Genomic DNA, 57671 nt, shown 5'->3' with positions numbered 1-57671 from the left:
ACCGGCAAGCTGACGATCGGCGTGGGCGCGGCCGGTTCCGGCTCGCCGCCGCTGGCGTTCACCGCGACCGACAACAAGACGCTGATCGGCAACGAGCCGGACATCGCCTACGCGGTCGCCGGTGTCCTCGGCCTGCAGCCGGAGATCGAGAACACCTCCTGGGAGAACCTGTTCATCGGCCTGGACAGCGCCAAGTACAACGTCGGCATCTCCAACATCACGGTCACCGAGGAGCGCAAGGAGAAGTACGACTTCGCCACCTACCGCCTGGACAACCTGGCCTTCGCGGCGAAGAAGGGCAGCGGCTGGAAGATCGCCGGCCCGGCCGACGTGGCCGGCAAGACGATCGCGGTGAGCTCCGGGACCAACCAGGAGAAGATCCTGGTCGAGTGGAGCAAGGAGGCCGAGAAGCAGGGCCTCAAGCCGGTCAACATCAAGTACTACCAGACCAACCAGGCCACCTACCTGGCGCTGGGCTCCGGGCAGATCGACGCCTACCTCGGCCCGAACCCGAGCGTCGCCTACCAGGTCGCGGTCGATGGCAAACTGGAGATCGTGGGCACCTACTCGGGCGCCGGCGCCACCCTGCAGGGCAAGATCGCACTGACCACCAAGAAGGACGACGGCCTGGTCAAGGCGCTCGGCGCGGCGGTCAACAAGCTGATCGAGACCGGCGACTACACCAGGATCCTGCAGCGCTGGAACCTGACCAACGAGGCGGTCGACAAGTCCGAGATCAACCCGCAGGGTCTGCCCAAGGCGAACAAGTGACCTCCGCGGTCACCGACGACCGGGTGCTGGACAACCCGGCGTGGCTCGCCCTGCACGGCGACCACGCCCGGTTCGCCCAGGTCCACGGCCTGGCAGCGCGCTACCACAGTGACGTGGCACCGTTCCACGCGCTGGGCGCGCCGGAGGACCCGCGGGCCTGGTCCGACCTGAACGCCTTCGTCCCGCCCGGCGAGCCGGTGATGCTCGCCGGGCTGGGCGCCCGGCCCGGCCCCGGCTGGGAAATCGACCGCAGCATCGACGGCGTTCAGCTGGTCGACGTGTCACTGCGCGCCGAACCGGACCCGAACCTGGTCGTGCTCACCCCGGACGACGTGCCGGAGATCCTCGACCTGATCGCCCGCACCCAGCCCGGCCCGTACCTGCGGCGCACCATCGAACTCGGCACCTACCTCGGCTTCCGGGACGAGGGCCGGCTGGTCGCGATGGCCGGCGAACGCCTGCGGCCACCGGGCTGGACGGAGATCAGCGCGGTCTGCACGGACGCCGCCTACCGCGGCCGCGGCCTGGCCACCCGGCTGGTCCGCGCGGTGGCGGCCGGCATCCGCGCCCGCGGCGCCACCCCGTTCCTGCACACCGGGGCGGCCAACACGACCGCGATCCGCCTCTACGAGGCGATCGGTTTCCAGCTACGCCGCACGGTGGACTTCACCGCGTACCGCCGAGCTGGCTCCTGACCGCCCGCAGGTTGTCCGCGGTCTTCTGCGCGGCCACCCGCAGCCGGGCGCGCTCGGCCTCGGTCGGCGCCTGAGCCAGCCACTCCTGGCGGTGGGCGAGACATTCCGCGAGCAGCTGCTCCGCCCGGAACGTCTCGCCCATCTCGGAGCAGACCACCGCCAGCGACTCCTGAGAGGTCAGGGTGGCCATCGCCGACTCGCCCAGGGTGGCCAGCCGCGCCTCGTAGGCGATCTTCAACGCGTTGTACGCGGCCCGCAGATTGTCCCGCGCGAAGTGGACCACGCCGAGGTTGTGCTGGGTGGTCAGGGTCAGCGGGTCGTCCTCGCCGAGCAGGAGGCGGCGCTGCTCCAGCACCCGCTCGTAGATCTCCTGCGCCAGCGGCAGCGTGTCCGGGTCGGTCATCCGGCCGGCGATCTCGGCCATCACGCTGAGCGTCCTGAGGTGCGCGTCCGGGCTCGGCCGCGGCGGTGGCGCCGGCCGTTGGTTGGCCCGGTGGCTGCGCTCCCGTGCGGCGTTCTGGACGATCCGCCGCCACGCTTCGTCCAGCGCCTCCAGCAGTTCCTCCCGATCGACGCCGCACGCTTGCGCCAGCGGGCGCAGCAGCTGGCCGTCGATGCTCGAGTAGCGCCCGGTCAGCAGATCGTTCACCCGGGTCTTGGAGAGTCCCGGGGTTCCCACCGCCTTCTCCGCCACCTGCCGCTGCGAGCGGTTGCGCTCGGTGCGGTACCAGTTCAGGGCGGTGAGAAGCTCCTCGGCGGTCCGGGCGTCCCGGAACCGCTGCAGCAGGGCGTCGTCCGCCGGGCGCGGCGTGCTCATGCGGCGCTGTCCCGGACGTGTCCCGTCCACTGTCCACGAGCCCGCGGGGACGGCCCCGGACACGTGTCCGGCGGCCCTGGACGGCCGGTTCCGGCCACCGGCCACGTCCATGTCCCGGCCTCTGCCGGCCACCCCGGGAACGGGCGCACGCTGGCTCTCATCCCGGCAGGCGCACGGCACGGAAAGGACGGCACCGCGGTGATCGAGCTCTTCATCTCGTCCCTCATGACCACCGAGCACCTCGCACTCCTGGAGGCGCTCACCGTGATCCTCAAGTTCCTGGCCGCCCTGTGCGGCGGCGTGGCGAGTGTGGTCCTGCTCGTGACCCGGATCCGCCGCTGGACGCGGCGGCGCCGGCGGACCGACCGGACGGCCCGCTGACCCACAGTCTGCACACCGCCCCGCCGGCCACCCGGCCGACGGGGCGTCATCCTTCAGGACAGTGGACGGTCGCCTGCGGGACCGAAGACACCGGACCGGATCGCGGAGAGGAAACCGGCCCACTGGCCGGCGGTGCAGGTGATCGAGCCGGCCGACGGATCCTTGCTGTCCCGGATCAGCACGGTGTCCCCGACGGTCGCGACCTCGACACAGTTCCCGGTCCCGCAACGGGCGCTCCTGCGCCACACAGTGTGCCTCGGCGACGTGTCGCCCAAGACGCCTCCCTGGTCGGACGGATCTTTATCACCCGCGTCGGCGACGCCCCAGAGTGTAGATTCTCCTCGATCCCCGGGCCAGTCTGATCAGGACCGTGGAACTGTAAGGAATATGCACCCCGGATCGGATTAGTCCGCTCGGGTCACGATTCCCGGATGCCCCCGGCGGTTCTTGTACGATCCGAGTCACCAGGACGATCCGGCCGCAGGCAGCGGTCCCGCACGATGACGAGGTGGCTGTGCGACCTGCTCCTTCCCTCGGGCAAGCGCCTGTTCGACCGAGCGAGCCACCCGCCGACCCCGCCTCCCCGATCCGCCTCGCGGTTTACGCCATCTGCACCGGGGCGATCGCTCTCGGGTCGGGCCGGGCATTCGGATCCACATTCTTCACGAGCACCTCGGCGAGAGCCGCGGCGCTCGCCGTCATCGCCTTACCGGTCAGTGTCGCCGCCGGCCTCGCCTGCGATCCGGTCCTGCGGCGGTGGCAGCAGTTCATCGATGGTCGTCGCGGTCCCGAGGCCTGACCCGGGCCCGCATCAGCCGGGCCGCCGCCCACGTCGACAGCACCACCATCGCGGCCACCGCGACGCTGAGCATTTGCACGTCCCGCAGCAGCAGGGCGCCGATCAGCACCAGCGACCACACCAGCAGCAGCGCCCGGACGAAGTTCTCGGGTTTCGTCACGATGCCGGTCGCCAGGTCCAGGGCGGCATGCAGCACCCCCACGAGGCCACCACCCCGCCGGCGGCCGCGCGGCGCGCGCGGGTCGATGTGCAGTTCGCGGTCGATCTCGGTCACCGGCTCGCGCCTCCCCTCCCCTGATCAGGGCGCGTGTGACACCACCCTCAGCCGAGGGCGGCAAGCGCGCCGTCCAGCAGCGCGTCCAACCTGTCCGCTCCGTGCGCGGCGGCCCGCAGCTCCTCGAAGTTGGCGGCGAAGCGGGCCAGCAGCCGCTCGTCGTGCTTGGTCAGGAACTCGCCGGCCGCGTTCTCCAGGTAGAGCAACGGGCGGTCCTCGGCATCCGGGAACTCCAGGATCACGAAGGGGCCGGCCATCGCCACGTGGGCGCCGGTCGAGAACGGCAGCACCCGCAGGTCGACCCGGGGGTGCCGGCTCATCTTGCGCAGGTGCTCAAGCTGCTGGCGCATCACCGCGCCGCCGCCGACCACCCGGCGCAGCACCGCCTCGTCCAGCACGAACCGGGCCTGCGAGATGCCCCCCTCGGCGAAGACCTGCTGGCGCATCTCCCGCAGGCTGACGATCCGGCGGACCTGCTCCAGGACGGCCTCCCGCTCGCTCTCGGCACAGGAGTCGGCGTAGAGCAGCTTGCGCACCACGGTCTCGGCGTACTCCCGGGTCTGCAGCAGGCCGGGGACGAACGAGTTCTCGAACTCGTACTCCCGATCGGCGATGAGCTCGCTCTCCAGAAAATCCCGGAAATCCTTCGAATGGATGTCACTCATCTCCGGCAGGCTCCGCTGCCGCGCCGCGTCGGCCATCGCCGTCAACTCCTCCGCGAGCTGGTCGTCGACCTCGTAGACGCCGAGAAGGACCTTGAGATCGGCGTACGAGATGCTGTTCTCGCCGGTCTCGATCCGATGCACCTTGGACTGCGACCAGCGCATCCGCTCGGCCACCTGCGCCTGGGTGAGCCCCCGCTCCAGCCGGATCCGGTAGAGCCGTCTGGTCAGTCGTTTCCGTTCCAGTGCCGCCGCTCGCCGCTCCCCTACGCCCATACCGGCCCCACTACTCTCCGTTAAAACTGTCCGAGTTCAACCATCGGTGAATTGAGCCTAGCGCAGTATTCACAACGCTGCCTGCAGTCTGCATATGCACATCGCATGTCGCAGAAGCCTCTTTCACGTGCCGGTTTAACAATCGAAATCCTGGGTAAAAAGGCAATCTTTTGGGCGGCGCCATGAACATCCCCGAAACGGCGATCATCACAGTGAGTAGACGGCGGCCTATTCCACCGCGGCCGGGTGAGTGCCACGCTGCGGGACCAGGTCCAGCAGGCAGTGTCGGCAGGCCTGGACCGCGGGGGTCAGCGGCCGGTCCCGGTGGTGGATCACCCCGATCGGCGGATGGGCCGGCGGCGCGTGCAGGTGGCGGACCGTGATGGCCGGGCCCTGCTCCTGTTCGGCCACCGAGCGGGCCAGCAGCGCCACCCCGAGGCCGGCGGCGACCAGCTCCCGGATGCTGCGCGGACTGTGCGTCTCGAATTGCACCCGGGGTGCGAAGCCGGCGGTGCGGGCCGCGTCGTCGAGGATCCAGCGCAGGCCGCTGCCCTCGGACAGGCAGACGAACGGCTCGTCGCGGAACTCGCCCAGGGTGAGCCGGCCGGTGCCGCTGAGCGGATGCCCGACCGGCAGGGCCAGCACCAGCTGTTCGTCGGCGAGCGGCAGAGCTTCGAAGCGGGGTGGCAGGTCGGCGTGCACCGGCCCGACGACCAGGTCCAACTCGCCGCTGTCGAGGGCGCCGAGCAGCCCGGTGACCAGGCCGGAACGCAGCCGCAGGGCGATGCCGGGAAACCGGTCGTGGAAGCGGGCGAGGGCGGCCGGCAGGTCGTAGTTGCCGAGCACCGAGGTGGCGCCGACGGTGACCCGGCCGGTGACCACCGTGGTGATCTCGCCCATCTCGAGGCGGGCGCCGTCCAACTCGGCGAGGATGCGGCGGGCCCGGGCGACGAACATCTCGCCGGCCGGAGTGAGCGCGACCCGCCGGGTGGTACGGGCGAACAGGGTCACGCCGAGCTCGGCCTCCAGGGCCCGGATCTGTGCGGAGACCGCCGACTGGGCGACGTGCAGACGTTCCGCCGCCCGGGTGAACCCGCCGTACCGGGCCACCGCCTCCACGTAGCTGAGTTGTCGAAGCTCCACCCGTTCATCGTGGCGCACGATGAATGCCATCGGGAACGTGTCTTGGACATATCAATCGTCGGATACCAGTCTGGGGTCATGCCCACCGCGAAGCTCGGCACCCTGACCTGCTCGGCGATCGGCCTCGGCTGCATGGGGTTCTCCCAGGCGTACGGGCCGGCCGACGACGATTCCTCGATCCTCACCATACGGGCGGCGCTGGAGCACGGGGTGACCTTGCTGGACACCGCGATGAGTTACGGCGCCGGGCACAACGAGCGGCTGGTCGGCCGGGCCGTCGCCGGCCGCCGCGACCGGGTGCTGCTGGCCACCAAGTTCGGCATCGTCCGCGGCGACGACGGCGTGCGCCTCGACGCCCACCCGGACCGGGTCGCCGGCTACTGCGAAGCGTCGCTGCGCCGGCTCGGCACCGACGTGATCGACCTGTACTACCTGCACCGCGCCGACCCGCGGGTGCCGATCGCGGACACGGTCGGCGCGATGGCTGAGCTGGTCGCCGCCGGCAAGGTGCGCCACCTGGGCCTGTCCGAGGTGGGTCCGGAGCGGTTCGCCGCGGCCCGCGCGGTGCACCCGATCGCGGCGGTGCAGACGGAGTGGTCCCTGGCCTGGCGCGAGCCGGAGGACGACATCGTCCCGGCGGCCCGCGCGGGCGGCGCCGGCCTGGTCGCCTACAGCCCGCTCGGCCGCGGCCTGCTCACCGGCGCGCTGCCGGCCGGCCCGTTCGCCCCCGGCGACTTCCGGGCCGGCGACCCGCGCTTCGCCGGCCCCGAGCTCAAGGGCAACCGCACGCTGGTCGAGGCTCTCCGGGAGGTGGCCCGGTCGTACGACGTGACGGTCGGCCAGCTCGCCCTCGCCTGGCTGCACGCCCAGGGTGACGACGTGGTCCCGATCCCCGGCACCCGCGATCCGGCCCGGGTCGCCGAGAACGCGGCCGCCGCCCGGCTCACCCTCACGCCCGCCGACCTGGCCACCCTGGAGTCGGTCGCCCCGCGCACCGCCTGGCGGGGCGACCGCCGCTCGTTCGCCGCGCACGGCACCACCCGCACCCGGTAGCCGTCACGAGGTGGCGATGAGCCGCCGTACCACGTCGTAGGCCGGTTTCGGACGATAGTCGTCGCGCAGCAGCCCGAACCCGTTCTGCCAGCCGCCGTCGCTGATCCCGTCCCGGAGCGAGAACAGTTCGTACACGCTGACCTCACCGGTCGCGAGCACCGCCTCGGCGACGGCCCGCAGCACGCGCGCCTGCTTCGCCTCGTCCCGGGCACGGCCGGTGGGCCAGCCGGTCTCGGTCACGTGCAGCGGTGTGCGCCCGGAGATCCCGGCGTCGCGGGTGACCCGGCGCAGAGTCCGGACGAGGAACCGCACGCCGGCCCCGATGTCGTCCTCCGGGATCGGACGGAAGACGTCGGGGAACATGTCCAGGCCGACGAAGTCGAGCCGAGCGGTCGAGACCGGCCCCAGGGCGCCGGTCATCCTGGCCCAGAACGCCGGGTCGGCGACGCCGGCGCCGTTCACGCCGATCGCCACGGCCGCGCCGAGACGATCGCGTTCGTCGAGCCCGGCGGCCACGCCGGCGGCGACCGCCTCGAAGCAACCGGGAAAGCCACCGTCCAGCGGAGCGGGCACATTGAGCTCCTCGCCCACCTGCACCTTTCCGCCACCCCACCCGGCGACGTCGCGAACCGCCCGGCGGACGAACTCCGCGTAGCCCGCCGGGTCGGGCGCGGTGGCGCGATAGCAGGCCACCAGGTCGATCAGCCGCCCGCGCCCGGTGTACCGCCCGGGGTCGGCCGGCGCCGGGTCCCCGCCCGGTTCCGAGGCGGCCGCGCCCCGGTAGTGCCGATAGCAGCGGATGTAGAACGACGCCGCGCCACCCTGCAGCCGGTCGAGGGCGACGCTCGTGCGCGCCACGTCCTCCGGCGGTGTCGCCAGCGGCGTCAGGTCCACCAGGTCAGCCGCGACCACTCCGGGCCAGATGCCGTACCACACGGCGCCCTCCTCACTAGCCGTATACGGATAGGTCGTCACCATAGCCGTATACGGGTGACTTCGCTACCGTGGACCGGGTGCCGACCAACGCGCTCGCGAACCCGCTCGTGCTGCCCATCCTCGGGCTGCTGGCCGAGCGCCCCCGGCACGCCTACGCCCTGTTCAGCGAGCTGCGGTCGCGCTACACCTATCTCGGCGTCCGGAACTCGACCGTCTACACGCTGCTGAACACGCTCGTCGACGCCGGCTGGCTGCGCCCGACGCCGGTCGGGACCGATCGGCAGGAGTTCCGGCTGACCCCCGCGGGGCGGCAGGCCCTGGCCGAGCGGGTGGAGCGGGAGATCCGGGACGGCGCCCTCGGCGACCGCACCGCCTTCCTGACCGCGCTGGCCTACCTCGGGATCCTGACCCCGGATGCGGCGGCTGCGACCCTGGAGATCCGGGCCGGCCGCGTCCACCATGAACAGGAACGGCTCGCGCACGCTCTCGACGCGGCCACGGGTGTCCCGGAACTGCACATGATCGAGATCCACTTCTACCGCGACCAGCTTCAGCGGGAGCACGCCTGGCTGGACGCGACCGCCCGGCGCACCCGCTCCGGGGCCCTCGCGTGGCCGGGTCAGGAAAGCTGAGGCTCGGCGGCCAGATCGCCGGCGTGGCCGGTCTCGCTGGTGGCGGTCAGCGCCGCGGCGAACAGGACCAGCTGATTGACCGCGTTGAGGAAGACCAGCAGGCCGACCGATCCGGCGACCAGGTGGTAGGTGGGATTCGTCTGGGTGCGCTCGACGTAGACGCGGCCTAGCGTGGTGAGGAATTCGAATCCGGCCGCCACCAGCACGGCCGGGCCGAGCACGCGACGCCACGGCATCCGGATCCGGGGCAGCCCGGTCAGCAGGGCGGTGGCCAGCAGGGCGTTCACCGTCAGGCCGGAGAGCAGCCCGACGGCCGACACCACCACCCGCGACGGCGTGGTGCCGGCGCCGGCGGCGACGATCACCCGGTTCACGATCACCGACGTCTCGTAGGCGATCGCGAGCGACCCGCTCAGCAGCACCCCCAGGCCGGCCAGCACCAGCATGTCGACGAGGATGCGGACGACGAGCCGCCCCGGGTACTCCGGCAACCGCCACATCCGGCGGATCGACGAGCGCAGCACGTCCACCCAGAACCAGCCGGAGACCGGAAGGCCGATGAAGGCGATGACGCCGACGGTGTTGCGGGCGTCGCGAAACGACTGCACGTCGACGTGGGGCAGGTTCTGTGCGGCGTATCGCTGCGCCGCGTGCAGTACCGCCTGGTCGTCGAGCACGAAACCGAAGATCGCGAAGCCGAGCAGTCCGAGCGAGAAGGTGGCGAAGAAGGAGTAGTAGGTGACCGCCGCGGCGAGCCGGCCCCCGTCCGCCTCGTCGTACCGCTTCCCGGCCCGGACCAGGTGCGCCCACCAACCGGCACGGCGGCCCGACTGCCACCAACGTGTTTCGCTCACGGACACCCCGTTACCCGATCGCCGGGTTCTCTAGAGCTGCAGCTCGTGCAGGTACCGCTCGGCCCAGTCGCGCAGGCCGCGCAGCGGGGTGACCAGGCTGCGGCCGACCGCGGTCAGCTCATATTCGACGTGCAGCGGGACCGCGGGATAGACGGTGCGGGTGAGCAGGCCGGCATCCTCCATCCGGCGCAGCGTCTGGGTGAGGACCTTGGGGCTGATCCCCTCCAGGTGCCGCTGCAGCACACCGAAGCGCAGCGGGCCGCCCTCGAGCGCGCCGACCGCCAGGGTCGTCCACTTGTTGGCGATCAGGTCGAGCAGCCCCCGGCAGGGGCAGAGCTCGGCGAAGACGTCGTGCTTGTCGTGCTCGCCGGTCGGGCACACCGCGGTCATCAGCCTGGCCTCCTTGGTTACCAAAGGATAGTAGTCGCCCTTGCGGGTAACTACCACCCTGCGGATAGCTTCGGAGCCCTGACCCAGAGAGAAAGAAGGTCGTCATGCGCGTCGTCACGCAGCACGAGTTCGGGGATCCGTCGGTCCTGCACCTGGCCGAGGCGCCGAAGCCCCGTCCGCTGCCCACCGAGGTGCTGGTCCGGGTGGTCGCGGCCGGGGTCAATCCGGTCGACCACAAGACCCGGGAGGGCGCCGGCATGGCCGGCGTGCTCGGCGCGCCACCGTTCATCCTGGGCTGGGACGTCTCCGGGGTGGTCGAGGAGACCGGCTTCGGCGTGCACACCCTGCGGCCCGGTGACGAGGTGTACGGCATGCCGTGGTTCCCGCGGCAGGCCGGCGCGTACGCCGAGTACGTGACCGCCCCGTCGCGCCAGTTCGCCCGCAAGCCCGCGAACCTGTCGCACGTCGAGGCGGCCGGGGTGCCGCTGGCCGCGCTCACCGCGTGGCAGGCGCTGACCGACGCGACCACGGTCACCGCCGGTCAGCGGGTGCTGATCCACGCGGCGGCCGGTGGGGTCGGCCACTTCGCCGTGCAGTTCGCCCGGCATCTCGGGGCGCACGTCATCGGCACCGCCCGCGCGGCGCGCCACGACTGGCTGCGCGAGCTGGGCGCCGACGAGGTGATCGACTACACGACCACCCGGTTCGAGGACGCCGTCAAGGAGGCCGACCTGGTGCTGGACCTGGTCGGCGACGAGGACACCGGGCTGCGTTCGGTGACCGCGCTGGCACCGGGCGGGCTGCTGATCGCGGTGCCGGGCGGCGTGGCGCCGGCCGTCGCGCGGGCCGCCGCCGAGCAGGGCAAGCGCGCCGTGCCGTTCCTGGTGGAGCCGGACGGCGCGGCGCTGGGCGCGATCGCCGGGCTGATCGAGGCCGGCCACGTGCGGGTGGAGGTGGCCGGGGTACTGCCGCTGGCCGAGGCGGGAGAGGCACACCGCCGCCTGGCCACCGGCCGCACCCGCGGCAAGCTCGTCCTGGAGGTCTAGCCGGCCCACTCCTTGGCCAGCAGTTCGAAGGAGCGGACCCGGTCCGCGTGGTCGTGGGTGATCGTGGTCACCAGCAGTTCGTCGGCGCCGGTCACCCGGCGCAGCGTGTCCAGCCTGCCGGCGACGGTGGCCGGCGAGCCGACGAACTGGGTGGCGACCCGGTCCTCGACCAGCTTGCGGTCGTGGTCGGTCCACTCGAACGCGGCCGCCTCCGCCGGGCTGGGGAACGGGATCGCCCCGGCGCCGGTGCGGATGCTGCGGACCCACAGCGGGTACGGCGCGGCCAGCCGGCGGGCGGTCTCGTCGTCCTCGGCGACGACCACGTCGGCGGAGACCACCAGGTACGGCTCGGCCAGGGCGGCCGACGGGCGGAACGCCGCCCGGTAGGCCGCCGCCGCCTCCAGCACCTTGGCCGGGGCCACGTGGTAATTGGCGACGAAAGGCAGGCCCCGGGCGCCGGCCGTGCGGGCGCTCTCGCCGCCGCTGCTGCCCAGCAGCCACAGCTGGACGTCGGCGCCGGCGCCGGGCACCGCGGTGACCTCGGCGCCTTTACCGTCGCCGTACGGGCCGGCGAGCAGGCCGGTGATCTGGTCGAGGATCTCGCCGAGGCCGAGCGGCTCGGCGCCGGGCTGCTGCAGGAGCCGGCCGATCAGGGCGCTGCGTTCGGAGGCGAAGATCGGCGCCCAGGAGAACGGCTTCGGGATCAGCAGCCCGTCGACGACGGTCACCTCCTCAGCGGTCTCTTCCGCAGAGCCGGCGAGGGCTTCCTTCTTGGCCTGCCCGGAGCGGCCCAGGCCCAGGTCGAACCGACCCGGGTAGAGCGCGTCCAGCAGCCCGAACTGCTCCACGATGGACAGTGCGGTCTGGTGGCCGGTCTGCACCGCGCCGGAGCCGAGCCGGATCCGGGAGGTGACCGCGGCGATCTGACCGAGCAGCAGGGCCGGCTGTGCGGAGGCGACGCCCGGGGTGAAGTGGTGTTCGGCGACCCAGTACCGGTGGTAGCCGAACTGTTCGGCGCTGCGCGCCAGGTCCAGGGTGCGGCGCAGGGCGTCGCCGACGTCGCCGCCGGAGACCAGCGGGGCCAGGTCCAGGATTGACAGGGGTACGGGCATCGGCGGTTACCACCCTTTCAGCTGGCGCAGCACGGGCGCGACCTCACTGGCGAACAGTTCCAGGCTGGCGCGCTGTTGTTTCTCGGTCAGACCTTCGGTGTCGGCGGCCAGGTGGGTCACCTCGTGGCCGAACCGTTCGTGGTAGCGGTGCACCTTGTCGATGATCTGCTGGGGGCTGCCGATCAGCGCCGAGCTGCGCTCGATCGCGTCCTCGATGGTGGGGAAGACCGGCTCGACGCCGACCTTGCGGAACTGGTCGATCCGGGCCTGCCAGATCGGCCGGTACACGTCGAGCGCCTCCTGCGAGGTGCGGGTGACGTAGAAGCCGGCGCTGCCCGCCCCGATCCGGATCTTCGCCGGGTCATGGCCGTGGAAGGCCCACCTCTCCCGATAGAAATCAATCAATTGGGCGTACGGGTCGACGGGATTGGTGACATTGGCGGAGAACAGCGGATCCCCGTACCGCGCCGCCAGCTCGACCGAGGCCCTGCTGGTGGCGCTGCCGTGCCACACGGTGATCGGCTGCTGCAGCGGGCGCGGCCAGGTCTCCGCATCGGTGAGCGAGGGCCGGAACCTACCCTCCCAGGTCACTTTCGGTTCGCGCCAGAGCCGGCGGAACAGTTCGTAGCTCTCCCGCTGGCGCTCCCACTGGTCGTCGACGGTGACGTGGAACAGCTGGGCCTGCGCGGCGCCGTTGCCCTTGCCGACGATCAGCTGCAGGCGCCCGCCGGACAGGTTGTCCAGGGTGCTGTAGTCCTCGAAGGCGCGCACCGGGTCGAGCAGGCTGAGCGTGGTCACCCCGGTCCACAGCTCGATCGTCGAGGTCTTCGCGGCGATGTGACTGAGCACGACCGGCGGCGACGAGGACAGGAAGGGCCGCTCGTGCCGCTCCCCGACGGCGAAGCCGTCATAGCCGAGCTGTTCGCCGAGCACGGCCGCGTCGACCACCTCGCGCAGCCGCTGCGCCGGGCTCTTCTCCCGGTCGAAGTGCGTGATCAGGCTGAGCAGCAGGAACTTCACGCCAGCCCCAGGTGCCCGCGCAGCGTGGTGGTCTCGTACTCGGTGCGGAACACGCCGCGTTCCTGCAGCAGCGGGACCACCTGGTCGACGAAGTCGTCGAGCCCGCCCGGGGTCAGGTGGGAGACCAGGATGAAGCCGTCGCAGGCCTCGGTCTGCACGTACTCGTTGAGTTCGGTGGCGATCCGGTCGGCGGTGCCGATGAAGTTCTGCCGGCCGGTCACCTCGATCACCAGGTCGCGGATCGACAGCTTCTTCGCCTCGGCCAGCGCCCGCCACTCGTTGGCGGTCTTGATCCGGTCGGGGAACATCCCGGCCCGGCCCTTGACGATCGAGTCGTCCTCGTCGAGGACCGGGTCGGCGGTGGGTAGCGGCCCCTCCGGGTCGTACGCCGACAGGTCCCGGTTCCACAGTTGTTCCAGCAACAGGATCGCGGTCTGTGGGCTGACCTGCTGGCGCCGGATGTGGTGGGCCTTCTCCTGGGCGTCGGCGTCGGTGTCGCCCAGCACGTAGGAGACGCCCGGGATGATCTTCAGTGAGTCCCGTTCCCGGCCGTATCGGCCCAGCCGGTCCTTGACGTCGCGGTAGAACTGCCGCGCGTCGTCGAGCTTGTGGTGCCGGGAGAAGATCGCGTCGGCGTGCCGGGCGGCCAGCTCGCGGCCCTCGTCGGAGTCGCCGGCCTGCAGGATCACCGGGTGACCCTGCGGGCTGCGCGGCACCCCGAAGCGGCCCTCGATGCCGAACTGCGAGCTGTGGATGGCGAAGTCGCCGCCGTCGGAGTCCCACAGGGTGCGGGCCGCTTCGATGAATTCGCCGGCCCGCACGTACCGGTCGGCGTGGTCGAGGAAGCCGCCGCGCCGGAAGTTCTCGCCGTAGAAGGCGCCGTGCGAGGTGACCACGTTCCACGCGGCCCGGCCGCCGGACAGGTGGTCCAGGGTGGCCAGTTGCCGGGCCAGTTCGTAGGGCTCGTGGAAGGTGGCGTTGAGCGTGCCGGCCAGGCCGAGGTGCTCGGTGACCGCGGCCAGGGCGGTGAGCACGGTCAGCGTGTCCGGGCGGCCGACCACGTCCAGGTCGTGGATCAGCCCGCGCTGCTCGCGCAGCCGCAGCCCCTCGGCGAGGAAGAAGAAGTCGAACCTGCCGCGCTCGGCGGTGCGGGCCAGGTGTTCGAACGAGGCGAAGTCGATCTGGCTGCCGGAGCGGGGGTCGCTCCAGACGGTGGTGTTGTTCACGCCCGGGAAGTGGGCGGCGAGGATGATCTGCTTAGGCACGGGCGGCCTCCTGGAAGTGGTTGACGGCCTGCGGCAGCCCGAGGCGTTCGCGCAGCGTGGTGGCGGTCGAGGGGGTGAAGATGCCCCGGTCGCGGAGTTCGGGGACCAGGTCGCGGGTGATCCGGGTGAGCGCGTCCGGGGTGGCCGGCAGCAGCCGGACCCCGGCGATCCCGGCCGGTTCCCACGCCGCGATCCGGCCGGCCAGTTCGGCCGGGCCGGCGTCGGCGGTGACCTCCAGGTCGGCGAAGACCAGCTTGCCGGGCAGCCGGGTGACGATCCCGGCGGCCTCGTCGAGGGTCTGCGGGGTCACGAAGTAGACGTCGACGTCGAGGCGCTCCGCGACCTGGGCGGTGTGGGTGAGCGCGGCGATCACCGGCTGGCCCTGCGGCGGGCGCGGCACGATCGACGGGCCCTTGACCGAGAAGTACGCGCCGGTGAAGTCGAGGTAGTGCAGTTTCTCCCGATCGATGAACCGGCCGGTGGCGACGTCCTTGATGATCGCGTCGTCCTCCCAGCTGTCCCAGAGCCGGCGGACCACGGTGATCGCGTCGGCCGCCTCGGCGAACAGGTCGTCGAAGCCGAGCGGCGCACGGCGGCCGAGCAGGGCCGCCTCGGCCGGGTCGGACGAGACCCGCACCTGCCAGCCGGCCCGCCCCCGGCTCACGTGATCGAGCGTGGCCAGCGCGGTGGACAGGTGGAACGGCTCGGTGTGCGTGGTGGTGGCGACCGGGACCAGGCCCAGGTGCCGGGTGACCGGCGCGACCCGGGCGGCGACCAGGACCGCGTCCGGGCCGCGCCGGCCGAACCGGTCCTCGAAGGTGGCGAAGTCGAGGCGCGCCTCGTCGGCCTGCCGCGCCGCGGCCACCCAATCCGATGCGGCGAACGAATCGCCGTCGAGCCCGACGGCAACGTGCAGGGTCACGGGAGAACCTCCAGAGTGGGCACGGCGGCGAGAAGCTGCCGGGTGTAGTCGTCGGTGGGCTGGTCGAAAACGGTCTTCACGGGTCCCTGCTCGACGACCCGGCCGTCCCGCATGACGAGCACCCGGTCGGCCAGGTCGCGGATCACCCCGAGGTCGTGCGAGATGAACAGCAGGGCGGTCCCGTCGGTCTCCCGGATGTCGGCGAGCAGATCGAGGACCTGCGCCTGCACCGACACGTCGAGCGCCGAGACGGGCTCGTCGCAGATGATCAGGCTCGGTCGCGGGGCGATGGCCCGGGCGATCGCGACGCGCTGCCGCTGACCGCCGGAGAGCTGCCGCGGATAGCGGTCCAGCACGTCCGCGCCGAGCCCGACGCGCTCCAGGACCGGCACCACGTCGGCGCCGCGGGGCAGCGCCTCGGCGACGATCCGGCGCACCGTCCAGCGCGGGTCGAAGGCCGACAGCGGGTCCTGGGCGATGAACTGCAGGCGCCGGCGCAGCGGGCGACGGGCCCGCTCGGGCACCCCACTGAACCGGCTGCCCTCGAAGCGGACCTGGCCGGAGGTGGGTTCGACGAGCCCGAACAGCAGCTGGGCCACGGTGGTCTTGCCGGAGCCGGACTCGCCGACCAGGCCGACGATCTCGCCGCGGGCGATCGTGACGTCCACGTCGCGGACCACCGCCCGGTCGCCGTACACCTTGCGCAGCGCCCTCGCCTCGGCCACCACCGGTCCCGGCGCGGTGTCCGCGGTCCGCTTCCGGCCGCTGGCGGCGGCGATCAACTGCCTGGTGTACGCGTGATCGGCGCCGGTCAGCAGCCGCCTCGTCGGACCGCTCTCGACGATCCGGCCGTCCTTCATCACCAGCACCCGGTCGGCGAGCCGGGACACCACGGCCAGGTCGTGACTGATCAGCAGCAGGGTCTCGCCGGCCGCCCGGCGTTCGGCCAGCAGGGTCAGGATCTGCGCCTGCACGGTGGCGTCGAGCGCGGTGGTGGGCTCGTCGGCGATGAGCAGTTTCGGACCACCGGCCAGGGCGGTGGCGATCAGCGCGCGCTGCCGCAGACCGCCGGAGAGCTGGTGCGGATACTGCGTGGCCCGCCGCTCGGGCTCGGGCACGTGCACGTCGCGCAACAGCCGGTGGGCCTGCGACGTCCGTCCCGCTCGCGAACCCTGCCCGTGGACGCGCAGCACCTCGGCGATCTCCGCACCCACCGTGCGCAGCGGATCGAGCGAGACCAGCGCGTCCTGCAGCACCAGCCCGGCGAAGCCGCCGCGCAGCCGGCGCCAGTCGCGCGGCGCGAAGCGGCGGGCGTCCCGGCCGTCCACCTCCAGCCGGGCGGCCTGCACCCGGGCGCCCGGACCGGCCAGTCCGAGCAGGCTGCGGGCGGTCACGCTCTTGCCCGAGCCGGATTCACCGACGATCGCCACGCACTCGCCGGCCTCGATGTCGAAGCTCACCCCACGCACCGCCTCGACGGTGCGCCGCGGCAGGTGGAAGGTGACCGTCAGATCCTCAACGTTGATCATGCTGTTCCTTCGCGGGGCCGCCGGTCGCCCTGGTTCATGCCGTCTCCCGGCCTTCGAAACGCCGCTGCAGGAAGCGGCCGACGACGGTGAGCGAGACGATCGTGGCGGTGACGACCAGGCCCGGCAGGATCGACGCCCACCAGGCGATGTGCAGGTAGCCGCGGCCGTCGGAGATCATCGCGCCCCATTCCGGGGAGGGCGGCTGTGGTCCCATGCCGAGAAAGCTCAGCCCGGCCGCCAGCAGCACCGTCTCGCCGAGGCCGATCACCGCCAGCACCGGGATCGGACCCAGCACGTTGGGCAGCACGTGCCGGATCACCAGCCGGGGCCGGGAGGCGCCGAAGGCGACCGCGTGGGTGACGTAGGCGGCGCGACGCACCACGAACGTCTGCGCCCGCACCACCCGGGCGAAGTGCGGGATCAGCGACACCCCGATCGCCACGATCAGGCTGGCCGTGCCGGTCCCGGCGATCGTGATGAACAGCAGCGCGAGCAGCACCAGCGGAAACGCCGACAGCGCGTCGAAGGAGCGGCTCAGCGCCTCGTCGGCGACCCGGTGGCTGAGCCCGGCGAGCAGACCGAGCAGGATGCCGGCGCCGACCGCGATCAGGGTGGCGGTCACCCCGATCGACAGCGAGTGCCGGGCGCCGTGCACCACCCGGGCGAACACGTCGCGGCCCAGCTGATCGGTGCCGAACCAGTGCCGGCCGGACGGCGCCTGCAGAGTGTGCAGCGGGTCGGCGGCCAGCGGGTCGCCGGCGAACAGGGCCGGGGCCACCGCGGCGGTCAGGGCCAGCAGCAGGAACACCACGGCCAGGGCGACCCCCGGCCGGGGCGCCCGCAGGCCGGCCGGCCGGACCGCCCGGGGCCGGGTCAGCGCGACGGTCATCGTCAGCTCCTTCGCAGCCGGGGATCGATGAGCAGGTACGCCAGGTCGGTCAGCGTGTTGATGGCGACGAACACCGCCGCGGACAGGATCACCACGGCGAGCACCACGGGCAGGTCGCTGGAGTTGACCGCGTTCACGGTGATCTGGCCGATGCCCGGCCGGCCGAAGACCGTCTCGATGATCACGGTGCCCGCGATCAGCACGCCGAACGACCAGCTGAGCATGGTGATGGCGGGCAGCAGCGCGTGCTTGAGCGCGTGCCGCACCAGGACCGCGCTCTCCCGCAGGCCGCGGGCCCGGGCGGTGACCGCGAACGGCTCGTCGAGGGCCCGGTCCAGGCCGTCGCGCAGCACCTGGGCCAGGGTGCCGGCGATCGGCAGCCCCATGGTGATCGCCGGCAGCACCAGGGCGGCGGCGTCGCGCGCCCCGGAGACCGGGAACCAGCCGAGCCGGAACGAGAAGACGCTGAGCAGCACGATCCCGATCAGGAACGGCGGGGTGGAGACCAGCACCAGCTCGGTGGTCGAGCTGAGCCGACGCACCCACGGACGCCGGGCGACCAGGGCCAGGACCAGCGCGAGGGTGATCCCGAAGCCGGCCGCGGCGGCGGCCAGTTGCAGGGTCGGCCCGAGCTCGCTGCCGATCACGTCGGCGACCGGCCGCTGCAGCAGGTAGGAGCGGCCCAGGTCACCGTGCAGCAGGCGCCCCAGGAAATCCAGGTACTGCACCACGGCCGGGCTGTCCAGGTGCCACTCCTGGATGATCTGCGCGCGGATCGCCGGAGTGTCGGCGCCGTCGCCGATGATCGCGTCGACCGCGCTGCCCGGCGCCAGGAGCAGCGCCAGGTAGGCGGCGGTCGCGGCGGCCCAGAGGACCAGCGCGCCCGCCGCCACCCGGCGCAGAATGCCGATGATCACTTGCGGAGCCAGAGGTTGTACGCGCTGCCCGGAACGCCCGCGGTCGGCTCGAAGTGCGCCCCGCCCACGGTGCCCGCGGTCGCGATCTGGTCCTGCGGCGCGTAGAGCGGCAACACCAGCGCCTGGTCGGTGATCACCAGCTTCTGCAGGGCCCGGTACGCCTGCGCCCGCTTGGCCGGATCGGTGGTGGCGATGCCGTCGTCGAGCAGCCTGTCCAGCTCCGGGCTCTTGAAGCCGGTCCGGTTGATCGCGCCGGTGGAGTAGAGCAGCAGGTTGAGCGCCGCGCCGGCGTCGGTGTCGGCCCGGGAGTTGTCGAACACCTCGTAGGCGCCGTCGGCCAGCGCCTTGGTGGCGGTGCCCTGGTCGACCAGCTGCACCTGCAGGTCGATGCCGGCGCTCTGCTTGACCGCGGCCTGCACGGCCTGGGCGAGGACGTCACGGCGGTCCCGGACGAACGGGGCGGACTGCACGATGCGTACCGTCAATCGCTTTCCGTCCTTGACCCGGTAGCCCTCGGCGTCCCTGGCCGACCAGCCCGCCTGGTCCAGCAGCTGGTTGGCCTTGGCGGCATCGCCGCCGTAGGCGCCTTCGAGGGACCTGTCGTAGAAGGGACTGGTCGGTCCGATCACGCTCCACGCCCGGGTCGCGGTGTTCCGGTACACCCCGCCCAGCACCGCGGGCACGTCGAGCGCCTCCCGGAACGCCTGGCGCACCCTGACGTCGTCGAACGGCGCGTGCGCGGTGTTGAAGTAGTACGCGTACGCCGAGCCCGAGTTCAGCCCGCGCTGCAACCTGAGGTCCGGGTTCGCCTTGATCAGCGACTCGTCGGTGGCCGGCACCCCTTCGATCACCTGGGCCTGGCCCGAGGTGAGCGCGCCTACCCGGACCGAGGATTCCTTCAGGAACCGGTAGGTGATCTCGTTGAGGTACGCCGGTCCGGTGTGCCCGGCGTTGGCCGGCGCCCAGTTGTAGTTCGGGTTCTTCGTGAAGTGCACCTCCTGGCCGGGCGTGTAGCGATCCAGGACGAACGGGCCGGTGCCGGCCAGCTCGGGGCCGCCGGCCTTGAGGTTCTTGGCCGCTTTCAGCGACTGCGGGGAGATCTGGGCGCCCTGCGGCGACGAGACGAAGTCCAGGATCAGCACGTCCGGACGCTTGAGCTGGAAGACGACCGTGGCCGGGTCCTTGACCTCGACCTTGTCCAGGTTGCGTAGCTGCACGGCGGCGACGCCCGGCGCGTACCCCGGGGTCAGCAGTTGATCGATGTTGGCCTTCACCGCGGCGGCGTCGAACTTGGTGCCGTCCGAGAAGCTGGCATCGGTGCGCAGCTTGAAGGTGTACGTCCTGCCGTCCGGCGACACCTCGTAGCCGGTGGCCAGCCAGGGCAGGTAGCCGCCCTTGTCGTCGTGGGTGAGCAGGGCCTCGAAACTGTTCCAGACCAGCAGGCGAGCCTTGGCCTGGGCGTACTGGTGGGGGTTGAAGGTGATCGGCTCGGTCTCGACGGCCCAGGTCAGCGCACCGCCGCTGACCGGCTTCCCGGCGTCGGCGGTGCTGCCCGAGGTACCCGAGGAACAACCGGCGAGCAACAGCAGGGTGGTGACGGTCGCGATGGTCATGCGGCGCATGGACGTCCTCCTCTCCGTATTTCCTATAGGTTCCATAGGAGAAAGGCAAGGTGATCCGCGTCGTAGTTGAACCATCCTCGGCGGCAGGCCGTTTCCTCAGACGTGCAATCGAATGACCTCGCCGACGAACAGCCCCCGGCCGCGCCCGAAGCCTCGCGCCTGCGGCGGCTCCTGCGCCGGTCCGCCGGCCTGCGGCAGTTCCTGCGCCGGCCGGCGATCAGCCACGGCGTCACCGTCCTGGCCTGCCTGATCGTCTTCGTGGAGCTGCTCTTCCCGAACATCCTCAACCGGCTCAACCCGGGCAGCTTCCTGCGCATCCCGATCGAGGCCGCGATCGGCATCGCCGTGCTGGTCGTGCTGCCCGGGCGCCCCCGGCGGATCGCCGCCGTACTGGCCGGCGCCGGCCTCGGCTGGGTGGTCATCGAGAAATGCCTGGACATCGGCTTCTTCCAGGTGCTCAACCGGCCGTTCGACCCGGTCCTCGACTGGGTGCTCTTCGACGACGCGTACGACTTCGTGGTCTCCACCTACGGCACCGGCGGCGCGATCGGCGCCGTGGCCGCCCTGATCGCGCTGATCGCCGTGATCCTCGGCGGCACCACCTGGGCGGTGTTGCGGATCACCCGGCTGCTCGGCCAGGACCGGCGCAAATCGGCTTTCACCGCCGGCTTCATCGCCGTCGCCTGGGGCCTGGCCGTCGCCTTCGGCATCCCCACCCTGCTGCCCGGCGTGCCGGTCGCCGCCCGCACCACGGTGATGTACGCCTGGGACCGCGCCGGGCAGGCCCGCGCCGGCATCCGCAACGAGGCCGCGTTCAGCCGCGAGGTGCAGGTCGACGCGTTCAAGAACGTCCCGTCCGACCAGTTGCTCACCGGCCTGGCCGGCAAGGACGTGATGCTCACCTTCGTGGAGAGCTACGGCCGCAACGCGGTCGAGGTGCCCCCGCTCTCCGACGGCGTCGACCCGGTCCTCGACACCGCCACCGCCAAGCTCAAGGCGGCCGGCTTCACCTCGCGCAGCGGCTGGCTGACCTCACCCACCTTCGGCGGCGGCAGCTGGCTGGCCCACTCCACCACCATGTCCGGGCTGTGGATCGACAACCAGCGCCGGTACCGGAACCTGACCGCCAGCAACCGGATCACCCTGCCGAACCTGTTCCGGCAGGCCGGCTGGGACACCGTCAGCGTCATGCCGGGCGCCACCCGGGCCTGGCCGGAAGGCAACTTCTACGGCTTCAACCGGATCTGGGACTCCCGCAACCTCGGCTACAACGGGCCCCGGTTCAGCTGGGCCCCGATGCCCGACCAGTACACCCTGAAGAAGTTCAACGAGGTGGAGTACGCCAAGCCGGGACGCCAGCCGCTGTTCGTCGAGATGCCGCTGGTCTCCAGCCACACCCCGTGGGCACCGATCCCGTCCTTCGTCGACTGGGACCAGGTCGGCGACGGCTCGATCTACAACGCGATCGTGGCCAACCAGCCGAGCAAGGCGGAAATCTGGAAGGCCTCCGACACGGTGCGCCAGGAATACGGCAAGTCGATCCAGTACACGGTCACCACGCTGACCGACTGGGTGGCCAAGTACGGCAAGGACAACCTGGTGATGATCTACCTGGGCGACCACCAGCCGTCCCCGGTGGTGACCGGCGACAACGCCAGCCACGACGTGCCGATCACGATCATCGCCAAGGACCCCGCCGTCATCGACCGGATCGCCGGCTGGGGATGGACCGACGGGGTGAAGCCGGCCGCGAACGCGCCGGTGTGGCCGATGAACGCCTTCCGCGACAAGTTCCTCACCGCGATGGGTCCCGGCGGCGCCAGCCACTGACCCCTCGCCGGTCACCGCGCCGTCACCGCAGTAGCGGGCGCAGGGCGTCGAGCACCGCGGGATCCTCGATCGTCGAGGGGACCGCGGGCTCGGCGCCGTCCGCGATCCCCCGCATGGTGCCGCGCAGAATCTTCCCGGACCGGGTCTTCGGCAACGCCGCGACCACGTCCACCCGGCGCAGCGCGGCCACCGGACCGATCCGTCCACGCACCAGGGCGATCAACTCCGCCGCCACACCGTCCGCCGACGCCCCGGACTTGAGCACCACGAACGCCCGCGGCACCTGCCCCCGCACCGGATCGTGCACGCCGATCACCGCGCACTCGGCCACCGCCGGATGCCCGGCCAGCACCTCCTCCATCGCACCCGTCGACAGCCGGTGCCCGGCCACGTTGATCACATCGTCGGTGCGGCCCAGCACGTACAGGTAACCGTCCTCGTCGAACCGGCCGCCGTCGCCGGTCGAGAAGTTTCCCTGGAACGCCGACAGATACGACCGGACATACCGCTCGTCGTCCTGCCACAGCGTCGGCAGACAGCCCGGCGGCAGCGGCAACCCGATCACGATCGCGCCCTCCGCCCCGGGCGGCAGATCGTTGCCGGAGGCGTCCACCACCCGCACCCGATACCCCGGCATCGGCAGCGACGGCGACCCCGGCCTGGTCGGCAACGCCTCGATCCCGCGCGGGCTCGCCGCGATCGGCCAACCCGTCTCGGTCTGCCACCAGTTGTCCACCACCGGGACCCCGAGCAGGTCACCGGCCCACCGGTAGGTCTGCGGATCGAGCCGCTCCCCGGCCAGGAACAGCAGTCGCAGGGCGCCCAGGTCGTACCCGGACAGGTGTTTGCCGTCCGGATCCTCCTTGCGGATCGCGCGCACCGCGGTCGGCGCGGTGAACAGGCAGACCACCCGGTGCTCGGCGGCCACCCGCCAGAACGCCCCGGCGTCCGGGGTGCCGACCGGCTTGCCCTCGTAGAGCACCGTCGCCGCGCCGGCCAGCAACGGCGCATAGACGATGTACGAGTGGCCGACCACCCAGCCCACGTCGGAGGCCGCCCAGAACACCTCGCCCGGCCGCACGTCGAAGATGTGCTCCATCGACCAGTGCAGCGCCACCGCGTGCCCGCCGTTGTCCCGCACCACACCCTTGGGCCGGCCGGTGGTGCCCGAGGTGTAAAGGATGTAGAGCGGGTCGGTCGCCCGGACCGGGACACACTCCGCCGGCACCGCGTCGGCGACCGCCTCCGCCCAGGTCAGATCCCGCTCCTCGAGCAGCGGGGCGGGCTGCTCGGGCCGCTGCAGCCACACACAGCGGCCCGGTTGGTGGGAGGCCGCGCGCAGCGCCGCGTCGAGCATCGGCTGATACGGCACCACCCGGCCGGCCTCGATCCCGCACGACGTCGCGACGATCACCTTCGGCCGGGCGTCGTCGATCCGGGCGGCCAGCTCACCCGCCCCGAACCCACCGAACACCACCGAGTGCACGGCGCCCAGCCGGGCACAGGCCAGCATCGCGATCACCGTCTCCGGAACCGTCGCCATGTAGATCACCACCCGGTCGCCGCGCTCCACCCCCAGCCGGCGCAGCGCCCCGGCGAACAGGGCGACCTCGGCACGCAGCCCGGCATAGCTGTAGGTGCGGACGGTGCCGGTGACCGGACTGTCGTAGATCAGCGCGGTGCGGTCCCCGTGACCGGCCTCGACGTGCCGATCCAGGGCGTTGTGGCAGGTGTTCAGCTCGGCGTCGGGAAACCAGCGGAAGATCGGCGCCTCACTGTCGTCCAGGATCCGGGTGGGCGCGACGGACCAGGTGATGCCGGCGGCGGCGGCGCGCCAGAACGCCTCGGGGTCGGTGATGCTGCGCTCGTACGTCTGCCGGTAGTCAGCCATGATCTGACGCTGCTCCGCATCCGGCCGCATTGTCCACCCCGCTTCACCCCATGGGAGTTCCGGCACCCGCGAGTCCGACGCCACCGCCGCTATAGCATCCTAGGAGGCTAGGCGTGTTCCTGACCGATACAGTCGCCGCATGGACGGTTACCAGGCCACGCTGTCGCCGCGGTGGCGCCGAGCGCTGCTCCTGGTCGCCGCCGGCCTGCTCGCGCCCGCCCTCTGGCTGCCCGCGGCCGGTGGCCCGGTCGGCCGGGCCACCGCGATCGCGCTGGCCGCCGCCCAGATCGTCGCGCTGCGACGGCTGGACCGCGCGCCCCGCCTGGCCACCGCCGGCATCCTGGTCGCCGGCACGGCCCTCTCGTTCGTCATCCCCGGCCTCGGGCCGGGCCTGGCCTTCGTGGTGCTCTCCACCTACGCCTGGGCCCGACCGGCCCCGGAGAGCCTGTGGGCGCTGACCGGGACGATCGTCGCGGTCGGCACCCCGGCCGCCGCCCAGGGCCGCTGGCCGCTCGTCGCCGGCTGGATCGGCGCCTCGCTGCTGGCCTGGAGCTGGGGTGCGCTGGGCCGGGCCCGGTCCGCCCGGCACGAGGCCGAACGCCGCCGGGCCGTGCTGGAGGAACGCGGCCGAATCGCCCGGGAGCTGCACGACGTGCTGTCGCACACGGTGTCGGTGATGGTGGTGCAGGCCGCGGCCGCCGACGACGTCTTCGACCTGAACCCGGCGCAGGCCCGGGCGGCGATCCGCCGCACCGAGGCGGCCGGCCGGGAGGCGCTCGCCGAGCTGCGCACCTTCCTGCGCACCGTCCGGGACGGCGACGCCGAGCCGCACGACGCCCCGCCCCAGCCGTCGCTGGCCGGGGTCGAACGGCTGGTGTCCACGATGGGCACCGGCGGGCTCACGGTCGCTCTGCGTCGCGAGGGGGACGGGGAGCCGCCGGCGGGGGTGCAGCTGTGCGCCTACCGGATCGTGCAGGAGGCTCTGACCAACACGGTGCGGCACGCCGGAGCGACGGAGGCCGGCGTGCTGATCAGGATCGGTCCGGCCGAGGTCGAGGTGGAGGTGTCCGACAACGGGTCCGCTACCGGGCCGGTCACGGCCGGCAACGGCATCCGCGGGATGCGGGAACGCGCCGTGCTGACCGGCGGCACCCTCACCGCGGCCCCGCGCCCCGGCGGCGGCTTCCTCGTCACCGCCCGCCTCCCCTGGCAGGCCACCGCATGACAGCCCGCGCGGAGGTCGTGAAGATCCTCGTCGAAAAGGCCGGAACCGCCCCGACAGGCCCCCACCGGAGGCCGGCCGGCCGCCGCATGAAGAGCCCGGAACGGGAGGCCGCCGGATGACCGTCCGGGTCCTGATCGTCGACGACCAGGCACTGGTCCGCGTCGGTTTCCGCATGATCATCGAAGCCCGCGACGACCTTCAGGTGGTGGGCGAGGCCGGCGACGGCGAGCAGGCCCTCCGCCTCGCCGCCCAGACCCGTCCGGACGTCGTGCTGATGGACGTCCGGATGCCCGGCATGGACGGCCTGGCCGCCACCGCCCGGCTCACCGCCCTCCCGGACGCCCCGCGGGTGATCATGCTGACCACGTACGACCTGGACGAGTCCCTCTACGCCGCCCTGCGCGCCGGGGCCAGCGGCTTCCTGCTCAAGGACGTCCGCCCGGGCGATCTGGCCGAGGCGATCCGGGTGGTCGCCCGCGGGGAGGCGCTGCTGGCGCCCACCGCGACCCGCCGCCTGCTGGACCGTTTCGTCGCCGCCGACATGACGCCGCCCGGCGCCGACGTCCGGCTGGACCGGCTCACCGCCCGGGAACGGGAGGTCCTGGAGCTGTTGGGCCGCGGCGCCTCGAACGCCGAGATCGCCACCCGGCTGACCGTCACGGAGGCCACCGTCAAGACGCACGTCTCGGCGGTGCTGCGCAAACTCGATGTCCGCGACCGGGTTCAGGCGGTCGTCCTGGCCTACGACCTGGGTGTGGTGCGCCCGCGCTCATCCTGAAGGAGGAGACCGGAGACCCGTCTCGCGCCGGAGGATCGACGGCCCGGACATTCCTACCGTCGGGGCATGACGAAGAAGACGGTTGCCGCGCTGCTCCTGACCGGCCTCGCGATCAGCCTGCTCGGCGCGGTGCTGACCCTGCTGCTGCACGCCCCGATCCTCGGCTACCAGCGCGCCCACCAGCCGCACGCCGATCCGGCTGCCCTGTCCCGCACGTTGTGGACCCGGCCGCTGACCGTGTTCGTCGTCGCGATCCTGTACGCCCGCTTCGTACGCCAACTGCTCCGTGGCGATCCGCGGGCCCTGCGCCGCGTTCGGATCGTCTCCGCCGCCGGCCTGGCGGGTGTCTGCTGGCTGCTGGTCAGCGCCGCGTATCCGGCCTGGCTCCGCGCGATCCAGATCGGCCAGTTGGTGGTGCTCGCCGCCCTCGTCATCACGGTCAACCTGCGGACCGTCCGGTCCGCCTTCGACGCCCCGGTCCCGCCCGACCCGCGCCCCCGCAACGGTCGCGCCGCCTGGACCCTGATCCTGCTCACCCCGGTCGTCGCCGAGCTGACCATGGGCAATGTGGCGCTGCGTGACCTGATCTACTTTCCGATCTTCATCCCGATCTACGGCGCCGGGGCGCTGCTCATCCGCGAGACCACCCGGCGTCTCGGCGGCGGAACGGCCGGCCTGCTGCTGCTCGGCCTGGCCTACGGCATCCTCGAGGAGGGTCTCGCCCTGCAGGGCCTGACCAGCCCGCACCTGTATCACGCGGCGGACTGGGCGCCTCGCCTCCTGGGACTGAACACGGCGTACGCAGAATTGAACCTGATCTATCATCCGGTGTTCAGCGTGCTGATCCCGATCACCCTGACCGAGCATCTCTTCCGCACTCACGGTGACCGGCCCTATCTGCGACGGGGCGGGTTGATCAGCACCGCGGTCGTCGCGGCGCTCGGCGCCGGCCTGCTCCGGATCGCGGTGCCGCCCACCATGGATCCCGGCTACCAGGTGCCACTGCTCCCGGCGGTCCTTTTTCTCACGGTCGCGGCGTTGCTCGCCGCCGCCGCCTATGGTGTACGCCGTAAGCCCGCCCGCCGCGGCCCCGCCCCCGCCGCGGCCGCCGCACCGGCCCCCGTCCCCGCCGCGGCCGCCGCGCCGGCCCCCGCCGTGATCGCCGGGTGGACCGGTGCCGCCGCCCTCGGCTTCCTGGCCCTGATCTTCCCGTTCGCCGGCGCCCGCCAGCCGTTCTTCACCCACGGCACCTGGGTGCTGCTCCCGATGGCCGGCGCCGCGGTCATCGTGCTCCTGATCGCCCGCGCCCTGCGCCGGTGGCGTGCCGCACCGACCTGGACCGCCGCCCACCGGCTCGCCGCCTGCTTCGGCGCGCTCACCGGGCACACCGTGTTCGGCCTGATCGCCAACGCCGACACGCTCCAGGACCGGCTGTTCCTCGGCGCGCTGGCCGCGCTCACCGTCACCCTCGGCGCCCGGGCGATCCGCCCCGCACCCGGCATCCCGGCGGGTGCCGCCGGGTGATCCGCCACCTCCGGCGTCCGCTGATCCGCCCCGCACCCGGCATCCCGCCGGCCGCCACCCGGTGATCCGCCACCTCCGGCGTCCACTGATCCGCCCCGCACCCGGCGGCCCCCACCCGGTGATCCGCCACCTCCGACGTCCACTGATCCGCCCCGCACCCGGCATCCCGGCGGCCGCCGCCCAGTGATTCGTCACCATCAAGCCGATCCGGGGCGGTATCGGCACGTAACCTGCTTCCTATGATCGACAGGCCGGTCCGCATCGGACTTCGACTGCAGCGCCAGCGACCGCACTCCCCCGCATCGAATCCCGCTGGGAGAAGTTGAACCCGAAGCCGACCCGCGACATCCCCGTCCTGATCGGCAGGGAGGCGAGAAGAAGACGCTCCGCCTCACGGCCAAGCACGCGAACATCTGGCACAGCTTCTCCGACTCGGAAACCCTGGAACGCAAACTCGGCGTCCTCGGGCAGCACTGCGCCGACATCAGCCGCGACCCCTCCGAGATCGAGATCTCCGTGATGGGCAAGACCGAAGACCGCGACAAGATGTACGAGCTGGGCGCCCGCCTGTTCACCATCCACACCGGCGGCCCCACCCCCGACCTCACCGAACTCCGTGAGTTTCTCACCTGGCGCGACCAGCGCAACGCATAGGTGCTGCGGCGGGGACGTCACCGAATAGTGTGCTGAAACCCAGTCGAGGTCTCAGTCGTACCCGCAAACGCAAGAACATTCACTGGATCCGATGGAATTCTGGGTCGGAGATTCGGACCAACGATCCGATCACCGGCGGGCCTGCGGGGGCGCAGCAAGCTGCAGCATCCTTTCTGCGGCTGCAAGCAGCTCGGGATAGGTGACCACTTTGACCCGGCTCAGATGGGAGTTGTAGGTGCGGATTGCCTCGGCGATCTCCTGCCGGGTGAACTGCTCGCGAACGAACGCAGGGGCGCCGATGACGACAGTCATCGACGCTCGGCGGGCGTCGACACCGTACTCGTTGAGAACGGTGTGGCGCTGCTCGTCCAAGCCACGAAGGTAGTTCATGGCTTGGACGACAGCCTCGTGGACTGGTTCACCGACGACGGCTCGGCCCCGATGAGCAACGACAAGTTTCGCGATGCACGCGCGTTTGATCTCGACACCATGAAGGGTGCCGTCGCCGCGGATAAGTGGGATGTCGAGCTGATCGCTCAACGACAGCGCTCGCCGAGCGGCGACACCCATGAATTCGCCTCCGAACACCCAGGAGTGCTGCTCAAGGATGCGCTGAATGGCTGGCTCTCGGGTGCCGGGATCGAGGACAAGACGTCGTAGCTCGGCCAGCCCGGCGGCCCGACCCCGCCGGATCACCAGTTCAGCGAACTCGGCGACGTCCGCCAGTTCTGGTGCTGCCCCGGCTGGCGCTTCCCGTAACCGATCGGCGGCCTGCCGGTAAAGCTCGGAGTCTGACACCGACCGCGTTGCGGGACCCGATACCGGCTCGCTGGCCGACCGAATCACCCTCAGCCGTAGTCTCTGACGTTGACTCCGCGGTTGCTGCTCCGCTGACACGAACGGGGTGAGCGAGGTAACCGGGTGTACGCGCAGCAACGGCGCTCTGAACTGCCGAGCCGTGGGCGGATTACCCGGGTCCGTATAGGGCGGCGGCAACGAGGGCGGCTGAGGCGGGGCTGCCGCCTCGATCCAGCCTTCGACCGGGTGCTCCTGATCAATGATCACCTCACCGAGGTAGGTGACCGATTTCCTGCCGTTGCTTTGAAAGACTCGCAGAGGAAGCCCCGAGCGCAGGTGCCGCAGAACGAGCCGGTTTTCGAAACCCGCAGGAGTTGCGGGCGGCTCGCCGCGACCAATATCTTCCGGCTTGCCGACAAGCACCAGCGCACCGTCGTCGGCCCAACGGTGGGTAAACGGCACGCCGTGGCTTCCGGCCCCAAGGAACAGAAATGTGTTGGGGGTGGTGCCGCTGCGCCCGATGCTCCCCTGCCGTTGACCGCCATAAACGTCGTGCACATCTCCGCGCCCGACGATGGTGCCGGCGTCGAGATCCCAGCCCATCGGCCATTCATACGGGCCCGGAGCCTGCGTTCCCCGCAGCAATGACTCCCACGTCTCAACAGTGATCTCAAGCGGTGCCGCCGGCATGTAGCGAGCAGCCCGAACGTACCGGGCTTTTGTCAGCCCGCCGATGTCCGACAGCAGGCGCATCGGCACCGGTGCGCTGAGGTAGGTCTTGTCGAACCGGACCGTGATCTCGCGCGGTTGGCATCCCAGCCGCTTTCCTCCATCGCGGTGATGCTCTGCGATCACCGAGGTAGCACGGCCGTGCGCAACAACACCTCCATAACGGCCTACCCGGATCAATGCGATCCCGTCGCCTTCCGCGACCTCCGCCACGTCGTGTTCGTCGCGGCTACGGCAGTAGGACGTCTCCCATCCACGGGTGACTCGATGGTGTGGACTTTCGTAGGCAGCCGGGCCACCTTCGGCCACCATCAACCACTGTTTCACAAGACCTCCACACCATACCGAAGCCATCTGAGAACGCTCACTGACTATGGCTGGGCACCAACCAGCGGCGAGGCCGCCACGATATCGACAGGGTCTGACACGTTGAGCCAACGAGACCCAACAGCCCTCATCCGCCGTCGAACGAAACGCCACGCTTGAGTGTTGTGCTTAGACTCGCCCAGGGCGGGTCAGTGGAGGTGGTGTGGAGTGCGGGACGCGCTGATCGCTGATCTCGTGACCCGGGTCCGTCACTTTCATACAACCGGCTCCCCGGAGCCGCTTCTCTCCGACGGCGGTCTGGATGCTGCAGCTGAGCTTCTCCGGCTGGCGACCCACGAGATAACCGGCCGCGAGGACGTCGACGCTGATGCCCTGCATGCTGTCGCGGCATACCAATGGACGCGTGGTCTGGTCTGGCAGTCCACAACCGCTACGCACGATCGTCCGGGCGAGGACCCGGAGGGTCGGGCGGAGGTTGAGTTCGCTGGTGCTCTCGCCACCTACGAACTGCTGTTCATGGTCGATCACCGCCGGGTGCCACGTGATCTGTGGCCGTACCTCATCCGCGAGACCGGCCACGATCCCTGGCAAGACCCACTGGACCGCGCCAAGGATCTGCTCGTTGATGCGAAAGAGGCCAGCGATCCGGCTGCTGTCGCGACGGTCATCGAGCAGTTGCAGAACCTCGACGAGCCCAGCGACGCCGGCTTCCGTGACAGCCTTCTCGGCGACGCCCATCTGGTCCGGTTCGACATTGTCCGGGATTCCATCGATCTCACGAACGCCGTCTCGGCCTACCGTGCCGCCCTCGATCGGTTCGACGCCGGTTCGGCTTCGTACACCCACGCCTGCCAGGGACTCGGGGCGGCACTCGGGAGGCAGGGCCAGCTCGCCCTACACTTCGGAGAGCAGGCGTCGGTGCTGTTGACGGAAGCCGTCGGCTGGCTGCGCCGAGCCGCCGACGGCGACACGTCGGTTCTGCCGTATCTGCAGCGAGTCATGGCTCTGCGAATCGAGGAGAAGGTCCGCGCCGGATCTGTTCCCGTTGAGGAGCACCCGCTCGCAGCGGATGGCGAGGAGCGTCGGCAGGCTGTCGCGTTGCTGCAGCTCGCCGATCACGTCCGGACCCGAGTGTTGTCACACCAGGAGGCGACCCGGCACGCCGCCGATCCGTCGTTCCCGCTATCCGCCACGGCGATTGACCTAGCCGTCCACACATCCGTGGCGAACGTGGAGGTGGCACGGCTCGCCATGGACGCGGCGGAACATCGTTGGGGAGCCACCCGCGACAGCCCGTGGTGGACGGCCGCCGACGCCTACGTCGAAGCGGTGAGACACAGCTTGCTCGACGACCCGGACGCCGATCGTCTCGCCGCCGCGCACGCCGTGGCGACCAGGCAGCTCACGATGCTCGTCGACGAGCCCGCCGAGCGCGCCGGCACCCTGTTCGCCGCGGGCCTGCTCTACCTGACCCCGTATCTAGGAACAATGTCCGGGCTGACGTTCGATGGCGCCCACCAATTGTGGCTGGCTCGGCATCAGCGCCGGCTGACCGCCCACCCCGAGGGTGACCCGACACCCTTGCCACCTCCTGACGTCGCCGCCGACCGCGCCGTCGAATATCTGCGGCAGGCAGCCGACCTGGCCGTCGGCCATGACCGCGGCCGGATTCTCAAGGCGCTCGTCGAGGCGTATTCGTTTCGAGCCGGGATGCGCCAGGAGTCCGCCGACGATGAGGCACTGGCGGGGTGCCGGACGGCGTTCGACCTGCTGGACCCAACCCGTGACCAGCTCAGTTTCCTTTACGTACTTCGCGTGCTGTATCGATTCGGCGAGATCGCCCTGCCCCCCGACCTGAACTCGCTGTTGGCGATGCCCCTGGCCACGGTGCGGGACCGGTACGGCATACCAGAGGCGTCGTCGGTCTTTGCCGAGGCGCTCACGCTCGCCGGTGAGGCGATGCGCCCCGATTTGGAGGCCGAGCTACTCGCCGCTGCCGACGACCACCTGCCCGTACTGGCGAGTGACGCGCAGCGACGGGTCCGGTGGCGCAGCGAGGTGCACCTGCTCGCGGACGGCGTCCTGCCCTGCTCGCCGGACCTACGAGTCGACGCCGACTTGGTCGACCAGGTGCGGGCGGTGGCAGCTGGGCCTGAGCTGGCCGCTACGTTTATTCACCTCGCCGCGCACACCGCCTTCGGCGCAACACCGGAACTCATCGCCAACGCTCTCGATCTGCTGTCCGAGGCACACCAGGAAGCGCCTGAGCTGTGGCGATGGCACGGCGACGCCATCGACTACCTCGAAGCCGGACTCACCTACGATCTGGCCACCCGCTCCGCCGACGACGGCACGCACCCGGAGTCGGCCCGCCGATTCGGTGCCGCCGCGTTGCGGTACGCGCTCTGCCGCCAGCACGACCTGGCGCTCGCGAGCCTCGACGCCGGGCGGCTTCAGATGACCCTTTGCGACAACGATCAGACCAGCTCGGCCGCAATCGTGCTGCTGTGGGCAGCCGCGGGCCTCAGCGGTACCCCAGGTGAGCCTGTGGCCTGGGCACTGTTCGAGTTCTACCAGCGGATCTTGTTTCATCTCGCCGACCGTCAGGTCGACGTCAACGCCGTGATCATGCTGCACCAGGCCGCCAAAGGCCGCTGGCTGGCCTCGGCACTGCATTCCCCCGGGCCGTTCACTGCCAGCCCACGTCTGCTGCGGGAACTTCGGGAAATGCCAGTCGAGCAAAGCCTGCCCGACATCGACCTGCCAGGCGGAGCAGAAACGGTCATGACCTTGTACGCCGGATCCGGTGAAGCCGAGACCGAGACCGGCCCTGACGCGGTGGCCCGCAACCGGCAACGTGCGGCCGACCGCCGGATCAGCGCAGAACTCTCCTCCGCCCGCAGTTCATGGCAACCACCACCGATCCCCCTCGACGAGCTGCAGTCGATGCTGCCACCGGAGACGGTGTTCGTGTCACTGATGCTCGGTGAAGCCCGCAAACCGTCTGGCGATCCATCCGGCGCGCTGCACGCCATGGCGGTCACCCGCGATGCCGTCGAATACCGCACGTTGCTGATCCCGGACGCTGGTGGCAGCCTGATCCGGCTCTACCGCGGCAGCCACCACCTGGCCCTGTCCCCCTTCGGCATCCGAGTGGCGCAACTACGCAACAGTGTCACCGCCGACCCGCTGCACCGGGCCGTCAGCCGCGACGCCCAGCAGCACCTGTCCGAACGACCCGACTCCTATCTCGCCGGTTTCGCCGACCGCATGCCCCAGTGGCACGCCGAAGGCCGCCGTCACCTGTGTGTCTGGGCCGACGGACCGCTGCACTACGTCCCCTTCCACCTGCTCACCAGCGGAACAGGACCGGCCGCCGACGACTGGACCGTCACGCAGATCGCCAGTCCCGAAATGCTCCGCGAACAGCCACCGTCAGTTCGGCGCGGCTTCGTCGCGTTCGCTTCAGGTAGCGGCGGCACCGCTCACGGCCTACCTGTCGAGGACGCCCTGGAGAGCCACGCCGCCCAGGTCGCCACAGCGATGGGCGGTGAGGCCGTACTCGGCTCCACGGCTACACCCGAACGCTTCCTCTCCGGCCTGACCCAGGCACGGTACGTCCACGTCGCCGCGCACGGCAGCCACAACGAATGGGCGCCCTGGTTCCAGTGCCTGTACCTCTCGGGCGGCCGGGTCTTCGCCCACGACATCCTGCGCACCGATCTGCGCGGCGTGGAACTGGTCACCCTGAGCGCCTGCGAATCCGCGCTCGGCCGCTTCGACCTCAACGACAATCTGCGCGGGCTGCCCGCCGCCCTACTTTCTGCAGGCGCCACCGCCGTCATCGGCTGCCTCTGGCCCGTCCACCCGACCGTGGCCACTGAATTCTTCCACCACCTCTACGAACGGCTGGCCGTCGACCCCGACCGGCGTTCGGCGTTCCGGGCCGCCCAACAGCGCACCCGCGACAGGCATCCCGCCTACCGCGACTGGGGCACCTTCACGTTCGTCGGCAACTGGCGTACCACTATCCCCGAGGAGCCGCCCAATGACTGATCTCGACACCTCGATCCACGAGGTCGACCTCCTGCTGGAACCCCGCCTGCAGTCACCGGGAGCAGCACCCCGAATTAGCGGCCGAGTCACGCTCGGCACACCGGTGGTACGCCCGCTCGAAGCCGGCACCATCTCCGCCGACCCGGGCTGGCGCGAATTCCTTGAGGCCCAGGCCGCCGACAACGACTACCTCATGCTGAGCGTGTTCTGCTCGTTCCGGGCCGTCCCCAACGGCGACCCGATCGTTGACGCAGCCGTCGGCGTCAACCTGCAGGCTCCCGGCGAACCCGCCGACCGTCAGCCGATCGCCTGGTCGATCAGCCCCAAACACCGCGTACGTACGGTGCCCCGTACCGGGCGGATCGCGCTCACCGCCAACCTCACAGTCGCCGAAGCCGCCATTGAGTACGCGCCACAAGGCAACCGCGAGGACCTGTTCCTCGTCGGCATGGGCGAACGCGACAGCGACCCCGAATGGAGGTTCCGCGCCGTCAGCGGCCAGCCACTGATCGGCGACGAGGAACTGACGATCGTCGTCAAGAAGCCGGCTGGTGTCCCGGCCCACGCCGACATCTCCCTCGCCGCCACCATCCGCCACCGGCGCCTCGGCCTGATCCCTTACCGCGCCGACCTGCCCTCGGTCCTCCGCTCCGTCAAGCTCGGCAGCTTGGATGGTTAATCCTCAGCTGCGAAGCCGAGCAATGTCTGATGGGATGAGCGCCGCTCATCCCATCGTCTCGTGGCGGCGCTCGGCCGGCCGCGGTGCTCGACGTGAGTCAGGACGAGGTGCAGTTTCGCGCGGGAGATCGCGACGAAGAACTCCGACATGATCGTCGTCAAATCTTTACTCCAGAAGAGCTGAGTCTCCACGCCGAGCACTACGACTTTCTCGAATTCTAAGCCCTTGCACTTGTGGATAGTTAGGACTCTCACGGCGTCGGCTTCAGAAAGCCGCCGCAGGGCTAGTACGGCGTTGCCGTCTACGGCGAGTTCCCGTTCGAAAGCAGCCATCGTCTGCACGATAAGGTCGTCAAGGCGGTTGCCCTGCTGGTAGCTGGCCGACAATGCGGTCAACACCGGCCGGGACACCAGACGCAGGAATCCAATGACGAGGTTCCGCCATCCTGCGGAGTCGTCGGGGGTGAATGTTGAAGCCCGTACGGCGATCCGAGCCGTGGTGATGATTCGTTTGACCTGGCTGTCGAAGCGTGCGACCTCGTCGTCGGAGGCGTTCGTGCGGGCCACGATCCTCATCAGGTCGGCGTAGGCGTGGGGTTGCCGATCGTCAGCGACTACTCGAAGGAAATTGAGTACGAGGGCCGCGATCGGCTCTGCGGTGAGATCCTGACTCTCCTGCTCGTTGCGGAAGGCGATGCCGCGTGCACGCAGTTCGTCCCCAAGCACCGAAGCGACCAGGTGCGGCTGGTTGCGTACGAGCACAGCGATCTCGGCCGGAGGCACGCCTTGACCGAGCCATCCGGAAAGAAGATCGCCGACTGTTCGCGACTCCTGGTACTCGTCAGAGAAGCCGAGGACGTCGATGACGCCATCATCACCGACCAGATCCTCCGCAGGGCTGACGGCACTGGGGTCCATCTGGGCGATCATCCGGTTCTGCATGCGCCGCAGTCGTGGCGCGGAGCGGAAGTTCTGATACAGCGGCAGACGCACGGCGGAGAAGTCGTCGGCGAAGGTCTCCAGCACTCCGTCGAGAGCACCGGCCCAAAGCATGATCCGCTGCTTGGTGTCGCCGACAGCGGTCACGATGGCGGTCGACGGCCCGAAGACCGCTTTGATCAGCTCGTACTGGTCCGCTGTGCAGTCTTGGAACTCGTCGAGAAAGACGTGACTGTAGGTCTGGTCCAGGCCCCGCCGGGCATAGATGTTGGCCTGGACGATCTCCAGCCCAAGCGGAACCAAGTCTTCGAACGTGATCTGTTTGCTGGCAATCCGGTCCTGCCGATCGATGCGGTAATCCGAATCAAGGGCATTGGCACCGGTCAGCGTTGGCCGGAAGTTGTCAACGAGGCGCTTGGCGAAGGCGTGGAAGGTGAAACTGTCGAACCGGTCCGCGAGCGTCGGCCCGCAGCGGCGGCGGACCCGTTCGGCCAGATTACGAGCGGCATCGACCTTGAACGAGACTGCCAGAATGCGGCGCGGGTACGGACACTGACCGGTACGCAGCAGGAAGTCTGCGCGCTGGGCAAGCAACTCCGTCTTCCCTGCGCCGGGCCCGGCGGCGACCACCGCGTTGAGGTCGGCCGCTGTCGCCGCTTTCAGCGCATTCGGTTCCAGCGTCAGGCCGTCTGCGGGCCGCCAGTGCTCGGGGCGGATCATTCCGGCAGGCCGCCCAGGACCGCGCGCACATGCTCGACCATCCTGGTAAGCACCATGGGTGATTCTTTGAGCAAGTGTTGGTCGTCGAGGCTAGCCAGGGCGCTCAGATGTGTCGCAGGCTTGCTGCCGAGGTCAAACTTCCGGTGATACTCGTCGAAGAGGTCAAGGACCTCGCTGCGAAGGCGGATCTCGTTTTTGTGGCTCTTTCCAAGCACGGCCACGACGGTCTGCGGGTCCGGTTTTGCGGGAGGGTCGACGGCATAGGCGGTCGGATAGGCCGCCAGCATCATGAGGTCAAGGTCGACTGGCTGGGAGAAGAAGACGCCATGCTGCTCCAGCACATCGATCGGGCCGAGCCCACCGCCGATGTCGGGGCCGCATCCGGGCTGCGGAAAATCGCAGTCGTCATCCCACTTCGGCAACTGGTCGATCTGGGCTTCCGCGAACGTATCGGGTTGGACTGCATTGAGCTGCCGCATGGCGTTGCGTACCCTGCCCCAGCCGCCGTGATAACGGCCGCTGTCCAGGTCAAGCAGGGTGACGTGCGGGATGTGGAGTTGGTTGAGCAGCCGCCAGAAGTGGTTGACGTGCCGACCGCCCAGCGGAACCACCGACACGGAGGCGTCGTCTTCGGCGATGCCGGCTGCGGCGAGGACTCGGGGCAGTACCACTTGCTCACTGTCGCCTTCGCCCAGCACGACAAGGCGGGAAAAGTACAGCTCCGGGTACGCCTGGACCGCCTCGCGGACGTACTTCGCGGCCAATACGTCGTCCGCCGGAACAACGATGCGCTCGACAGTCGTCCGCCGGGCGGCGTCGAGCCGCAAGAAGCGAATCGTGTCCGGGTCAACCCGTCTTAGCAGAGCCGGCGCGTGCGTGGCGATCAGCGCCTGGACGTCGCCGGCCGAGCATGCGCCGCGCACCTGACGGATGATACGGCCAAGATACTGCGGTGCGAGGCTGTTCTCCGGCTCCTCGATCTCGATCACGACGTGCACAGGAGGGCGCAGCCGATCTGGATCCAGGGAAGTTTCCTCACCGCGCAGAACCCGCCGGACCAACGATTGCCAGGAGAGGACGAGCGAGATGTAGAGCAACGACTTCTGTCCGTCACTGAGCCGGTCGAATGGCAGGGATGCCCCGCCGTGCGATGGGGAAAACGTCACCGTAAGTTGACGCAACACCCCCTCAAGATCGCCACGCCCGAAGGCAATCGAGGGATCTCGGAAGTAGCCGCCGCTGTGCAGGTTCTGCCACTGCTTGGTCAGGTGCACGCCGATACCTGCCACCGCGGCGTTGGCGACCAGTGTGTCGGTGATCTGTGCAGATAGATCGCCAAGCACCTCCCGCTCGCTCGTCCAGTCCGCTGCTCGCAGGCTACGTCCAATCAGCGAGGCCGCTGTATAGGCGATGTGATCTACCGGGTCACGGCGGGCTGGAAGGTAGTACACCTCGATCTGCGCGCGGTCGAAACGGCTCATCTGGGTGCAGCTGGTCGGCACCCCTGCCGCGTCAGCCTGCAGGACGTACTCGATCTTCTCGTCGATGACTCCGTCTGCGGCCAGTTGTGCCGTCAGCCGAACTCGAATCTGCGGGATCCCGTCCGCCGTATCGATCCTCATGTGCGCGAAGAACGGCGGTACCGACGCGTGTGTCCCGCCGGCCCCCGCTTCAGGGCACAACACATCGACCTCTAGCCAGAGGGTCGGTTGGGCATCCTGCACCTCACTGGCGGACCGATCGACCGGCACGTGAAAGTCCTCCGGCTGAATTTGACGCTGCGCGGCCAGTGGACTGAACAACCGGGAAAGCGCCTCCAAAGCGGCAGTCTTGCCGGAGCCATTCGGGCCGAGAATGTAGGTCAAGTCATCAAGATCGATCGTTGTCGGCTCGGGGCCGAACGACTGAAAATTGCTCAGCCTCAACGCAACGATCTTCATCGACAGTCTCCCGTTCCTCACAGGCTGTGTGCCATCAGGCCATCCGGCGGCGAAGCCTAGACGCCTGTGAATCGGAAGCCGTCCCCCAAAAGGTCGAATTCACCTCATCGGGTGGGGGCCACACGTTCTCGTCGCGCAGTCACCGGCTGCCTACCAGGGCCGGGGCCAACCGGCCCCGGCGCTCACCCGTCGCCCCTCCCGCCAGCGCATCCGCAGCAGGCGCCACCCGGCATCCCGGCGGCCGCCGCCCAGTGATTCGTCACCATCAAGCCGATCCGGGGCGGTATCGGCACGTAACCTGCTTCCTATGATCGACAGGCCGGTCCGCATCGGACTTCAGCTGCAGCCCCAGCACATGGATTACGCCACCATCCGCCGCACCGCCGCCGAGGCCGAGGACCTCGGCGTCGACGTGCTGTTCAACTGGGACCATTTCTATCCGCTGTACGGCGAGCCGGACGGTCTGCACTTCGAGTGCTGGACCATGCTCGCCGCCTGGGCCGAGTCCACCTCCCGGGTCGAGATCGGCGCCCTGGTCTCGTGCAACAGCTACCGCAATCCGGAACTGCTCGCCGACATGGCCCGCACCGTCGACCACATCTCCGCCGGCCGGCTGATCCTCGGCATCGGCTCCGGGTGGTTCGAACGCGACTACACCGAGTACGGCTACGAGTTCGGCACCGCCGGCGGCCGCCTCGACGACCTGGCGGGCGCGCTGCCGCGGATCGAGTCGCGCTGGGGCAAGCTGAACCCGCCGCCGACCCGCAAGATCCCGGTGCTGATCGGTGGCGGCGGCGAGAAGAAGACGCTGCGCCTGGTCGCCAAGCACGCCGACATCTGGCACTCGTTCGCCGACGCGGAAACCCTGGAGCACAAGCTGGGCGTGCTCCGCGGGCACTGCTCCGACGTGGGCCGCGACCCGTCGGAGATCGAGGTATCGGTGGCGAGCAAGCCGGACAGCCGCGACCGGATGCACGAACTCGGCGCCCGGCTGTTCACCGTCGGCGTCGGCGGCCCGAAGCCCGACCTGAGCGAGCTGCGCGAAGCCCTCGCCTGGCGCGACAAGATCAACGGATAACGCCGGCAGCCCGGGGTCGCTCTCCTCTGGGATCGTCCCCGGGCCTCCGTCCGCATCAAGCGCCTCCACCCCCGGTCACCCACCGGCCCAGGTCGCCCACCGCCCCCCGAGCACCCACCGGTCCCGAAGCCCAGCCCATGGAATTCTCCGGGCGGACGGTGCTGACTCGACCGCCATGCGGGGTGGAGTCGCTTGACCCCGATACGGCGGGATGCTCGGACCGCTTCGGCGTGATCGGCGAACCGGACCGCCGATCCGGACCGCCGCGTCCGCGAGGACGGACCGCGCGGTCCGCGTCGGCTGCGGCGCGCAGTGTCAGGTCGCCCGGGGGAAGACCTTCTCGACCATGGTCAGCAGCGTGGTGGTGAGCAACGTGTGCACCTGGTCGCGGGTCAGGGCATCGCGCTGGAGCCACTCGCGGGCGGTGTAGGTGGCCAGGCCGACGTAGGCGCGGGCCATGCCGCGCAACGCCTCTCCCGGCTCAGCGGCCGGTGGGGAGCCGGACGCCGAGGCAGCCGGCGGGGCACCGGCCGTGATGCCGGATGACGGGCCGGCAGGACCTGCGGCCGGGACCGCCGGAGGGACAACGACGGTTGACGGGCCGGCCGGCCCGGTGGCCGCAGCGGTGGCGCTGGACGCGGTCGGGGCCGGGCCGACGGCGGACAGGATGCTGTCGGCGGCGATGTCGACGGCTTCGGCGATGACCTCGTCGACGTCGGGGTCGCCGGCCATCCCGCCGGCGGTGATGGCGGCCAGCCAGGACGTGCTGTGCCGGGAGACCACGTCGAGGAACCAGGTGACGATGGCGTCGGCGCGTTCGGCGGGGCCGCCGTCCGGGAGGCGGGAGAGGGCGACCTCGGGGACGGTCAGCATCACCCGGATGACCTCCAGGTAGAGCTCCTTCTTCGTCCCGAAGTAGTGGTTCACCAGGCCGCGGGCTACACCGGCGCCGCGGGCGACGTCGGTGGTGGAGACGTCGGCGTAGGGGCGGTCGCCGAAGAGGCGGATCGCCACGGACAGGATCTGTTCGCGCCGGGCGTCGGGTTCGAGACGCCGGCGGCGGATGATCGGCGGGCGCGCCGGCCCGGCTTCACTCACAGCCATGATCCGGCTATCCTCCCCCATCACGGAAACCCCTGCCGACACACCGGAAACGATCACCCCGGAAACCCGATCGGCATCGCCCGGCCACGGCGGTCACATGAGAAACAATCACCCCGGCAACCCCGGTGCGCATCGCGGGGCCGGTAGGTGCACAGCGGAAACGAGGACCCCCGCGACACCGCAGACCCCGGGCGCCATTCCCGCCGCTGCCGCCCCGCCCGGAACCGGACCGTACGTCGCGCACCCCTCCATCTCGCTCCGAGATCGGGTGCGCGTCGATGCGGTCAGCGGGTTTCCCGATGGATAAAGCCAATTCATCACACCCTTGTTGACACAGCGCCAATAGTGATCGAGGGTGTATCGATGCCGACGCCTGGACTGGACGGCTACGCCGAGCCGTGGCGCATGCCGGAACACGACGACCTGGCCGAGATGGCCCGCACCTTCTTTCTCAAGGAGGTGGTGCCGCACGCGGCCCGCCTCGAACAGCAGGGCCATCCCGACCGGGAGCACTACCGCCGGGCCGGCGAGCTCGGCCTGCTCGGGCTTTCGGTCCCGCAGGAGTACGGCGGCGGGGGCGGCGACTTCACCCACGAGGCCGTCGTGCTGCACGAGCAGCAGCTGACCGGCGAGGGCAGCCTCGGCCTGGCCGTGCACTGCGGGATCGTGACCGGGTATCTCGCCGCCTACGGCACCGAGGAACAGAAGCGCCGCTGGCTGCCGGGCCTGTGCAGCGGCGAGTTGATCGGCGCGATCGCGATGACCGAGCCGGACGGCGGTTCCGACGTGCAGGCGATACGGACCCGTGCGGTCCGGACCGGCGAGGACCTCCTGGTGTCCGGTTCGAAAACCTTCATCACCAACGGGTATCTGGCGGACTTATTGGTCCTGGCGGTGAAGACCGATCAGTCCGCCAAGGCGCACGGCATCTCCCTGCTGGTCTGCGAGCTGGACGACGACGCCCCCGGCTTCCGGCGGGGCCGCAACCTGGAGAAGATCGGGTTGCACGCGAACGACACCGCGGAGCTGTTCTTCGACGAGTTCCGGGTGCCGGCCGCCGACATCCTGGGCGGGCCGGACGCCGAGAACACCGGCTTCTACCAGCTGATGCAGCAGCTGCCCCAGGAGCGGCTGGTGATCGGGGTCGGTGCGGTCGCGGCGATGCAGCGGGCGGTGGAGCTGGCCACCGCGTACGCGAAGGAGCGGACCGCGTTCGGCAAACCGCTGGTCGGTCACCAGAACACCCGGATGGTTCTCGCCGAATGCGCGACCCGGACCCGGGTGTCCCGAGTTTTCCTGGACGACTGCATCGCCCGGCACACCCGGGGTGAACTGGATGTGGCGTCCGCGGCGATGGCCAAACTGTTCCTCACCGAGGGACAGTGCGAGGTGGTCGACCGCTGCCTGCAGATCTTCGGCGGGTACGGCTACACCACCGAGTACCCGATCGCCCGGATGTACGCCGACGCCCGGGTGCAGAAGATCTACGGCGGCACCAACGAGATCATGAAGGAGCTGATCGCCCGTGTCCTCTGAGCAGGCCTACCTGTACGACGCGGTCCGGACCCCGCGCGGACGAGGCAAGGACAACGGCGCCCTGCACGGGACGAAGCCGATCACCCTGGTGACCGGGCTAATCGACGCGGTACGCGAGCGCAGTCCCGGCCTGGACCCGCGACGGATCGACGACGTGGTGCTGGGGATCGTCACGCCGATCGGCGAGCAGGGCGGCGACCTGGCCCGCTCGGCGGCGCTCGTCGCGGGGCTGCCGGACACGGTCGGCGGCGTACAACTCAATCGTTTCTGTGCTTCCGGTCTCGAGGCGGTGAATCAGGCGGCGTCGCGGATCCGGTCCGGGTGGGAGCACCTGATCCTGGCCGGCGGGGTCGAGTCGATGTCGCGCAACCCGATGGGGTCGGACGGGGGCGCCTGGTTCCTCGACCCGGAGACGGCGCTGGCCACCAGTTTCGTGCCGCAGGGGATCAGCGCCGACCTGATCGCGACCCTGGAAGGGTTCACCCGCGACGACGTCGACGCCTATGCGATCCAGTCGCAGGAGCGGGCCGCGAAGGCGATCGCCGGGGGCGCGTTCCAGCGGTCGATCGTCGCGGTGCGCGATCCGAGCGGGCTGGAGATCCTGGCGGTCGACGAGCATCCGCGGCCGGACACCACCCGGGCCGGGCTGGGGAAGTTGCGGCCGTCCTTCGCCGGGATCGGTGAGCAGGCCGGGTTCGACGCGGTGGCGCTGCAGAAGTACCACTGGCTGGAGTCGATCGAGCATGTGCACCACGCCGGCAACTCGTCCGGGATCGTGGACGGCGCGTCGCTGGTCGTGGTCGGCTCCGAGCGGGCCGGCCGGGAGCTGGGGCTGACGCCGCGCGCCAGGATCGTCGGGGCGGCGGTGAGCGGCGCCGACCCCACCCTGATGCTGACCGGCCCGACGCCCGCCACGATCAAGGCCCTGAAAGCAGCGGATCTCGAAATCTCGGATATCGACCTCTTCGAGATCAACGAGGCTTTCGCCGCGGTCGTCCTCAAGTACATCCGCGATCTGCAACTGGACCCGGACAAGGTCAACGTCAACGGCGGAGCGATCGCTCTCGGACACCCCCTGGGCGCCACCGGCGCGATGCTGGTCGGCACGGTGGTCGACGAGCTGGAGCGCCGCGATCTGAAACGGGCCGTCGTCACCCTCTGCATCGGCGGCGGCATGGGCGTCGCGACCGTCATCGAGCGCGTTACGGAGTTCGACAAGTGATCTCTTACGACAAGGACGAGGCCGGCATCGTCACGCTGACGATGAATGACCCGGACCAATCGGCGAACACGATGAATGCCACCTACGTCGCCGCCATGAGCGCCGCCCTCGACCGCCTGGAGGCGGAGCGGGACCAGGTCACCGGCGTGATCGTGAGCAGCGCGAAGAGCACCTTCTTCGCCGGCGGCGACCTGCCCACGATGAGCAGGGCCCGCCCGGAGGACGCCGGCGCCCTGTTCGACCTGCTGGGCACGATCAAGAAGGACCTCCGGAGATTGGAGACGTACGGTCGTCCGGTCGTCGCCGCGATCAACGGCGCCGCCCTGGGCGGCGGTTTCGAGATCGCCCTCGCCTGCCACCACCGGATCGCCCTGGACGCCCCCGGCACCCGGGTCGGCTTCCCCGAGGTGACGCTGGGCCTGCTCCCGGGCGCCGGCGGCGTGACCCGCACCGTCCGGATGCTCGGCCTGGCTCCCGCCCTGACCGTCTGGCTGCTCACCGGCAAACGCGTGAAGCCGGCCGCGGCCCGGGAAGCCGGAATGATCGATGAGGTCGTCTCATCGCAGGACGAGATGATGGCCCGGGCCAGGGAGTGGATCGCCGCCAACCCGGACGCCGCCCAGCCGTGGGACAGGCCGGGCTACCGGATGCCCGGCGGCACCCCGGCCACCCCGAAGCTCGCGGTCCAGCTGCCGGCCTTCCCGGCCACCCTGCGCAAGCAGCTCAAGGGCAACCGGATGCCGGCCCCGGAGGCGATCCTGGCCACCGCGGTGGAGGGCGCCCAGGTCGACATCGAGACCGCCTTCACCATCGAGACCCGACGGCTGATCACGCTGCTCACCGGCCGGATCGCGAAGAACATGATCGGCGCGTTCTTCTTCGACATGCGCGCGGTCAACGGCGGCGCCGCCCGGCCGCGGGTCGACGTCGCCCCGGCCACCAGAATCGCCGTGCTGGGTGCCGGGATGATGGGCGCCGGCATCGCCTATGCGTGTGCGCAAGCCGGCCTGGAGGTCGTGGTCAAGGACGTGTCGCGGGAGGCGGCGGCCCGCGCGGTGGCCGAGGGTGACCCGGCCGTGCTGGCCCGGATCACGCCGACCGCCGACGTCGAGGACCTGCGCGGCTGCGACGTGGTGATCGAGGCGGTGTTCGAGGACCCGAAGCTCAAGCACCAGGTGTTCGCCGAGGTCGAGCCGGTCCTCGCCGCGGGCGCCCTGCTCGCCTCGAACACCTCCACCCTGCCGATCACCGGTCTGGCCGAGGGGGTGACCCGGCCCGGCGACTTCATCGGCATGCACTTCTTCTCGCCGGTCGGCAAGATGCCGCTGCTGGAGATCATGGTCGGCGAGCAGACCTCGGACGCCGCGATCGCCCGCGCCTTCGACCTGGGCCGCCGGATCGGCAAGACGCCGATCGTGGTGAACGACGGCCGCGGCTTCTTCACCAGCCGGGTGATCGGCCAGTTCATGAACGAGGCGGTCGCGATGCTGGCCGAGGGGGTGCCGGCCGCGTCGATCGAGCAGGCGGCGCTGCAGGCCGGCTACCCGACCGGGCCGCTCGCGCTGGCCGACGAGGTGACGCTGACGCTGATGCACAAAATCCACAAGGCGTACGCGGCGGCCGGGACCACCGCCGGTCCGGCGAAGGCGCACGCGCTGATCCAGGAGATGCTGGAGCGGCACGACCGACCCGGACGATCCTCCGGCAGGGGCTTCTACACCTACGAGAACGGCCGGCGCGGCAGACTGTGGGACGGCCTGGCCGGGCTCGCCACCGACGAGGGCCGCGCCATCCCCTTCGCCGACGTGCAGGAACGCCTGCTGTTCAGCGAGGCGCTGGACGCGTTGCGCTGCCGGGCCGAGGGCGTGCTGCGGACCGATGCCGACGGCAACATCGGTTCGATCCTCGGCATCGGCTTCCCGGCCTGGACCGGCGGCGTGCTGCGCTACGTCGAGCAGCACCCCGACTTCAAGGGCCGGGCCGCCGAGCTGGCCGCCCGGTACGGCGACCGGTTCGCCCCGGCATGACCGCGCTGCGCGGGGTGCGGGTGGTCGAGCTGGCCGGGCTCGCGCCCGGCCCGTTCGGCTGCATGGTGCTGGCCGACCTGGGCGCCGACGTGGTGCTGGTCGACCGGCCCGGCGGCACCGGACTGGACGGTCCGCTGCAGCGCAACCGGCGCACGCTCACCCTCGACCTCAAGTCGCCGGACGGACTGGCCGGTCTGCTCGACCTGGTCGCGAAGGCCGACGTGCTGGTCGAGGGCTACCGCCCGGGGGTGGCCGAACGCCTCGGTTTCGGCCCGGACCGCTGCGCCGGGCTGAACCCGCGGCTGGTCTACGCCCGGATGACCGGGTGGGGACAGGACGGTCCGCTGGCCGCAGCGGCCGGGCACGACATCGACTACCTGGCGATCGCCGGTGCCCTGGAGCCGCTCGGCCGGTCCGGGCAGCCGCCGCACGCCCCGGTCAACCTGCTCGCCGACTTCGCCGGGGGCGGCATGCTGCTCGCCGTCGGGGTGCTCGCCGCACTGCTGGAGCGCGAGCGGTCCGGGCGCGGGCAGGTGGTCGACGCCGCGATGGTCGACGGCTCGGCGCTGCTCACCACGTTCCTGCGCGGTTTGATCGACGCCGGGCAGTGGCCGGGCGGGCGGGGGGAGAACCTGCTCGACGGCGGGGCGCCGTTCTACGACACGTACCGGACCGCGGACGGCGGCTACCTGGCGGTCGGCGCGATCGAACCGCAGTTCTACGGCGCGCTGCTGGGCGGGCTCGGGCTGGACGACGCGGAACTGCCCGGGCAGTTCGACCGGGACGGCTGGCCGGAGTTGCGCCGGATCCTCGCCGACCGGATCGGCTCGCGCACCCGCGACGAATGGGCCGCGGTCTTCGCCCGGCTCGATGCCTGCGTGAGCCCGGTGCTGACGCCGGCCGAGGCCCCCGATCACCCGCACAACCGGGCCAGGTCCGCTTTCGTCGAGGTGGGCGGTCAGGTTCAGCCTTCCCCGGCTCCGCGATTCGGGCGTACGCCCAATCAGGCACCGCGACCACCGGCCACCGCGACCGTCGGGGAGGTTCTGGCGGGCTGGCGGTGAGGGGCCGCCCAGCCGGACCGTTTGCCGGACCGGCCCGGCTGGACGGCGTCTGCCGCGGCACACCCGCGTGAGGGATCAACGCGTCCGGGCGGGAAACGGCACGCCCCGGACACGGAACGTCAGATGGTGCATCACGCCGCGCGTCCGGCGTGCTTCTCCCGGTACATCGCGGCGTCCGCATCGGCGATCAGCGCGTCCAACCCGGCGCCATCCCCGGCCGGGCGGATCGCCACGCCGACGCTGACCCCGACCCGCACCGCCCGGTCCGGACCGATCCCGACCGGCTGCGCGATCACCGACCGGATCCGCTGGGCGGTGCGCCCGGCCGTGGCCGCGTCGGCGTCGCGCAGCAGCACCACGAACTCGTCGCCGCCCAGCCGCGCGGCCAGATCGCCGGGACCGAGGACCGTGCCGAGCCGGTTGCCCACCTCGTGCAGCAGCACGTCACCGGCGGCGTGCCCGTGCGTGTCGTTGATCTGTTTGAAGCCGTTCAGGTCGAGCAGCAGCACCGCGAGGGGCCGGCCCGGGTCGTGCTCGGCGGAGGCGGCCAGGTGCGCCCGGTTCGGCAGCCCGGTCAGCGCGTCGTGGGTGGCCTGGTGCTGCAGTTCCCGCCGGACCTCCTGCAGGGTGCTGAGCTGGCGCTGGAACGCGCTCGCCTGGGATCCGCTGATGCCGGCGATCATCAGGTTCAGCGAGACGCCGAGCGCGGCGGCGCCCGGGTCGAGCGGCATCAGCAGCAGCGAGGCCGAGGTCACCGCCCAGACCGCGAGGGCGCCGGGCAGCTGGTGCCGGATCGCGGCGATGGCGATCGGCAGGCTCAGCACCGGCCAGGTGTTCGCCCCGGTGTGCCGCTCGGTGAACACCACGCAGCCGATGGTGACCGCGGTGTCCAGAGCGATCTGCAGGGCGCTGAGCATCGCATACCGCGGCGAGGCAGGGTGCCGTGCCGAAAAACCGGACATCACAGAGGACAACGCCATAAGAGCAGCGCACAGATAGAGCACCGGACCCGGCACCGATTCGGCGGCGAACCCCCGGACGCCGAGCGCGGTGCACAGCACGACAGCGATGCCGATGCAGCGGCAGACCAGCGCGGCGATCTCCACCATCCGGCGCCGGGCGATCAGTGAGTCGTCCAGCCGGTCGGTTCCGATGCGCATACGCCCCCGATCGGCAGCCGTGCCGCGGACATGAGAAAGAGGGCCGGCCACCACGGTGACCGGCCCTCGTTGTACCCGGGAAATCAGAACTTGAAGGCACCGACCAGGGCGCGCAGCTCCTCGGCGGTCCGGGAGACCTCCTCGCTCGCCTCCCGGGTCTGGTTGACGCCGCTGACCGTCGCCTGGCTGGCCGACGACACGTCGTTGATGTTCGCGGCGATCCGGCTGGAGCCGGCCGCCACCTCACCGATGCTGCGGCTCATCTCGCCGGTGGTGGCGGTCTGCTCCTCGACCGCCGAGGCGATCGTCGTCTGGAAGTCGTTGATCTGCGCGATCACCTCGGAGATCCGGTTGATCACCTCGACCGCGCCGGTGGTGTCGTTCTGGATCGCGGTGACCCGGGCGCCGATGTCCTCGGTCGCGCGGGCAGTCTCCTGGGCCAGGTCCTTGACCTCGCTGGCCACCACGGCGAAGCCCTTGCCGGCGTCGCCGGCCCGGGCCGCCTCGATGGTGGCGTTCAGGGCGAGCAGGTTGGTCTGCTCGGCGATGCTGGTGATCAGCTTGATCACGTTGCCGATCTCGGCGGACGACTCGCCGAGCCGGCGGATGCTCTCGGTGGCGCGGGCGGCCTCGGCCACCGCGACCGAGGCGACCTGGGCGGCGTCGGCCGCGTTGCGGGAGATCTCCCGGATCGACAGGCCCATCTCCTCGGAGCCGGCCGCGACGCTCTGCACGTTGCGGGAGATCTCGTCCGCCTCGGTGGCGGCCGAGCTGCTCTGCCGGTCGGTGTTGTCGACCGCGGAGGCGATCTCGCCGGAGACCGCGGAGAGCTGGGTGGCCGCGGTGGCCAGCGAGTCCGAGTCCTTGGCGATGGTGATCATCGACTCACGCAGCTTGTCGAGCGTGTGGTCCAGGCTCTGCGCCATGGTGCCGAGCTCGTCGCGGGTGGTGATCCCGCTGCGCACGGTCAGGTCGCCCTTGTCCAGCCCGTCGATCACCGCGCCGATTCTGCGGATCGGGCCGAGGATCGAACGGACCAGCGGGAGCGCCATGCCGATCAGCAGGGCGAGAGCGATCAGCGCCACGATGATCACGGTCCACCGGGTCCGCTTGATCGCCGACCCGGTCTTCTGGTGGCCGTCGTCGACCTGCTTGGTGACGGCATCGGTGAGGGTGTCCAGCTCGCCGTCGGTCTTGTCGTTCTTGTCGCCGATCTCGCCGATCCGGGCGCGCACCGACCTGGGGTCGGCCACACCGGCCGTGACGAAGTCCGAGATGAACGTGTTGAAGTCGTCGAAGTCGCCGCGGTAGCCGTTCACCTGGCCGGCGATCGAGCTGGGCAGGTCGCAGCCGGAGACCGCGTCGAGCGCCTCGGACGACGACTGCACGTCATCCTTGACGTCCTGGCTGACGTCGGCGCCACCCGCCGCCCGGTACGCGTCGACCTTCAGCTCACTCTGCCGGTTGTTCAGGTGGTTCAGCGCGGCGAGGCCGCACTGCAGCCGGCTGACCTCGTTCGCCTTGCTGGCCACGCTTTCCTGGCCGATCAGGGCGATCGTGCCGATGCCGCCGAGGGCGACCGCACCCGTGGCGACGATGATGCCCAGCCGTTTGGCCAGACCGATGTTTTCCAGGCCGAGCATCTTCCCTCCACGGTTGGCTGACTGACCACCATTTCGACCGTGATGTGGATCGCCTGAGGGAGCTTTGGCGGGTTTGCGCCGTTTGCTCGGTATCCTTCTGGTTGCCGCTAGTGGATCTTGGATCTCCAGTCGGCCGGGACCGCGCCGGCCGGACCCGGGACCGGCTGGTCCACCGGCCGGCTGGTCGGGGGCGCCAGCTCCGGCCCACTGCCGGCCTGCTCGGCCGCGAAGTCCCAGAACCAGTCCTCACCCGGCTCGAACGACTGGATCACCGCATGCCCGGTCGCCCGGAAGTGGGCGGTGGCATGCTGCGCGGGAGAGGTGTCGCAGCAGCCCACGTGCCCGCAGGCGGCACAGCGGCGCAGGTGCACCCACCAGCCGCCGGCCTCGAGGCACTCCACGCAACCGGTGCCGGACGGCGGGACATCGGACTGAATCGACGCGCTCACGACAGGAACCTATCGCACCCGGTCGTACTCCTCCTGGGCCACCCGCACCCGCGGCATCTCGCCCTCGACGAGGTCGATCAGCTCCTTGAACTTGGCGGCGACCCGCTCGCCGAACGGGGTCAGGCTGTATTCCACCCGCGGCGGGATGGTGGCCTGCACCTCGCGGCGGACCAGGCCGTCGCGCTCCAGCGCCTGCAGCGTCTGAGCCAGCATCTTCTCGCTGACCCCGTCGACCCGGCGGCGCAGGGCATTGAAACGGTAGGTGCCGTCGTGCAACGCGGCCAGCGCGAGCCCGCCCCATTTGCCGGTGATGTCGGCGAGCACGAACCGGGACGTGCAGTCCCGGGCGAAGACGCTGGGGATCAGGTCGTCGGCGGGATCGGTCATGACACTCACCATACTCCCCCAGGGTTGGCACTTTCGAAAAGTTAGTGCATTCTCAAATGCAGCACTTCACTTCCCACACCTGATGAGGGGTACGCCATGACCATCGCCGTTGCCGGAGCCACCGGACACCTCGGCCGCCTCGTCGTCGAGGCCCTGATCGGCCGCGGGGTCGAGCCGTCCTCGATCGTCGCCGCGGTGCGCAGCCCGGAGAAGGCGGCCGGCCTGCTCACCCGCGGGGTCCAGGTGCGCGAGGCCGACTTCGACCGGCCGGAGACCCTGCCCGTCGCGTTCGCCGGCGTCGACCGGCTGCTGCTGATCTCCAGCAACGCGGTCGGCAACCGGGTCGGCCAGCACGTCGCCGCGATCGAGGCCGCCAAGGCCGCCGGGGTGCAGCTCATCGCGTACACCAGCGTGCTGCGCGCCGACACCACGCCGATCCTGCTCGCCGCCGAGCACAAGGCCACCGAGGAGGCGCTCGCCGCGTCGGGCGTGGCATACACGTTCCTGCGCAACGGCTGGTACATCGAGAACTACACCGCCCAGCTGCCCACCGTCCGGACCACCGGGGCGTTCCTGGGCAGCGCCGGCGAGGGCCGGATCGCCGGTGCCACCCGGCTCGACTACGCCGAGGCGGCCGCCGCGGTGCTCACCGCCGACGACGTGCGCCCGGTCTACGAGCTCGGCGGCGACCAGCCGTTCACCCTGGCCGAGCTGGCCGCCGAGGTGAGCCGGCAGTCCGGCGAGACGATCGGCTACCACGACGTGCCGGCCGACGAGCTGGTCACCATCCTGACCGGGGCCGGCGTGCCGGAGGGCTTCGCCCGGATCCTCGCCGACACCGACGTGCACATCCGGGAGAACGGCGTGCTCGACAACCCGGGCAGCGACCTGCGTGACCTGATCGGCCGACCGACCACCCCGCTGGCCGACGCGGTCGCCGACGCGCTGAAGGCCTGAGCCGTCAGGCCGGGTCGGTGACGTCCGCGTACTCGCCGCCCAGCGCGGCGACCGCGGCGTCGGCGCCGACCCGCAGGGCCACCCCGCGCTCGCCCGCGCCCAGGCCGACGGTCCGCCCACGGGTCCGCTCGTCGGCGATCACCGACCAGGCCGTGGCGGCGCCGAACGGCGTGATGGTGCCGCGTTCGTACCCGGTCGCCGCCTTCGCCGTCGCGGCGTCCGGCATCGACAGCCGGTTCACGCCCAGCACGGCGCGCAGTTTCGGCCAGGAGATCGAGCGGTCGCCGGGGACCAGGACGAACAGGAAGTCGTCCGGGCCCCGGCGGACCACCAGCGTCTTCACCAGATCGCGCAGTTCCACACCCTGGGTGGCGGCGGCCTCGGCGACACTGCTCACCGGCCCGTGCCGGACCACCTCGTGGGCGATCCCGGCGGCGGTCACGGCGGCGATGGCGGCGTTCGGCACCCGATCACCGTAGTAGCTTGGGTACGGTCCACAACATGGAGGGATCCTGATGAGTGACAGGCCGCGCAAAGAGCCCGGGCCGGACCATCCGATCACCGTCACACCGACCGGCCAGCGGGTCGTGGTGACCGTCGCCGGCAAGGTGGTGGCCGACACGAACAACGCGCTCAGCCTGCGCGAGTCGACCTATCCGGCGGTGCAGTACGTGCCGCTCGCCGACGTCGACCGCACGCTGCTGGAGCGCACCGGCACCCGGACCTACTGCCCGTACAAGGGCGAGGCCGGCTACTACTCGATCGTCGTCGACGACGTCACCGCGACCGACGCGATCTGGGAGTACGCGGAGCCCTACGACGCGGTCGCGCAGATCAAGGACCACGTCGCGTTCTACCCCGACCGGGTGGAGAGCATCCGGATCGGCTAGGCCGCCGCCCGCAGTGCGCCGCGGACCGCCGCCAACTGGTGGCGGTCCGCCTCGTACGGCGTGTACAACGAGATCCGGTCGATCGTCGCGCCGAACCGCTCGACCAGCCCGGCCGCCACGGCCGCCGGGTCCCCGGCCACCGCGAAGGTGTCCAGCACCTCGTCGGTGATCTCGGCGGCCATCGCGGTCCAGTCCTGCCGCCGGGACAGCGCGTTGAGCCGGTCGGCCAGCGCACCCCAGCCGTGCAGGTCCAGCACCCCCCGATACGCCGGTGTGGAGGCGTAGAAGGCGATCTGCCGCCGGACCGCCTGCTCGGCACGGGACCGCTCGGCCTCGTCCGCGCCCAGCACCACCATCGCGGCCAGGCCCAGCTGGAAGCCGTCCAGTGCGCCGCCGCGGGCCTCACGCAGCGCCGGAACCAGTTTCTCCGCCAGGTAGGCCACGCTGGACAGCGGGTGCACGAGCAGGCCGTCGGCGACCCGGCCGGCCACCGCGGTCATCCGCTCCCCCACCGCCGCCAGCTCGACCGGTGGGTTGCCGTGCGGGTTCGGCCCCGGATCGAAGAACTCGGTCATCAGCGTGTGCCGGTAGAACTCGCCGCGGAACATCAGCCGCTCGCCGGTCGCCCAGGTGTGCCAGATCGCCCGCAGCGCCGCCACGAACTCCTCCATCCGCGCCGCCGGCCGGCCCCACGGCATCGCGAACCGGCGCTCGATGTGCGGCTTCACCTGCGAGCCCAGACCCAGCCGGAACCGGCCGCCGGAGATCAGCTGCAGGTCGTTGGCGAGGATCGCGACGGTCATCGGATTGCGGGCGAAGGCCACCGCGATCCCGGACTGCAGCGAGATCCGCTCGGTGGCCCGGGCCGCCAGGGTCAGCGCGGTGAACACGTCGTGCTTCGTCTCGGCCGCGCCGAACCCGTCATAACCGAGGAGTTCCGCCGACACGGCCGCGGCCTCCACCTCGGCGGGCGAGGCGGCGACCGGCGCGGAGAAGTCAACCAGCATGCCCGTCAGCCTAGGGCGGCCCGGATCGCCGCGGCCATCACCTCCGCCGCGACCGCCCGCAGCAGATCCAGATCGGCCGGCTGCGCCCCGGTTGCCAGGGCCACCACGGCGTCCCCGTCATACCGCGAATGGGCCGGGTGCAGGGCCCGGGCGAAACCGGTGTGCCCGCTCTGCGCCAGCAGGAAACAGTCGCTCTTGCTCAACCGCGCGTCGGTGACCAGCACGCCGAGCGTGGTGTTCTCCCGGCCGAAGGAGGCCACCGGCTGATCCGTCCCGGCGCCGCCGCACACCGGGCGGCCGTCCGGACCGAGCACGTCACCCCAGGCGTTGACCACGGCCAGCGCGGTCACCCGGGCCGGCCCGGCCGCGGCGTCCGCCCGACCCAGCCCACCCGGATCGGTGCGGCCCCGCCACCGGCCGGTGTGCGCCCCGGCCCCGGCGCCGGCCCGGCCGGTGTGGAACTCGTCGCCGCGCAACGCCGCCCGGACCGCCGCCCGACCCGCGTCGGCGCCGGGCGGCCGCCCGGCGACCGAGGCGTCGAAGATGGACATGCCGACCACGATCGGTACCGGGCCGGCGGCGGTCGGGAAACCCAGCCCCCGCTCCCGCAGCTCGGCCATCACACCGTCCGCGGCGGCCAGGCCGAACGCCGAGCCGCCGGCGAGCACCACCGCGTCCACCCGGTCGACCAGCCGGGCCGGGTGCAGCAGGTCGAACTCGCGGGTCGCCGGAGCGCCGCCGCGCACCTCACCCGACCCGACCGTGCCCGGCGGCGGCAGGATCACCGTGACGCCGGTGCCGTCCCCCGTCCAGTTCCCCAGATGCATCCGCCCAGCCTAGTAACGGAAGCCCTTGACCAGGGCGCTCAGCTCGCCGGACATCCGGGTCAGCTCGGCCGTCGTCTGCTGCGACCGCTCCACACCCTCGCTCGTGGACCGGGCCGCCTCCGCCACCCCGGTGATGTTCTGCGCGATGTCGCCGGTGCCCGACGCCGCCTCCGAGACGCTGCGGTTCATCTCCGCGGTCGTCGCCGTCTGCTCCTCCACAGCGGACGCGATCGTCGTCTGGAAGTCGCTGATCCGCGCGATCACCCGGGTGATCTCCTCGATCGCGGTGACCGCCCCGTTCGTGTCCGCCTGGATCGCCTCCACCCGGCGGGAGATGTCCTCGGTCGCCCGGGCGGTCTCCTGCGCCAGATCCTTCACCTCGCTGGCGACCACCGCGAAACCCTTGCCCGCCTCACCCGCGCGGGCGGCCTCGATCGTCGCGTTCAGGGCCAGCAGGTTGGTCTGCTCGGCGATCGCGGTGATCGTCTTGATCACGTTGCCGATCTCGCTGGAGGACTCGCCGAGCTGGTTCATCGTCGCCGAGGTGCGCGAGGCCAGGTCGACCGCGGCCCCGGCGACCTGGGCGGCCTCGGCGGCGTTCTGCGAGATCTCCCTGATCGACGCGCCCATCTCCTCGCTGCCGGCCGACACCGTGTCGACGCTGCGGGAGATCTCCTCGGCCGCCGCCGACACGGTCTGCGCCTGGCTGGTGGTGCGCTCCGCCGAACCGGCGATCTCGGTGGCCACCTCCCGCACCCGATCCGCGGCACCGGCCAGTGAGGTCGCCGACTCGTCGATCGTCGCGACGGTGCGCCGCAGGTTGACCATCGCGGTGTCCAGCGCCCGGCCCATCTGCCCGGTCTCGTCGTTGCTGGTCAGACCGGTCTGCCCGGTGAGGTCACCGGCCGCCAGCCGGGTGCAGACCTCCCGGACCCGGCTCAGCGCGCCGACCACCGCCCGGATCACCAGGACGCCGATCAGGATCGCCAGCAGGTTGCCGAGCACCTGCACCGTGAGGATCACGTTCCGGTTGGTGTGATAGGTCGACTGCGCGCCGGCCGCCGCCTTCTGCGCGTCCGCCGACTCGGCCTGGCCCAACGCGACGAAGCCGGCCTTGATCTTGTCGGTGATCGGCGCGGTCTGCTCGTCCCGGACCTTGACGTACGCATCCACGTTCCGGCTCAGCGCGTTGGCGATCTGGGTGTTCTCGACCACCTGGCGATACGCGTTCCAGTTCGACTCCAGCGCGGCGACCGTCGCCGCGTCACCGGCCGGGCCGGCCGCCTTGTAGGTGGCGAGCGTCGACGCGAAACCGGTGAAACCGTCCTGCACCCGCTTCTCGTACTTGGCGTTGTCCGCCTCGGACCGGGAGATCAGCAGGTTGGCCAGGTCGTTACGGGTGGAGACGGCGATCGTCTCCAGGGCGGCCAGGGTCGCGGCGCTGGTCATGTTCGCCTGGTACAGCCGCTCGGCCGCGGACGCCGACCGGCTCAGGGCACGGGTCGCCAGGATGCCGGCGACCAGCGACACCAGGACGCTGATCGCGATGATCGCGCCGATCTTGTGGCGGACGCCCAGATCGGCGAAGAAACTCCGCCGCGCGGGCGGCTCGGTCAGGGTGGTCATCGGGTCCCCCGGGACACGCTGCGGGTGGCGAGCTAAATGATCAATTCCAGACTTAACCGTACGAAGTCGTTCCCCGGCCCGGGCGGTTTCATCCCCTCGTGAGTCGCCACATTCGGCCCTCCGCGCGCACCAACCCCGGCGGTCCCGGCAGCCCCTCCTCCCGCACCGGTCAGCGAATCCGCGCACAGCGTGCGGCGGGCGGTCGCCCTTCACCCACGACCGGTCGCATCTCCATCCGCGACGGCTCACTTCTCCACCCGCGACCGGTCGCTTCTCCATCCGCGACGGCTCGCTTCTCCACCGGCGACCGGTCGCTTCTCCACCGGTGGCGGTCAACGGATGCGGCGCAGCGTGCGGCGGCCGGAGAGCACGGCGGTGGCGCCCAACGTCACGGCCAGCGCCGCGACGACCGCCAGCAGGGCGGGCACCGCCGGCCAGTGCGGGCGGGGCAGCGGCGGCGGATCCAGCCCGGCCAGCGGCAGCGCCCAACCGGTCACCGCCCAGCCGGCCAGCGCGATCCCCAGCCCGGCCGGCATCGCGGCCGCCACCAGCAGCGGATACGCCCCGAGCGCGGCCCGCCGGACCGCGGCCCGGGACAGGCCCTGGGCGCGCAACGCGGCCAGATCCTCGGCCTGCCGGTCCCGGCCGGCCGCGGCGGTCAGCACCAGCACCCCGGCCGCCAGCATCGCGACCAGCACCCCGACCAGGGCGGCATAGCCGAGCGCGACGGCCGCGCCCTGCTGATCCAGGCGGGCGGCGACCTGGGCGGCCCGCAGGTCACCGGTCACCACGATCCCCTGCCCGGCCAGCCGGTCCAGCACGTCAGCCGGCGCCCGGGCATTCAGCCACACCTCGCCGGACGCGGTCGGGCCGGCATCGGTGGAGACCCGATCCAGGTATTCCAGATCGGTCAGCACGGCGGGCTCACCGAACGCCGGCACGGCCGCCAGCCGGCCCGCCACGGTCACCGGGACCTGCCGATAGTCCAGGCCGGTCGCCCGGCCCGGGACGAAACTGCCGGTCGCCAGGACCGGCAGCGGCCACGGGGTGTCCGCCGGCTGCAGCAGCAGCCCGTCGCTCGCCTCGTCCATCGTGGTCACCTCGAGCCGCAACCCGTCCGGCACGGTGCCGAGCCGGCCGCCCTGCCCGACCCGCCACGCCGCCGGATCACCGCTGCCCAGCCCGTGCAGGGTGAGCACACCGTGCACGCCGAGCGTGGTGCCGGCCGCGATCCGCAGCGCGTTCAACCGGCAGCCGCCGGCACACTGATCGGTCGCGTAGTGGTAGACGTGCCGACCCGGCCGCAGCACCCCCATCGGTGCCAGCACGTCCGAGCCCGGCCCGCGGACCGGGCTGACCACCGCGTCCACGCTGACCGCCCGGCCCTCGGCGAACTCCGCGGCGGTGATGTCCAGGGTCAGATCCGGCCCGCCCGGCACCTCGACCGGGGCGGGCGCGGGCGGGTGCAGCACGGCGGCGACCCCGGCCGGCACGGAACCGCCCGGCCAGTGGGCGACCGCGCCCAGCCGGTCGCTGTCCACCGCGAGCAGCGGCGGCTCCCCCGGATGCTGGGTGACCTTGACCGCCGCCATCGCGAACGACCGGTCCGGGTCCACCGCACGGACCGCCGCGAGCAGCCGGGCACGCCCGATCGGGCCGGCCGCGAGCACACGGTCGGCGCCCACGCTCAGGTCGGCCTCGACCCGGCGGCCGCGGGCCGCCACATCGGCGGCGGCCACCACGTAGCAGCTGACCGCGACCGCGGCGACCAGCAGTGCGAACACCCGCCCGGTGGCGGCCCGGCGGGCCAGCAGCAGGCCGGTCAGCCCGGGGCCGAGCCGTCCCCGCCGCAGAGCCCGTCGCCCGAGCCGGGCGGCGACCGGCCGCAGCAGCCGGGCCACCAGCAGCGCACCGGCCAGCATGGACAGTGCCGGTGCGGTCGCGCCGACACCGACCAGGTCACCCCGGCCGAGCGCGAGCTGGACGACGGCGGCCACGGCCAGCCCGAGGACCAGCACGTCGACGGCGAGCCCGGCCCGGCGGCCCGGAACCGGGGTCCGGCGCAGCAGCTCACCGACCGGACGGCGCAGCGGACCCAGCTGGGCGATCAGCACGGTCAGCACGGCCGCGGCGGAGGCCGGCGCGGCATACCGCAGCGAGCTCAGGTGCACCCCGGCACCCACCCCCGGCCAGCGCAGCACCACCACCGCGCTGACCAGCAACTGCCCGGCCAGGGCGCCGGCGACCGCGCCGGCCAGCACCGCGACCACGCTCTCCCCGGAGGCCAGCCACCAGCGGTGCGGCCCGCGGGCCCCGCGCAGCGCGATCACCGCGGTCTCCGGGCGGCGCGCCTCGGCCCCGGCCGCGGCCGCCAGCAGCAGGGCCAGGCAGGCGAGCAGCACCAGGGCGACGGCCGGGACCGGCACGATCCGGCGGGCGGTCACGTGCCCCTCGTCGATCCGGGCCAGCAGCGCCGGGATGGAGGTGACCAGCTTCAGGTTCGCGGAGGTGCTGACACCGTCCCCGGCGCCCAGGTCGGTGACGGTGCGGCGCACCTCGTCGAGCCCGGCCCGCAGCGCCGGCAGCCGGTCGGCGTCCAG

General features: G+C 71.1%; 50 protein-coding genes (2 of these 50 running past the window's edge). 20 read left to right on the top strand and 30 right to left on the bottom strand.

Annotated elements, in window-relative coordinates; genetic code table 11:
• Both ACSP50_RS12230 and ACSP50_RS12225 read left to right on the top strand, forming a co-directional pair.
• On the top strand, positions 1–771 hold the 3' portion of the coding sequence (locus tag ACSP50_RS12230; protein WP_014689507.1) for an ABC transporter substrate-binding protein. It extends 207 nt beyond the left edge of the window; 771 of the gene's 978 nt are visible here — the last part of the coding sequence; its start codon lies off the left edge, out of view; the stop codon is at positions 769–771.
• Positions 768–1466, top strand: a complete 699-nt coding sequence (locus tag ACSP50_RS12225) for a GNAT family N-acetyltransferase (RefSeq protein ID WP_014689506.1) — start codon at positions 768–770, stop codon at positions 1464–1466. The genes ACSP50_RS12230 and ACSP50_RS12225 overlap by 4 nt, the downstream gene beginning before the upstream one ends.
• Here ACSP50_RS12225 and ACSP50_RS12220 read toward each other — a convergent pair.
• Positions 1438–2283, bottom strand: coding sequence for a helix-turn-helix transcriptional regulator (locus ACSP50_RS12220; RefSeq protein ID WP_043511287.1), 846 nt, complete (start codon positions 2281–2283; stop codon positions 1438–1440). The two genes, ACSP50_RS12225 and ACSP50_RS12220, sit on opposite strands and share 29 nt — an antisense overlap.
• A gap of 198 nt (positions 2284–2481) precedes the next feature.
• On the opposite strand from ACSP50_RS12220, the gene ACSP50_RS12215 reads away from it, so the two are divergent.
• The gene (locus ACSP50_RS12215) at positions 2482–2664 is read left to right on the top strand and encodes a hypothetical protein (RefSeq protein WP_014689504.1); all 183 of its coding nucleotides are present in this window, start codon (positions 2482–2484) and stop codon (positions 2662–2664) included.
• A 53-nt stretch (positions 2665–2717) separates the two neighbouring features.
• On the opposite strand, the gene ACSP50_RS12210 is transcribed toward ACSP50_RS12215, so the two are convergent.
• The 4 genes from ACSP50_RS12210 to ACSP50_RS12195 form a co-directional block, all read right to left on the bottom strand.
• The gene (locus ACSP50_RS12210; RefSeq protein WP_014689503.1) at positions 2718–2939 is read right to left on the bottom strand and encodes a DUF397 domain-containing protein; all 222 of its coding nucleotides are present in this window, start codon (positions 2937–2939) and stop codon (positions 2718–2720) included.
• 492 nt (positions 2940–3431) lie between these two features.
• Positions 3432–3737, bottom strand: coding sequence for a hypothetical protein (locus ACSP50_RS12205; protein ID WP_014689501.1), 306 nt, complete (start codon positions 3735–3737; stop codon positions 3432–3434).
• Between the two features lie 47 nt (positions 3738–3784).
• The gene (locus ACSP50_RS12200) at positions 3785–4675 is read right to left on the bottom strand and encodes a helix-turn-helix transcriptional regulator (RefSeq protein WP_014689500.1); all 891 of its coding nucleotides are present in this window, start codon (positions 4673–4675) and stop codon (positions 3785–3787) included.
• 228 nt (positions 4676–4903) lie between these two features.
• Positions 4904–5818 carry a LysR family transcriptional regulator gene (locus tag ACSP50_RS12195; RefSeq protein WP_052311899.1) on the bottom strand — a complete coding sequence of 305 codons (915 nt, stop codon included), beginning with the start codon at positions 5816–5818 and terminating at the stop codon, positions 4904–4906.
• A 78-nt stretch (positions 5819–5896) separates the two neighbouring features.
• On the opposite strand from ACSP50_RS12195, the gene ACSP50_RS12190 reads away from it, so the two are divergent.
• Entirely contained in the window at positions 5897–6871 is a 975-nt protein-coding gene (locus ACSP50_RS12190) for an aldo/keto reductase (protein ID WP_014689498.1), read from the top strand.
• Positions 6872–6874: 3 nt separating this feature from the next.
• Here ACSP50_RS12190 and ACSP50_RS12185 read toward each other — a convergent pair whose 3' ends face one another.
• A complete protein-coding gene (locus tag ACSP50_RS12185; protein WP_043511281.1) occupies positions 6875–7807 on the bottom strand; it encodes a hypothetical protein in 933 nt (310 codons plus the stop codon).
• 77 nt (positions 7808–7884) lie between these two features.
• Here ACSP50_RS12185 and ACSP50_RS12180 point away from each other — a divergent pair, with 77 nt between their 5' ends.
• Positions 7885–8439 carry a PadR family transcriptional regulator gene (locus ACSP50_RS12180; RefSeq protein WP_043514012.1) on the top strand — a complete coding sequence of 185 codons (555 nt, stop codon included), beginning with the start codon at positions 7885–7887 and terminating at the stop codon, positions 8437–8439.
• Here the strand turns inward: ACSP50_RS12180 and ACSP50_RS12175 are convergent.
• Both ACSP50_RS12175 and ACSP50_RS12170 read right to left on the bottom strand, forming a co-directional pair.
• Positions 8427–9293, bottom strand: a complete 867-nt coding sequence (locus ACSP50_RS12175; RefSeq protein WP_099344044.1) for a YihY/virulence factor BrkB family protein — start codon at positions 9291–9293, stop codon at positions 8427–8429. The two genes, ACSP50_RS12180 and ACSP50_RS12175, sit on opposite strands and share 13 nt — an antisense overlap.
• 30 nt (positions 9294–9323) lie before the next feature.
• Positions 9324–9683: a helix-turn-helix domain-containing protein gene (locus ACSP50_RS12170; RefSeq protein WP_014689494.1), complete on the bottom strand. Its 360-nt coding sequence runs from the start codon at positions 9681–9683 to the stop codon at positions 9324–9326.
• A gap of 104 nt (positions 9684–9787) precedes the next feature.
• On the opposite strand from ACSP50_RS12170, the gene ACSP50_RS12165 reads away from it, so the two are divergent.
• Complete coding sequence (locus ACSP50_RS12165) at positions 9788–10729, top strand: NADP-dependent oxidoreductase (RefSeq protein WP_014689493.1); 942 nt, start codon at positions 9788–9790, stop codon at positions 10727–10729.
• Here ACSP50_RS12165 and ACSP50_RS12160 read toward each other — a convergent pair.
• The 8 genes from ACSP50_RS12160 to ACSP50_RS12125 are packed head-to-tail and all read right to left on the bottom strand — an operon-like array spanning position 10726 to position 20005.
• Positions 10726–11841 carry an LLM class flavin-dependent oxidoreductase gene (locus ACSP50_RS12160; protein ID WP_014689492.1) on the bottom strand — a complete coding sequence of 372 codons (1116 nt, stop codon included), beginning with the start codon at positions 11839–11841 and terminating at the stop codon, positions 10726–10728. The genes ACSP50_RS12165 and ACSP50_RS12160 overlap by 4 nt on opposite strands.
• A 6-nt stretch (positions 11842–11847) precedes the next feature.
• Positions 11848–12861 carry an LLM class flavin-dependent oxidoreductase gene (locus tag ACSP50_RS12155; RefSeq protein WP_014689491.1) on the bottom strand — a complete coding sequence of 338 codons (1014 nt, stop codon included), beginning with the start codon at positions 12859–12861 and terminating at the stop codon, positions 11848–11850.
• Complete coding sequence (locus tag ACSP50_RS12150; RefSeq protein WP_014689490.1) at positions 12858–14126, bottom strand: LLM class flavin-dependent oxidoreductase; 1269 nt, start codon at positions 14124–14126, stop codon at positions 12858–12860. Before ACSP50_RS12150 ends, ACSP50_RS12155 begins: the two co-directional genes overlap by 4 nt.
• Positions 14119–15048: an LLM class flavin-dependent oxidoreductase gene (locus tag ACSP50_RS12145; protein WP_014689489.1), complete on the bottom strand. Its 930-nt coding sequence runs from the start codon at positions 15046–15048 to the stop codon at positions 14119–14121. The genes ACSP50_RS12150 and ACSP50_RS12145 overlap by 8 nt, the downstream gene beginning before the upstream one ends.
• Positions 15045–16577: an ABC transporter ATP-binding protein gene (gene nikE, locus ACSP50_RS12140; RefSeq protein ID WP_014689488.1), complete on the bottom strand. Its 1533-nt coding sequence runs from the start codon at positions 16575–16577 to the stop codon at positions 15045–15047. Before nikE ends, ACSP50_RS12145 begins: the two co-directional genes overlap by 4 nt.
• Before the next feature lie 34 nt (positions 16578–16611).
• On the bottom strand, positions 16612–17466 hold the full coding sequence (locus tag ACSP50_RS12135) for an ABC transporter permease (RefSeq protein WP_014689487.1): 855 nt from the start codon (positions 17464–17466) through the stop codon (positions 16612–16614).
• A 2-nt stretch (positions 17467–17468) separates the two neighbouring features.
• On the bottom strand, positions 17469–18383 hold the full coding sequence (locus ACSP50_RS12130; protein WP_014689486.1) for an ABC transporter permease: 915 nt from the start codon (positions 18381–18383) through the stop codon (positions 17469–17471).
• Positions 18380–20005, bottom strand: a complete 1626-nt coding sequence (locus tag ACSP50_RS12125; protein ID WP_014689485.1) for an ABC transporter substrate-binding protein — start codon at positions 20003–20005, stop codon at positions 18380–18382. The genes ACSP50_RS12130 and ACSP50_RS12125 overlap by 4 nt, the downstream gene beginning before the upstream one ends.
• 102 nt (positions 20006–20107) lie before the next feature.
• On the opposite strand from ACSP50_RS12125, the gene ACSP50_RS12120 reads away from it, so the two are divergent.
• Positions 20108–21835 (top strand): sulfatase-like hydrolase/transferase, encoded by a 1728-nt coding sequence (locus tag ACSP50_RS12120; RefSeq protein WP_014689484.1) that lies wholly within the window; start codon positions 20108–20110, stop codon positions 21833–21835.
• Between the two features lie 22 nt (positions 21836–21857).
• Here ACSP50_RS12120 and ACSP50_RS12115 read toward each other — a convergent pair whose 3' ends face one another.
• Positions 21858–23726, bottom strand: a complete 1869-nt coding sequence (locus ACSP50_RS12115; protein ID WP_014689483.1) for a propionyl-CoA synthetase — start codon at positions 23724–23726, stop codon at positions 21858–21860.
• A 139-nt stretch (positions 23727–23865) separates the two neighbouring features.
• Here ACSP50_RS12115 and ACSP50_RS12110 point away from each other — a divergent pair, with 139 nt between their 5' ends.
• From ACSP50_RS12110 to ACSP50_RS44595, 4 genes are all read left to right on the top strand, one after another.
• Complete coding sequence (locus ACSP50_RS12110; RefSeq protein WP_014689482.1) at positions 23866–24951, top strand: sensor histidine kinase; 1086 nt, start codon at positions 23866–23868, stop codon at positions 24949–24951.
• 115 nt (positions 24952–25066) lie between these two features.
• Entirely contained in the window at positions 25067–25729 is a 663-nt protein-coding gene (locus ACSP50_RS12105; protein ID WP_014689480.1) for a response regulator transcription factor, read from the top strand.
• Between the two features lie 66 nt (positions 25730–25795).
• Entirely contained in the window at positions 25796–27253 is a 1458-nt protein-coding gene (locus tag ACSP50_RS12100; protein ID WP_014689479.1) for a hypothetical protein, read from the top strand.
• A 519-nt stretch (positions 27254–27772) separates the two neighbouring features.
• Positions 27773–27907: a hypothetical protein gene (locus ACSP50_RS44595; RefSeq protein ID WP_014689478.1), complete on the top strand. Its 135-nt coding sequence runs from the start codon at positions 27773–27775 to the stop codon at positions 27905–27907.
• Between the two features lie 129 nt (positions 27908–28036).
• On the opposite strand, the gene ACSP50_RS12090 is transcribed toward ACSP50_RS44595, so the two are convergent.
• Positions 28037–29761, bottom strand: a complete 1725-nt coding sequence (locus ACSP50_RS12090) for a Shedu anti-phage system protein SduA domain-containing protein (protein ID WP_157432775.1) — start codon at positions 29759–29761, stop codon at positions 28037–28039.
• A 207-nt stretch (positions 29762–29968) separates the two neighbouring features.
• On the opposite strand from ACSP50_RS12090, the gene ACSP50_RS12085 reads away from it, so the two are divergent.
• Both ACSP50_RS12085 and ACSP50_RS12080 read left to right on the top strand, forming a co-directional pair.
• Entirely contained in the window at positions 29969–33817 is a 3849-nt protein-coding gene (locus ACSP50_RS12085; protein WP_014689475.1) for a CHAT domain-containing protein, read from the top strand.
• Entirely contained in the window at positions 33810–34496 is a 687-nt protein-coding gene (locus ACSP50_RS12080; protein WP_014689474.1) for a hypothetical protein, read from the top strand. Before ACSP50_RS12085 ends, ACSP50_RS12080 begins: the two co-directional genes overlap by 8 nt.
• On the opposite strand, the gene ACSP50_RS12075 is transcribed toward ACSP50_RS12080, so the two are convergent.
• Positions 34493–36154: an ATP-dependent helicase gene (locus ACSP50_RS12075; protein ID WP_014689473.1), complete on the bottom strand. Its 1662-nt coding sequence runs from the start codon at positions 36152–36154 to the stop codon at positions 34493–34495. The genes ACSP50_RS12080 and ACSP50_RS12075 overlap by 4 nt on opposite strands.
• A complete protein-coding gene (locus tag ACSP50_RS12070) occupies positions 36151–38094 on the bottom strand; it encodes a TOPRIM nucleotidyl transferase/hydrolase domain-containing protein (protein ID WP_014689472.1) in 1944 nt (647 codons plus the stop codon). Before ACSP50_RS12070 ends, ACSP50_RS12075 begins: the two co-directional genes overlap by 4 nt.
• 307 nt (positions 38095–38401) lie before the next feature.
• Between ACSP50_RS12070 and ACSP50_RS12065 the strand changes: the two genes are divergently transcribed.
• Positions 38402–39172, top strand: coding sequence for an LLM class F420-dependent oxidoreductase (locus tag ACSP50_RS12065; protein ID WP_014689471.1), 771 nt, complete (start codon positions 38402–38404; stop codon positions 39170–39172).
• Positions 39173–39487: 315 nt separating this feature from the next.
• Here ACSP50_RS12065 and ACSP50_RS43880 read toward each other — a convergent pair whose 3' ends face one another.
• Positions 39488–40276, bottom strand: coding sequence for a TetR/AcrR family transcriptional regulator (locus ACSP50_RS43880; RefSeq protein ID WP_231956912.1), 789 nt, complete (start codon positions 40274–40276; stop codon positions 39488–39490).
• Positions 40277–40639: 363 nt separating this feature from the next.
• Here ACSP50_RS43880 and ACSP50_RS12055 point away from each other — a divergent pair, with 363 nt between their 5' ends.
• From ACSP50_RS12055 to ACSP50_RS12040, 4 genes are read left to right on the top strand one after another with little or no spacing between them, the layout of a single operon-like run.
• Positions 40640–41812, top strand: a complete 1173-nt coding sequence (locus ACSP50_RS12055) for an acyl-CoA dehydrogenase family protein (RefSeq protein ID WP_014689469.1) — start codon at positions 40640–40642, stop codon at positions 41810–41812.
• Complete coding sequence (locus ACSP50_RS12050; RefSeq protein WP_014689468.1) at positions 41802–43034, top strand: acetyl-CoA C-acetyltransferase; 1233 nt, start codon at positions 41802–41804, stop codon at positions 43032–43034. Before ACSP50_RS12055 ends, ACSP50_RS12050 begins: the two co-directional genes overlap by 11 nt.
• Positions 43031–45061, top strand: a complete 2031-nt coding sequence (locus tag ACSP50_RS12045; protein ID WP_014689467.1) for a 3-hydroxyacyl-CoA dehydrogenase NAD-binding domain-containing protein — start codon at positions 43031–43033, stop codon at positions 45059–45061. The genes ACSP50_RS12050 and ACSP50_RS12045 overlap by 4 nt, the downstream gene beginning before the upstream one ends.
• Positions 45058–46125 carry a CaiB/BaiF CoA-transferase family protein gene (locus tag ACSP50_RS12040; protein ID WP_014689466.1) on the top strand — a complete coding sequence of 356 codons (1068 nt, stop codon included), beginning with the start codon at positions 45058–45060 and terminating at the stop codon, positions 46123–46125. The genes ACSP50_RS12045 and ACSP50_RS12040 overlap by 4 nt, the downstream gene beginning before the upstream one ends.
• A 131-nt stretch (positions 46126–46256) precedes the next feature.
• On the opposite strand, the gene ACSP50_RS12035 is transcribed toward ACSP50_RS12040, so the two are convergent.
• The 4 genes from ACSP50_RS12035 to ACSP50_RS12020 all read right to left on the bottom strand — a co-directional run bounded on the left by ACSP50_RS12035 (position 46257) and on the right by ACSP50_RS12020 (position 49764).
• Complete coding sequence (locus tag ACSP50_RS12035; RefSeq protein WP_014689465.1) at positions 46257–47285, bottom strand: GGDEF domain-containing protein; 1029 nt, start codon at positions 47283–47285, stop codon at positions 46257–46259.
• 83 nt (positions 47286–47368) lie between these two features.
• The gene (locus ACSP50_RS12030; RefSeq protein WP_014689464.1) at positions 47369–48928 is read right to left on the bottom strand and encodes a methyl-accepting chemotaxis protein; all 1560 of its coding nucleotides are present in this window, start codon (positions 48926–48928) and stop codon (positions 47369–47371) included.
• Positions 48929–49035: 107 nt separating this feature from the next.
• Positions 49036–49377 carry a UBP-type zinc finger domain-containing protein gene (locus ACSP50_RS12025; RefSeq protein ID WP_014689463.1) on the bottom strand — a complete coding sequence of 114 codons (342 nt, stop codon included), beginning with the start codon at positions 49375–49377 and terminating at the stop codon, positions 49036–49038.
• Between the two features lie 9 nt (positions 49378–49386).
• The gene (locus tag ACSP50_RS12020; protein WP_043511273.1) at positions 49387–49764 is read right to left on the bottom strand and encodes a helix-turn-helix domain-containing protein; all 378 of its coding nucleotides are present in this window, start codon (positions 49762–49764) and stop codon (positions 49387–49389) included.
• Between the two features lie 96 nt (positions 49765–49860).
• On the opposite strand from ACSP50_RS12020, the gene ACSP50_RS12015 reads away from it, so the two are divergent.
• Positions 49861–50721 (top strand): SDR family oxidoreductase, encoded by an 861-nt coding sequence (locus ACSP50_RS12015; RefSeq protein WP_014689461.1) that lies wholly within the window; start codon positions 49861–49863, stop codon positions 50719–50721.
• A 4-nt stretch (positions 50722–50725) separates the two neighbouring features.
• Here ACSP50_RS12015 and ACSP50_RS12010 read toward each other — a convergent pair whose 3' ends face one another.
• Positions 50726–51187, bottom strand: a complete 462-nt coding sequence (locus tag ACSP50_RS12010; RefSeq protein ID WP_014689460.1) for an aminoacyl-tRNA deacylase — start codon at positions 51185–51187, stop codon at positions 50726–50728.
• A 49-nt stretch (positions 51188–51236) separates the two neighbouring features.
• Between ACSP50_RS12010 and ACSP50_RS12005 the strand changes: the two genes are divergently transcribed.
• Complete coding sequence (locus ACSP50_RS12005; protein ID WP_014689459.1) at positions 51237–51611, top strand: DUF427 domain-containing protein; 375 nt, start codon at positions 51237–51239, stop codon at positions 51609–51611.
• On the opposite strand, the gene ACSP50_RS12000 is transcribed toward ACSP50_RS12005, so the two are convergent.
• From ACSP50_RS12000 to ACSP50_RS11985, 4 genes are all read right to left on the bottom strand, one after another.
• Positions 51608–52618: a TIGR03617 family F420-dependent LLM class oxidoreductase gene (locus tag ACSP50_RS12000; RefSeq protein WP_014689458.1), complete on the bottom strand. Its 1011-nt coding sequence runs from the start codon at positions 52616–52618 to the stop codon at positions 51608–51610. The genes ACSP50_RS12005 and ACSP50_RS12000 overlap by 4 nt on opposite strands.
• Positions 52619–52623: 5 nt before the next feature.
• Positions 52624–53445, bottom strand: coding sequence for a P1 family peptidase (locus ACSP50_RS11995; protein WP_014689457.1), 822 nt, complete (start codon positions 53443–53445; stop codon positions 52624–52626).
• 9 nt (positions 53446–53454) lie between these two features.
• Positions 53455–55071: a methyl-accepting chemotaxis protein gene (locus ACSP50_RS11990; RefSeq protein WP_014689456.1), complete on the bottom strand. Its 1617-nt coding sequence runs from the start codon at positions 55069–55071 to the stop codon at positions 53455–53457.
• 332 nt (positions 55072–55403) lie between these two features.
• Positions 55404–57671, bottom strand: the 3' portion of a protein-coding gene (locus ACSP50_RS11985; protein WP_014689455.1) for an FtsX-like permease family protein. Its footprint extends 744 nt past the window's final position; 2268 of the gene's 3012 nt are visible here — the last part of the coding sequence; the start codon falls outside the window, past its right edge; the stop codon is at positions 55404–55406.

The organism is Actinoplanes sp. SE50/110 (assembly GCF_900119315.1).
Lineage (GTDB): Bacteria > Actinomycetota > Actinomycetes > Mycobacteriales > Micromonosporaceae > Actinoplanes.
This window is presented reverse-complemented; position numbering and strand designations above follow the sequence as displayed.

Excerpts from the sequence above, each read along its gene's own strand:
- ACSP50_RS12125 (WP_014689485.1), bottom strand. The coding sequence starts at position 20,005 with ATGCGCCGCATGACCATCGCGACCGTCACCACCCTGCTGTTGCTCGCC.
- ACSP50_RS12015 (WP_014689461.1), top strand. The coding sequence starts at position 49,861 with ATGACCATCGCCGTTGCCGGAGCCACCGGACACCTCGGCCGCCTCGTC.
- ACSP50_RS12040 (WP_014689466.1), top strand. The coding sequence starts at position 45,058 with ATGACCGCGCTGCGCGGGGTGCGGGTGGTCGAGCTGGCCGGGCTCGCG.
- nikE (WP_014689488.1), bottom strand. The coding sequence starts at position 16,577 with ATGATCAACGTTGAGGATCTGACGGTCACCTTCCACCTGCCGCGGCGC.
- ACSP50_RS12035 (WP_014689465.1), bottom strand. The coding sequence starts at position 47,285 with ATGCGCATCGGAACCGACCGGCTGGACGACTCACTGATCGCCCGGCGC.
- ACSP50_RS12105 (WP_014689480.1), top strand. The coding sequence starts at position 25,067 with ATGACCGTCCGGGTCCTGATCGTCGACGACCAGGCACTGGTCCGCGTC.
- ACSP50_RS12075 (WP_014689473.1), bottom strand. The coding sequence starts at position 36,154 with ATGATCCGCCCCGAGCACTGGCGGCCCGCAGACGGCCTGACGCTGGAA.
- ACSP50_RS12170 (WP_014689494.1), bottom strand. The coding sequence starts at position 9,683 with ATGACCGCGGTGTGCCCGACCGGCGAGCACGACAAGCACGACGTCTTC.
- ACSP50_RS11990 (WP_014689456.1), bottom strand. The coding sequence starts at position 55,071 with ATGACCACCCTGACCGAGCCGCCCGCGCGGCGGAGTTTCTTCGCCGAT.
- ACSP50_RS12030 (WP_014689464.1), bottom strand. The coding sequence starts at position 48,928 with ATGCTCGGCCTGGAAAACATCGGTCTGGCCAAACGGCTGGGCATCATC.
- ACSP50_RS12220 (WP_043511287.1), bottom strand. The coding sequence starts at position 2,283 with ATGAGCACGCCGCGCCCGGCGGACGACGCCCTGCTGCAGCGGTTCCGG.
- ACSP50_RS12070 (WP_014689472.1), bottom strand. The coding sequence starts at position 38,094 with ATGAAGATCGTTGCGTTGAGGCTGAGCAATTTTCAGTCGTTCGGCCCC.
- ACSP50_RS12055 (WP_014689469.1), top strand. The coding sequence starts at position 40,640 with ATGCCGACGCCTGGACTGGACGGCTACGCCGAGCCGTGGCGCATGCCG.
- ACSP50_RS12005 (WP_014689459.1), top strand. The coding sequence starts at position 51,237 with ATGAGTGACAGGCCGCGCAAAGAGCCCGGGCCGGACCATCCGATCACC.
- ACSP50_RS12080 (WP_014689474.1), top strand. The coding sequence starts at position 33,810 with ATGACTGATCTCGACACCTCGATCCACGAGGTCGACCTCCTGCTGGAA.
- ACSP50_RS12190 (WP_014689498.1), top strand. The coding sequence starts at position 5,897 with ATGCCCACCGCGAAGCTCGGCACCCTGACCTGCTCGGCGATCGGCCTC.
- ACSP50_RS12110 (WP_014689482.1), top strand. The coding sequence starts at position 23,866 with ATGGACGGTTACCAGGCCACGCTGTCGCCGCGGTGGCGCCGAGCGCTG.
- ACSP50_RS12200 (WP_014689500.1), bottom strand. The coding sequence starts at position 4,675 with ATGGGCGTAGGGGAGCGGCGAGCGGCGGCACTGGAACGGAAACGACTG.
- ACSP50_RS12135 (WP_014689487.1), bottom strand. The coding sequence starts at position 17,466 with ATGACCGTCGCGCTGACCCGGCCCCGGGCGGTCCGGCCGGCCGGCCTG.
- ACSP50_RS12020 (WP_043511273.1), bottom strand. The coding sequence starts at position 49,764 with ATGACCGATCCCGCCGACGACCTGATCCCCAGCGTCTTCGCCCGGGAC.
- ACSP50_RS11995 (WP_014689457.1), bottom strand. The coding sequence starts at position 53,445 with ATGCATCTGGGGAACTGGACGGGGGACGGCACCGGCGTCACGGTGATC.
- ACSP50_RS12165 (WP_014689493.1), top strand. The coding sequence starts at position 9,788 with ATGCGCGTCGTCACGCAGCACGAGTTCGGGGATCCGTCGGTCCTGCAC.
- ACSP50_RS12065 (WP_014689471.1), top strand. The coding sequence starts at position 38,402 with ATGATCGACAGGCCGGTCCGCATCGGACTTCAGCTGCAGCCCCAGCAC.
- ACSP50_RS12160 (WP_014689492.1), bottom strand. The coding sequence starts at position 11,841 with ATGCCCGTACCCCTGTCAATCCTGGACCTGGCCCCGCTGGTCTCCGGC.
- ACSP50_RS44595 (WP_014689478.1), top strand. The coding sequence starts at position 27,773 with ATGGGCAAGACCGAAGACCGCGACAAGATGTACGAGCTGGGCGCCCGC.
- ACSP50_RS43880 (WP_231956912.1), bottom strand. The coding sequence starts at position 40,276 with ATGGCTGTGAGTGAAGCCGGGCCGGCGCGCCCGCCGATCATCCGCCGC.
- ACSP50_RS12100 (WP_014689479.1), top strand. The coding sequence starts at position 25,796 with ATGACGAAGAAGACGGTTGCCGCGCTGCTCCTGACCGGCCTCGCGATC.
- ACSP50_RS12115 (WP_014689483.1), bottom strand. The coding sequence starts at position 23,726 with ATGGCTGACTACCGGCAGACGTACGAGCGCAGCATCACCGACCCCGAG.
- ACSP50_RS12000 (WP_014689458.1), bottom strand. The coding sequence starts at position 52,618 with ATGCTGGTTGACTTCTCCGCGCCGGTCGCCGCCTCGCCCGCCGAGGTG.